Genomic DNA, 57,671 nt, shown 5'->3' with positions numbered 1-57,671 from the left:
CGCCGGCCGTAAGGCTTGTCGACGAGCCGCGTGTCGCAGATCATCAGCACGCCGCGATCCGTCTCCGCGCGAATCAGCCGCCCCGCGCCCTGCTTGAGCGTGATGACCGCCTGCGGCAACTGATGCACGGCGAACGGGCTCAAACCTTTCTTCGTCAGCGCGTCGAGGCGCGCGGCCAGCACCGGATCGTCGGGCGGCGCGAACGGCAGCTTGTCGATGACGACGAGCGACAACGCATCGCCGCGCACATCGACGCCTTCCCAGAAGCTCTGGCTGCCCACTAGGATCGCGTTGCCATAGGCGCGGAAACGGTCGAGCAGTTCGGTGCGGCTCGCATCGCCCTGCACGAGCAGCGGATTGTCCCAGCCGCGCCGCTCGATCACATCGCGCATGCGATTGGCGATGCGGTCGACCGCGCGCAGCGTCGTGCACAGCACGAACACGCCGCCGCCCGCCGATTCGATCACCGGCAGCGCGGCATCGAAGACGGCATCGGTGAATTGCGGCGACGACGGTTGCGGCAGATTGCGCGGCACGTACAAAAGCCCTTGCGACGGATAATCGAACGGGCTCGGCAGCGTCATCGAACGGCGCGCGTTAAGGCCCATCTGCGCCGCGTAATGCGTGAAGTCGCCGCGCACCGAGAGCGTCGCGGACGTGAAAATCCACGCGCGCGGCACGCCTGCGCGCTGCTTCGCGAAGATCGGCGCGACCGAAAGCGGCGTTTCGTGCAACTGCACCGTGTGCGAAAACACCTCGATCCAGCGCACCATTTCGTTCGGCTCTTCCTTCGCGGCCTCCTTCGCGACGTCCTCATCCGCGACGACGGCGCGTTCGAGCGATGTCGGCGGCGTCGTCCAGCCCGCGAGCAGATCCTGCAACTCGCGCGCGCGGCGCACGAGCGCCTGCAACGATTCGGCGCGTTCCGCATGCGAGGACAGCGCCGCGGCAAGCGCCGAAAGATGCGTCTCGAGCGTGTCGAGCGCCTCGAAGATCGGATGGTCGTCCGGCAACTGGCCGAGCGACAGACGCACCGAATCTTCCTTGAACGCGAGCCGCACGTCGCGCGCGGCGCGCTCCAGCGCCGCGCCGAGCTTGGTCCAGTCGGCGGCGTCACGCGCGTGCGACAGACCTTCGGCGACGGTATCGCGGGCGAGTTCGAGCAGTTGCGTCGTCGAAAGCGTCTCGCCGAAGAAGAGTGTCGCGGTTTCGGGCAACTGATGCGCTTCGTCGAAGATGATCGTGTTCGCCGTCGGCAGAAGCTCGGCCATGCCGGTGTCGCGCAGCATCACATCGGCGAAGAACAGATGGTGATTCACCACGACGATGTCCGCCTGCTGCGCCTCCTTGCGCGCCTGCATCACGAAGCATTCCTTGTAGTGCGGGCATTCCTGGCCGAGACAGTTGTCGCGCGTGGACGTGACCATCGGCCAGACGGGCGAATTCTCCGGCACGCTCGCGAGTTCGGCCTTGTCGCCGGTGCGCGTGATCTTCGCGAAACGGACGATCTCCTGTAGATGCGACGTGTCCTGGCGCGTCGGCAGACGGCCGTTGTCCGCGGTGCGCTCCAGATAGTAGTGACACAGATAGTTGGCGCGGCCTTTGAGCATCGCGACCGAAACCGGGACGGCGAGCGCGTCGCGCACGGTCGGAATGTCGCGCTGAAAAAGCTGATCCTGCAGATGCTTCGTGCCCGTCGACACGATGACCTTGCCGCCCCACAGCATCGCCGGCACGAGATACGCGTACGTCTTGCCGGTGCCCGTGCCCGCCTCGACGATGAGCGTGTTCTCGCCGCCGTCGATAGCCGCCTTCGCCGTCGCGATGCCGATGTCATCGGCCGGCTGCTCGTCGGGCGCATAGGGTTTGTCGGACGGGCCGAGCTTGCGCGCCGGGCGGCGCTGCGCCTCGAACATCGCGGGCTCGGGCATTGCGCGGCCGGACGCTTCCATCGCGGCGGCGACGGAACGCGCCATTTCGATCTGCGATGCACGCGGCCGATAACCGTCGATCGCGCGTGCGAGCAGACCTTGCGCGGAAAAGATGGCGTCCAGCTCGACGCCGCGTTTATCGGTCAGCGCGAGCGGCGCGTTCGCGTCATCACTGGGTTGTGCGGGTGAGTTCAAGGCGTGCTAAATCCTGCGGGTTTCGGCGCGGCCGCGCACGCGAGGCGCCGTCGCAGCACGCGCTCGCGGCGGGCACGCGGCGTTCAGTGCGCGTCCGAGTCAAGCTGCAATTGCAGCAGGAGTATGGTGTCTTTCACCTTGAGCTTGCGCTTTTTCAGGCGCCTCAGCTCGAGGTCATCGATGCCGGACATCTTGTCGATCAGCGTGTCCAGACTGTGATGCTCGTCCTGCAACTGCGCGATGCGATCGCGCAGCAGGGCGGCATCCATGGCGGGTTGTCGGGGTGCGCGCGGGGATTCACTAAAGCGCTGCTGCATGCTCGCCTCCTTTCATCCACTTGGCGCGGGCCCGTTCGACGAGCCCGACTGCCCTATTTACCTTGCTGCTGTTGTTGCTGCTGCTGCAGTTTCAATTGCTCCTGGCGCTGCTGCTCTTGCTGCTGCGCCTTTTCCTGCGCTTTTCTCGCGGCTTCTTTCTGACGCGCTTCGACTTCCGCGCGATGCTGCGCGGCTTCCTGCTGCTTCTGCTCGTAGCGCTGCGCCTTTTGCTCGCGGTCCTGCGCGTCCTGCACGCCGCGCGCGCGCGCTTCGTCGAGTTGCTTCTGGTAGTCCGCCTGCTTGCGGTCGTACGCCGCCTGGTTGGCCGCGCGTTGCGGCGCTTCGGCTTCGCGCTGGGCGGCGGCCAGCGCGTTCTGACGTTGCCTGTCCTCGTAGGCCTGCTGGCTCGCTTTCTCGTTCGCCGCGCGCTGCGGCGCTTCGGCCTCGTATTGCGCCCGCTTGATCGCCTTCTGCTGATCGCGTTGCTTCGCCCGCTCGGCGCGCTGCTCGTCGTCGAGCGCGAGCTGTTCCTGGCGGATCTGCTGGCGCGTCTCGCGCATCTCGTTGCGCGCGTTGTCCAGACAATGATTCACGAAGAACTTGCTATAGCAGTCGTGCTCTTTCACGCCGTAGCGGTAGTTGTTTTCCTCGGTGCGCCGGTCGAGCACCTTCTGGCGCTGGGCGAAATCGGCTTGGAGGGAATCATCGGCGCTTGGCTGAGCCGCTGCATCCGGGGCACGAGCACTCACGGACGTGTCCGGATCGACGGGCTTGGCGGCTTGAGCGAGCGCGCGCTGCGGCGCGAATGCGCCCGCTGCGCAAAGCAGCAAAACCGCCGCGGCAACCGGCACGTTTGGAAGGCGAAAGTTGGGCAAATGGATGGACGGCAACGTGATAAAGAATCAGGCGCAAAACGGCTCGTGCGATGCCCAAATTCTATCACCGCACGCCGGAGCGCTTCGCCATTTATGGCAAAATCCCCCGCTTCAGCAACCCGGTCCGAACCTGGCTCGTCACAGCGTCACCCGCCCGCGGCGCCTCGCTTTCGCGAAGCCGCGCACACGGCGCGGATCTCGCCGGCGAGCCGCAGACAGCGCAGAATCATGACGGAAACCGTAGCACTCAAGATCGTACAGCGCATTGCCACCGAACTCACCGTGCAGCCGCGCCAGGTCGCCGCCGCCGTGCAGCTTCTCGACGAAGGCTCGACTGTCCCGTTCATCGCCCGGTATCGCAAGGAAGTCACCGGCAATCTCGACGACACGCAACTGCGCACGCTCGAAGAGCGCCTGCTCTACTTGCGCGAACTCGAAGATCGCCGCGCGGCCATCCTGCAAAGCATCGACGAGCAAGGCAAGCTCACCGACGAACTGCGCGGCGCCATCGAAAGCGCCGACAGCAAGCAGGTGCTGGAAGACCTCTATCTGCCGTACAAGCCCAAGCGGCGCACGCGCGCGCAAATCGCCCGCGAAGCCGGTCTCGAGCCGCTCGCGCAGGCGCTCCTCGCCGATCCCACGCTCGATCCTCAAACGGAAGCCGCGAAATTCGTCGATGCGGAAAAAGGCGTCGCCGATACCAAAGCCGCGCTCGACGGCGCGCGCGACATCCTCTCCGAGCAGTTCGGCGAAACCGCCGAGATCCTCGGCAAGCTGCGCGAGCATCTGTTCAATCAGGGACTCGTCATGTCGAAGGTGGTGGACGGCAAGGAAGGCGAGGAAGGCGAAAAATTCCGCGACTACTACGACTACAGCGAAACGATCCGCACCGTGCCGTCGCACCGCGCGCTCGCGCTGTTCCGTGGCCGCAACGCAGGCGTGCTGAGCGTCAAGCTGGGCTTGGGCGAAGAACTCGACGCGCAGATTCCGCATCCGTGCGAAGCGATGATCGCGGGCCACTTCGGCATCGTGAACCGCTCACGCGCTGCCGACAAATGGCTCGCCGACGTCTGCCGCTGGTGCTGGCGCGTGAAGGTTCAGCCGCATATCGAAACCGAACTGCTCACGCAATTGCGCGAAGAAGCCGAGCACGAAGCCATTCGCGTGTTCGCGCGCAACCTGAAGGACTTGCTGCTCGCCGCGCCCGCGGGTCCGAAGGCCGTGATCGGCCTCGATCCCGGCCTGCGTACGGGCGTGAAGGTGGCGGTCGTCGATCGCACCGGCAAGCTGCTCGCGACCGACACTATCTATCCGCACGAGCCGCGCCGCGACTGGGACGGCTCCCTCGCGAAGCTCGCGCGCATCGCGCAAGCCACGCAAGCGGAACTCATCTCGATCGGTAACGGCACGGCCTCGCGCGAAACCGACAAGCTCGCGAGCGAACTCATCGCGAAGCATCCGGAACTGAAGCTGCAGAAGATCGTCGTGTCGGAAGCGGGCGCGTCGGTGTATTCGGCGTCCGAACTCGCCGCGAAGGAGTTTCCGGAACTCGACGTCTCGCTGCGCGGCGCGGTTTCCATCGCGCGGCGTCTGCAGGATCCGCTCGCGGAGCTCGTCAAGATCGAACCCAAGGCGATCGGCGTCGGCCAGTATCAGCACGACGTGAATCAGCGCGAACTCGCGCGTTCGCTCGATGCTGTCGTCGAGGATTGCGTGAACGCCGTCGGCGTCGATGCGAACACGGCCTCCGTCGCGCTGCTCGCGCGCGTGTCGGGACTGAACGCGACGCTCGCGCGCAATATAGTCGATTTTCGCGATGCCAACGGGCCGTTCCCGTCGCGCGAGCATCTGAAGAAGGTGCCGCGTTTGGGCGACAAGACCTTCGAGCAGGCAGCCGGTTTTCTGCGCATCAACAACGGCGAGAATCCGCTCGATCGCTCGTCGGTGCACCCGGAAGCGTATCCCGTCGTCGAGCGCATTCTCGCGAAGATCAAGAAGCATATCGGCGATGTGCTCGGCAAGCGCGAAGCGTTGACCGGTCTCTCGCCGACCGAATTCGTCGACGATAGTTTCGGCCTGCCGACCGTGCGCGACATTCTCGCCGAGCTTGAAAAGCCGGGCCGCGATCCGCGCCCCGAGTTCAAGACGGCGACGTTCAAGGAAGGCATCGAGAAGATTTCGGATCTCGTGCCGGGCATGATCCTCGAAGGCGTAGTGACGAACGTGGCGGCGTTCGGCGCGTTCGTGGATATCGGCGTGCATCAGGACGGCCTCGTGCACGTCTCGGCGATGTCAACGAAGTTCATCAAGGATCCGCACGAAGTCGTGAAGGCCGGTCAGGTCGTGAAGGTGAAAGTGCTGGAGGTAGACGTGAAGCGCCAGCGCATCGCCCTCACCATGCGTCTGGACGACGACTTCGCTCCGGCTTCATCGGGCGCGGGCGGCGGCGCGGGTTCGCAGCGCGGCGGCGGTCAGGATCGTCGGTCGGGTCAGCGTCCGCAACAGCGTCGCGAGCCGGAACCGGCCGGCGCGATGGCAGCGGCGTTCGCAAAACTGAAACGATAAAGCCTCACGGCGTCAGCAAAAAACCCCACGTCTTGCGACGTGGGGTTGTCTTTTTGCGCTTCGCAACGATGCAGCGTCAGATTTCGATCTTCGTGCCCAGCTCCACCACGCGATTTGCGGGAATGCTAAAGAAATCGGTGGGCTTCGCCGCGTTCTGATGCATCCACGCGAACACGCGCTCGCGCCACACCGACATGCCCGGCAGTTCCGTCGGCACGACTGTCTCGCGCGCCATGAAGAACGACGTGTCCATCAGCTCGAAGGTCATTGCGTGGGTGCGCGTGATCTGTTCGAGCACGGCCTTCACGTCCGGCGTCTCGTTGAAACCGTACGCCGCCTTCACGAGGAACAGCCCGCCGCCGATGTCCTTCACTTGGAGACGATGCGCGTCGTCGACGTAAGGAATGTCACGCGTCGTGAAGTTCATGAAAATGGTGCGCTCGTGCAGCACCTTGTTGTGCTTGAGATTGTGCAGCAGGCTCACGGGCACGAGCGAATCGCTGCCGGTGAGATAGATCGCCGTGCCCGACACGCGATGCGGCGGATGCGCGAGCAGGCCCTGCAGAAACGGCATCAGCGGAATGCCGTCCGCGGCCGTGCGGTCCTTCACGATCATGCGGCCCTTGTACCAGGTCATCAGCAGGAAGAAGAGCGCCCCGCCGATGCACAGCGGCAGCCAGCCGCCCTGCTCGACTTTCAGCAGGCTCGCGCCGAAAAAGCCGATGTCGATCATCAGGAACACGGCGATCATCCCGCCGACGAGCCAGCGGTTCCAGCCCCACAGATTCACCATCACGACCGACACGAGGATCGTGGTCGTCAACATGGTCGCGGTGACGGCCAGACCGTACGCGGCGGCAAGATTCTCCGAGCTCTTGAAGCCGATGACGATGCACAGGATGATGAAAAGCAGCATCCAGTTGACGAGCGGAATGTAGATCTGGCCGATCGCGAGCTCCGAGGTATGCAGGATCTTCATGCGCGGCACGTAGCCGAGCTGGATCGCCTGGCTCGTCAGCGAATACGCGCCGGAAATGACCGCCTGCGATGCGATCACCGTCGCGACCGTCGACAGGATCACGAGCGGCAGCAAAGCCCAGTCGGGCGCGAGCAGGAAGAACGGATTCTCTATTGCCTTCGGATCGTGCATCAGCAACGCGCCCTGGCCGAAATAGTTCAGCAGCAGCGACGGCATCACGAAGCCATACCAGCCGTAACGGATCGGCTTCACGCCGAAGTGACCCATGTCCGCGTACAGCGCTTCCGCGCCGGTCAGCACGAGCACGACCGACCCGAGCACGATATACGCCTGCAATACGTGCTGCGCCATGAAGGAAATCGCGTAGTACGGATTGAGCGCGACGATGATGCGCGGCTCGATCACGATATGCGCGGCGCCGAGCACAGCGAGCGTCGCGAACCACACGACCATGATCGGGCCGAAGAGCTTGCCGACCACTGCCGTGCCGTGGCGCTGAATCCAGAAGAGCAGGATCAGGATGACGATCGTGATCGGCAGCACGTAGGGCGTGAGTTTGGGCGCCGCGATCTCCAGACCTTCGACTGCCGAGAGCACCGACATCGCGGGCGTGATGACCGCATCGCCATAGAACATGCATGCGCCGAAGATGCCGAGCATCATGAGCACGCCGGAGACCTTGCCGGCCTCTCTCACGCTGCGCAGCGCGAGCGTCGTCATTGCGAACACGCCGCCTTCGCCGTTGTTGTCGGCGCGCATGACGAAGAGCACGTACTTGACGGCGACGACCATGACGATCGCCCAGAAGAGCAATGAGATGACGCCGAGAATCGACGCCTCGGACAGGCCGATGCCGTGCGACGGGCTAAAGGCTTCCTTCAATGAGTAGAGAGGACTCGTGCCGATGTCGCCGAAAACGACGCCGATGGCCGCGAGCGCAAGCGAGGGCAATGGTTGTTTATGCTCGTGCGCGTGAGTCGTGTTAGTCATAAAAGCGAGATATCCGTCCAGAGCGGAAAGAAACGAACGCCATTCTATCTAACGTCGCACGCCAAGATGCCGTCTCTCGTGTTGCTGCAGCGCCACGAGAGACGCGATTGAGAGTGTAGCATCGCGCCTCGCACGCGTCGGCAAGCGCGTCGGACACAATCCTTCGCGCTTCGCTGTTCGCTGCAGCCAATGAAAAACGCCGTTGCGCCCGGCTTGGTGCCAGGCGAACGGCGTTATCGGCGCGAACGGTCAGGCCGTGGCGCTCAGCCGCGGCCGTTTTGCGTGCCGCGCTTGATCCATGCGCCGAGGTTGTGCGGACGGACCGTGTCCCACTCCTCGAACGGCTGATGAATCCACGGATTCGTTTCAAGATGCTGAACGTGATAGTCGGGCTTGACCTTGGAGCATGCCTTGTACCAGAGCACCGCGGAGCGCACGGCCGTGATTGCCGGATAACGTTCCTTCAGATGCTCCTGCACGCGTGCGAGCGTGACGCCCGAATCGACCAGATCGTCGACGAGCAGCACGTTGCCGGACAGATCGCCGCGCGTCATCGTGATGTATTGCGCGATGTCGAGATCGCCCTGCTCCGTGCCCGCCGCCTCGCGGTACGAGCTCGTTGCGAGAATGGCGAGCGGCAGGTCGTAGATGCGCGAGAGCTGGTCGCCCACGCGCAGGCCGCCGCGCGCGAGGCATAGGATCTTGTCGAACTTCCAGCCCGACTCGTGCACCTTCAGTGCGAGCAGTTCGATCAGCCGGTGGTATTCATCCCAGCCGACCCAGAGGTTCTTGTCGTCGTTGCGCGGGTCCGTCATCGCGATCATGGTGAGACTCTTTCAAATGCTTAGGTTATATACGAAATGTGGCCGCAGATGCGGCCACATTCTTTACAGCGTCCGGTTGCGGTCGAGGCGCTTGTCGCGCTCAGACCTTGAACGGATGACGGAGCAGGATGGTTTCGTCACGGTCCGGACCGGTCGACACCATGTCGATCGGCACGCCCGCGACTTCCTGCACGCGCGTGAGATAGGCGCGCGCGTTCTCCGGCAGGCCGTCCCATTGCGTGATGCCGATGGTGCTTTCCTTCCAGCCGCCGAACGTTTCGTATACCGGCTCGCAACGCGCGACTTCCGATGCGCCGCGCGGCAGGATATCGACCGGCTTGCCGTCGAGCGTGTAGCCGGTGCAGAGCTTCACTTCATCGAGGCCGTCGAGCACGTCGAGCTTCGTGATGCACAAGCCCGAGACGCCGTTGATCTGGATCGCACGGCGCAGCGCGGCGGCGTCGAGCCAGCCGGTGCGGCGCGGACGGCCCGTGACCGAACCGAATTCCTTGCCGACGGTCGCGAGATCCAGGCCGACCTTTTCCTGGCGTTGCGGATTGTCGGCATCGTACAGCTCGCTCGGGAACGGGCCCGAGCCGACGCGCGTGCAATACGCCTTCGTGATGCCGAGAATGTAGTTCAGACGCTGCGGCCCGATGCCCGCGCCGGCCGTTGCCGCGCCCGCGACGCAGTTGCTCGACGTGACGAACGGATACGTGCCGTGGTCGATATCGAGCAGCGTGCCTTGCGCGCCTTCGAACAGCAGATTGCTGCCGGTGTGGTTCGCGTCGTAGAGGCGGCGGGAGACGTCCGTGACCATGGGCGCGAGACGGTCGGCATAGCCGAGCATCGTGTCGAGCGTTTCCTGGAAATCGACGGCTTTCGCGCCGAGGTATTGCGTCAGCACGAAGTTGTGGAAGTCGAGCGCTTCGCGCAGGCGTTCCTCGAACACCGCACGGTCGAAGAGATCCTGCACGCGCAAGCCGCGACGCGCGACCTTGTCTTCGTACGCCGGGCCGATGCCGCGGCCGGTCGTGCCGATCTTGCCGGCGCCGCGCTTGGCTTCGCGCGCCTGGTCGATGGCAACGTGGTACGGCAGAACGAGCGTGGCGGCTTCGGAAATGAAAAGGCGCTTCTGGACGTCGATGCCAGCCGCTTCCAGTTCGTCGATTTCCTTGAACAGCGCTTCCGGCGACAACACGACGCCATTGCCGATGTAACAGGCCGTGCCCGCGCGCATGATGCCCGACGGAATGAGGCGCAGAATGGTCTTCTTGCCGCCGATGATGAGCGTATGGCCGGCGTTGTGACCGCCCTGGAAGCGCACGACGCCTTGGGCGTGGTCCGTCAGCCAGTCGACGATCTTGCCCTTGCCCTCATCACCCCACTGGGTGCCCACCACGACGACGTTGCGCCCCGGGTTCACATTCACTGCACTGGCAGACATGTTGATTCGTTAGCTGGTTAAAAACGTATTTTACCTATGTTCGCGAAAGGTTCCGAGTTTTTCGGGACGCGTTTCGCGATTTCGTCACGCTCGCGCGATTGGAATCGGCTAAGCAAAATCCCTTGCCGATCAAGCGACTGTATGCGCTGGCCGCTTCAGGGGCGGGTTTCGACCGTCCACTTGCCGTCACGTTCGACGAGCACGCGATCGAACGCGAATTCGTCCAGATCGTGTTCATGGCCGGGCAGCGCCTGGATCACCACTTCGCCCGCGTCGCGGAGCGCGAGAATCGCCGCGCGCAGCGGCTCGTCGTGCTTCCACGGTGCGAGGATCGCGCTACCGCGCGCGTCGACCGGGGAAATGCGCGCCACTTCGCGCAGATCGAGCGAAAAGCCCGTCGCGGGCCGCGCACGGCCGTAGGCCAGACCGACGTCGTCGTACCGGCCGCCGCGCGCGACCGCGTTCGGCACGCCATCGACGTAAGCCGAGAACATCACGCCGCTGTGATACGCATAGCCGCGCAAGTCCGCGAGATCGATCATCAGTTCCGCGCCTTCGACTTGCCCTGCGAGAAACGCGAGATCGTCGAGCGCGCGCGCGATCACCGGCAGATTCGGCAGACGGCCACGCGCGATCTGCAGCACCGACGCATCGCCGTACAGCGACGGCAGCGCGCGCAGCGCCTCGCGCGGTACCTGTCCGAGATGCGCGGTCAGTTCGTGGAGGCGCGGCACGTCCTTGCTCGCGAGCGCGTCGTAGAGCGCCTCGCCGAGCGACGCCGCGGCCGGCTCGAGTTCCAGCAACGCGGCAAGCACACCCGCGTGACACAGATCGAGACGCACTTTCGTCAGACCTGCGAGATGCAGCGAGTCGAGCATCAATTGCTGGATCTCGAGATCCGCTTCCAGTCCCGCGTGCCCGTAGATTTCCGCGCCGATCTGAATCTGCTCGCGCGTGGCGTGCAGGCCGCGCGGACGCGTATGCAGCACGACGCCCGCGTAGCACAGACGCGTCACGCCCTGACGATTCAGCAGATGCGCGTCGATGCGCGACACCTGCGGCGTGATGTCCGCGCGCAGGCCGAGCGTGCGCCCGGACAGCTGATCGACGAGCTTGAAGGTGCGCAGATTCAGGTCGCTTCCGCCGCTCGTCAGCAGCGATTCGAGATACTCGAGCATCGGCGGCATGACGAGTTCGTAGCCGTAGGACCGGAAACGGTCGAGCAGACGGCGGCGCAACTCTTCGATCTTGCGGGCTTCCGACGGCAGAACGTCGGCGATATTCTCGGGAAGTAACCAGGTGGACATCGATGCGATTCCTACGGGACGCGAGGCTCGACGCTTCGTGCGTGGCGCTCGTCGGTCAGGGACGAAAAGATAGAAACAAGATAGGCGAAACGGTGCGATGCTGCCGGGCGCGGCTCACGTCGCGATCAGGAGCAGGATCAGGCCGAGCACCATCGCGACCAGCCCGCCGATGCGGATGTGGTGCGTCGGCCGCTCCGCGATGCGGCGAAAAGTGTCGCGCCACGCGGTCGGAAAAACGAAGGGAAACATACCTTCGATGATCAGCATCAACGCAAGAGCGAGCAGTAACGTCTCGGCCATGTCCAAGGGATTTTTATAGGCCACGCAGCCAGCACAGGCTGGCCGCGCGGCGCGCGCACGGGATCAGCGCTTCACCGTGGCCGGAGCCGGCGTGTCAGCCGCGCCGCCGGTCGGGCTCTTCATGAAGCGGAAGAAGTCGCTGCTCGGATCGACGACGATGACGTCGCCCGGCTTGAACGTCTTCTTATACGCTTCGAGGCTCTGATAGAACTGGTAGAACTGCGGATCGCGTCCGTACGCATCGGCCGCTATGGCCGCCGCCTTGCTGTCTCCTTCGCCCTTGATCGACTGCGCCTGGCTGTACGCGTCGGCGAGAATCGCCTGCTGCGTGCGCTCGGCGTCGGCCTTGATCTTGTCCGCCTCCGCCGTGCCCTTCGCGCGCTCGTTCGCCGCCGCCTGCTGGCGCGCCGCAATCATGCGCTTGTAGACCGCATCCGCTACGGCCGGCGGGAAGTCGATGCGCGTCATCTGCAAATCGACCATTTGCACGCCGAATGCCGCGGCCGCGCCTTCCACGCTCTTTTGCGCGTCGGTTTCGATGGCCTGCTGATTGCCGAGCGCGTCCGTCAGCGAGCGCTTCGCGAAGCCGCTCGCGAGCGCGGTGCGCGTGAGCGCGGTGATGCGTTCCTCGGCCGTCTGCGTGTTCTTCTCGTTGCTTTCGAAGAGCTTCAAGGGATCGGCGACGCGATACTTGATCACCGTGTTCACCAGCACTTCGTTCTTGTCCGATGTCGAGAAACGATCGGCGCCGGATTCGTCGATGGTGAGCGTACGCGTGTCGATGAGCGTGAGCGTCTGGAACGGCGGCGGCAGCTTGAAATGCAGCCCCGGGCCTTCGAGACGCGGATTGCCTTCGCCATGCGCGGCGACGACGGCGGCATGCCGTTCGTCGACGGTGAAGATCATCGACGATCCGATGAACAGCACGATCACGACAGCGACGATGAGCGCAAAAATTCGATTCATGTCGCGCTCCTTATTGCAGGTCGTCTTGACGACTGCGGGAGCGGAACGCATCGCGCGAACGCAGCGGATCGCCGCCGGCATTGGCGCTCGCGCCGCTGGCCGCGCTGGCCGGCGCAACCGCGGCCGGCGCCGATGCGCTCGCCGCGCCCTGCGCGCGCGCCTGAGGCGCTTCCGACGCGCCCGACGCCACCGCGCCGCTGGCGGCATCCGCCGATTCCTTCACCTGCTGTCGATTGGCCTCGACGAGCTTGTCGAGCGGCAGATACACCACGTTATTGCCGGCCTTGCTATCGACGAACACCTTCGTCGTGCGCGAGTAGATCTGCTGCATCGTGTCCAGGTACATGCGTTGACGAATGACCGCGGGCGCCTTCGAATATTCCGCGTACACCTCTTTGAAGCGCTCCGCGTCGCCCTGCGCCTGCGTGACTTCGCGATTGCTGTACGCCCTCGCCTCGTCGATCAGCTTGGCGGCATCGGCCTTCGCGCGCGGCAACAATTGATCCGCGTAGGCTTGCGCCGTATCGCGGGCGCGCTCGTTGTCCTGACGCACGCGCGCCGCTTCCTCGAACGCCGACTGCACCTGTTGCGGCACCTGCACGCTTTGCACGGCGACGCCCGTCACTTGCAGACCGGTGCGATAGGTATCGAGCGAGCGCTGGATCGTTTCGATGAGGCGCGCGCGGAGCGCTTCGCGATCCTTGTAGAGCATGTCGTCCGTCGAAAGACTGCCGGCGATCTCGCGGATCGCCGACTGCGCCGCTTGCGTGACGCTGTCGTCGGCGTTGATGCTGCGGAACAGGAAATCGGTGGGCGACTTGATCTGGTATTGAACGGCGAAGCGCACGTCGACGATATCCGCGTCGTTCGTCAGCAGCGACGCGTCGCGCACGTTGCCTTGCGACAGCGCGGTGCCGCGCCCGACTTCGACGGAGCGGATCTGCGACGTATCGACGATCTCGCTCGACTGGAACGGATACGGCAGACGCCAGTGGATGCCTTGCGCGACCGTCTGACGATATTGTCCGAACTGGGAGACGACGCCGACATGGCCGTCCTGCACGACGAACACACCGCTGCCGAGATAGATGGCGATAAGCACGCCGATAACGATGCCGAGCCCGATCTTCGTGCCGCGGCCATTCTCGCGCGGCGCGCCGTTGCCGGGCTTCCGGCCGAACACGCCCGCGATGCGGCGGTTGAATTCGCGCCACATCTCGTCGAGATCGGGCGGACCTTCGTCCTTGCCGTTCGGACGCTTGCCGTCCTGCGGACGCTTCGAGTCGTTCTTCACGCCATTGCCGTCGCCCCGCCCCCAGCGCGGATCGTTGATCGAAAAGACGGCAGGCTCAGCTTGCCGGTTAGTCCGCTCTTTGTAGTCGTTCACTCGGTGATTCACCATTAGACAGCCGGGGTCGACGCCGGGTCGATGCAATTCCGAAGGCACTCAGTGTCCGTGCTCGGGAACCTTTTGATTGTCACGCTCGACGGCCGGCCGATGGTCATCCGGCTGCGCGTTCGTGTCGTGTATGGCGTTTGACCCGGACTGCGTGGATTGCGTTGCTTCGGACGCCTCGTGCGGCCCCGGAAATTCGGCGAGCACGCTGGGTAGGCCCGCATCGGTTTCTTCGGATTCCGCCGTGGCTATTTCGGCGATGGCAGCGCGCAGCGCATCGAGCCCCTGACCCGTGCGTGCGCTCAAGAAAACGCGCGAAATATTACCATACTCGTCCCTTTCAACCGCTTCGCCACGGGCCGCGAGCTCGGGCACCGCATCGATCTTGTTGAAGACGAGAATCTGTCGAATGTTGTCCGCGCCGATGCCGCGCAACACCTCGTTCACCTGATCGATCTGATCGAGGCGCACCGCGCTCGATGCATCGACGACGTGCAGCAGCACGTCCGCATGAATGGTTTCTTCGAGCGTGGCGCGGAATGCGGCGACCAGTTGGTGCGGCAATTCGCGGATGAACCCGACGGTATCCGACACGACGACATGGCCCGCTTCCTCGCCGAGGAACACGCGGCGCGAAGTCGTATCGAGGGTGGCGAAGAGCTGGTCCGCCGCGTACGCCTGCGCTTTCGTGAGCGCGTTGAACAAGGTGGACTTGCCCGCGTTCGTATAGCCGACGAGCGACACGGACATCGTGCGATTGCGCGCGCGCTGACGTCGCTGCGTGCCGTGCTGGCGGCGCAGTTTCTCGAGACGCGACTTGAGCGCCTTGATGCGCTCGCCGATCAGACGCCGGTCGGTTTCGAGCTGCGTTTCGCCCGGACCGCGCAGGCCGATGCCGCCCTTCTGCCGTTCGAGGTGAGTCCACGCGCGAATGAGGCGCGTCGACAGATATTGCAGTTGCGCGAGTTCGACCTGCAGCTTGCCTTCGTGACTGCGGGCGCGCTGCGCGAAGATATCGAGAATGAGGCTCGTGCGATCGACCACGCGGCGATTCAGCGCGACTTCGAGATTGCGCTGCTGCGCGGGCGCGAGCGCGTGATTGAAGATGACGAGCTCGACGTCGTTCGCTTCGCACTGCAGACGCAGTTCCTCGACCTTGCCGCTGCCGATGAACATCTTGGCATCGGGACTCTGACGGCGGCCGGTGAGCGTGACGGCGGGATGGGCGCCCGCACTTTGTGCGAGCAGACTGAGTTCTTCGAGACTGGCTTCGAAATCGATCTTGCCGAAGTCGATGCCGACGAGCGCTGCGTTAATCAAATTAATATGTTTAAGTATTTGAAGCGACCGGCGAGTTGCTTAATGTTCGCATTAGAAGTGGCAATCTCGCGCCGGCCGCGACGAGGTTTAGGACGGTTCAGCGTCCGGGTGGAAGTTCACCGGGCGAGCGGGCACGACCGTCGAAATGGCGTGCTTATAGACCATCTGGGTGACCGTATTTCGGAGCAACACGACGTACTGGTCGAACGATTCAATGTTCCCTTGGAGCTTGATGCCGTTGACCAGATAGATCGAGACCGGCACGTGCTCTTTACGCAGTGCGTTCAAAAACGGGTCTTGTAACAATTGCCCTTTGTTGCTCATAGCAAACTCCGTGTTTTTTTGCAGGTTGGAAGTATTGTGGGCGAAGAAAAAGAGATCCGCCGACAATCGCTACACTATAGCTGATTTTCGCTGTTTTACGTTTCAGTAGCCGGATCGGCCAAATGGCCAGCGGCACCGAAGCGTAAGGCTTCACGCGGCTCTTACTCCTTGTCCGCGTAAGGGTTTCGACTCGATCGAAACTCTATGCGAAGTGGAGTGCCGGCGAGCCCAAAAGTTTCGCGAAAGCGCCCTTCCAGATATCGCTTGTACGTGTCCGTGATCGCGTCGAGCGCGTTGCCGTGCACGACGATGATCGGCGGATTTTGCCCGCCCTGATGCGCGTAGCGCAGCTTCGGACGCACCGGGCCACGCCGGCGCGGCTGCTGGAATTCCACCGCCTCGATGAGCGCGCGCGTCAGCTTCGGCGTCGGCAGCTTGGCCATCGCGGCGGCGTAGGCGTCGTCGACCGATTTCATCAACGCGCCGATGCCCGTCTTCTCCAGCGCCGAAACGTAGTGGAATTTAGCAAAGTCCAAAAACTTGAGCTTGCGCGTCAGGTCCGACTTCGTGCGCTCACGCACATGCGAATCGAGACCGTCCCACTTGTTCACGCCCACCACGAGCGCACGGCCCTGCTCGACCACGAAACCGGCGATATGCGCGTCCTGTTCCGAGATGTCCTGCTGCGCATCGAGGAGAAGAATGACGACGTTGGCATCCGCGATCGACTGCAGCGTCTTCACGACCGAAAACTTTTCGATCGCTTCGAACACCTTGCCGCGCCGACGCAGGCCGGCCGTGTCGATCAATGTGTATTTGCGGCCTTGTCGCTCGAAATCAACATAAATCGAATCGCGCGTGGTGCCCGGCATGTCGAACGCGATCACCCGCTCTTCGCCGATCAGCGTGTTCACGAGCGTCGACTTGCCGACGTTCGGACGCCCGACGATCGCAATCTTGACGCCATGTTTCGCCTTCTCGTCTTCCGACTCTTCCGGCTGATCCTTGTACGCGATATCCAGCGCGTCGTTGATCATTTCGACGACGCCGTCGCCGTGCGCCGCCGAGATCGCGCGCGGATCGCCGAGACCGAGCTCGTAGAAGTCCGCCGCGACCGCCGAGTACTTCATGCCTTCGGCCTTGTTGACGACGAGAAAGAGCGGCCGGCCCGTCTTGCGCAGATAGTCGGCGATCGCCTTGTCCTGCGGCGCGAGCCCATTGCGTCCATCGACGATGAACACGACGATATCGGCCTCTTCCACCGCCTGGCGCGTCTGCCGCGCCATCTCGTGCAGAATGCCGTCCTTCGCCACCGGCTCAAAGCCGCCCGTGTCCACCACGAGATACGGGCGTTCGCCGCCCACACGGCCTTCGCCGTAATGACGGTCGCGCGTCAGGCCCGGCAAATCCGCGACGAGCGCGTCGCGCGAGCGCGTCAGCCGGTTGAAAAGAGTCGATTTCCCAACATTGGGGCGCCCGACGAGGGCAATCACGGGTTTCATCTGATTTTGTTCAAGGTTGAACGCAAGGCGAACGCGGAACGGGCGGTACAACCGTCTCGTTGCGTTCCGCTACGCCGCGCAATGGCTGCGCTTGTCGAAAATTAGCATGGATTCGGCCTGCCGCACGCGAGGCGCGCTGGTCGGCCGGATCGTCGGCGGTCGTTCGCCGGTTCCGCCTCGTTCGAGGCTCTTCTTGCACGACGCCTTCGCGCGTCGCGCTTCGTTCTTGCGACCCTGCTTTTGCATGCGGGTTTTATCGCGATGCGCGCATGACGCAGCGCTTCTTTCTCGTGCGGCTCGCCGTGGCGAGCCTGCCGCGCCGCGCAACATCGACGGCGCGCTTGCTATTCAGGACCGCGAGCAAGCCTGACTCGCTCGCGGTCCGGCTGCGATCAGTTGCTCGGACGGAAACCGTAGAGATCGCCGTCATGCGTCTGCACGACGAGCGTGTTGCCCGCCATCACGGGCGCAGCGGTGATCGCGCTGCCATCGGTCGGCGCGCGGCCGATCAGTTCGCCGTTTTCCACGTTCAGGAAGTGCACGAAGCCCTTGTAATCGCCCACGACGACCGCGCGGCCGAGAATGTACGGCACGCTGACACTGCGGTTCTTCAGCACGTCCGTCTTCCAGAGCGGCGTGCCATCCGACGCGCGGAACGCATTGACGACCGACCAGTCGTCGCCGGCGGCCACGATCTGCTCGTCCTGAGCCAGGCCGCTGTCGCTCGAAAAGTTCTTTTCCCAAACCGGGCGGCCCGAATTTGCATCGAAGCAGCCGATACGGCCCTGGAACGTCACCGCGCAAGTCTGCGCGCCGACGAGTCCCGGCGCGCCGGTCACGTCGTTGATGCGCTCGACTTCGGTCACGCCCTTCGGATACGACACCGGCGCTTGCCAGAAGGCATCGCCCGATTGCAGGTTGATCGCCGCGAACGTGCCGCCGGGGAAGCCCGCGAGCACAGCCTGATTGGCCGCGAACGTCATGCCGGCCGCGACGCGCAGATTCAGTGGCACCGCGCGCAACTGGAAGATCCACTTCTGCTCGCCGGTCTGCGCGTTGAACGCGATGACCTTACCGTCGATCGTACGCACGATCACGAGATCGTTGCCGACCAGCGGCGGCGAAACGATCTCGCCCGGCGCGGTTGCTGTCCACAGCAGCTTGCCGTCGGGGCCGAGCACGTCGACCTGCCCCTTCAGACCGCCCACGGCCGTGAGATTGCCGTCGCTGCCGACGCCCGCGGACAGATCGTCCTTCAATTTGACGCGCCAGACGTCCTGACCGGTCTTCGCGTCGATTTTAGCGACGGAGCCGTTCGCGCCCGCGGCATAAACGTAATCGCCGACCGCGACCGGCGAGAACAGATAACGGCCAGCCTTGCCGACGCTTGCCTTCCACGCCTGGTTGACGTTCAGCACCGGCTTGAACTCCGCGAGCGGTACCGGCACGCGGCGTTCATCCTTGGTCGACGAGCAAGCGGTCAACAAGACGGTCATCGCGCAAGCGAGCGGCACGGCGTAGCGTTTCAAAAATGTCATCGGTGGACGCAACATGAATTGGTGAATTGGGTTGATCGGCGCTGCCCGCCGCGTCGCTTCATGGCGACACCGTGGCGGGCGGCTTGATTGACTGATGGCAGGGATCGAAGACGAACCGATTGGAAACCAGCCGGATCAGCCGCCGAGCGCGTCGAGCTTGAACTGAATCAGCTGACGGGCGGACGTGTCGTTCTCGGGCAGCGCCGTCAGCGCGACCTTGTAGGCCGCGCGCGCGTCGTCGCGTTTGCCTTGAGCTGCGAGCAGGTCGCCACGGCGGTCCGCGATCACGCCTTTGAACGCTTCGAGAGGCTGCTCGGCGAGCAGTTTCAGGCCCGCGTCGTAGTTCTTCTCGTCGAGCAGCACGAGCGCCAGACGCAGCTTCGCGATCTGCTTGTACTCTTCGTCCTTCGCGTGGTCGATGGCCCATTGCAGTTGCGCCTTCGCGCCAGCCGTGTTGCCCGCCATGTAGAGCGATTTCGCGGCCGCGAGCGCGGTCATCTGCGCGTAGCCGGTGCCGCCGAACTTGTCTTCCATGTCCGTCGCGACGCGCTGGACCAACGCCTGATTGTTTCCGTCCACTGCCTGCTGCAGATGGTCGTAAAGCACCGACGCCTCGGCGGCCTGACGACGCTGCCAGAAATTCCATCCGTTGTACCCGGCCGCAATGACGAGCGCCACGAGCACAACCCACGTCGTGGTGTTACCCCATTTGGCCCACCAGGCCTTTACGCTTTCAAGTGATTCTTGTTCGTCGTGATAGCTCATCGTCCAGCTATTCCTTCCTGCGTTTCAATTCCCTCAACGAGTTCCGCGCACGATGCCGGATCGCCCCGATCAGGCCCACGCGCGCGGCAATGCGCCTGAATCTCAGGCACCCTCGTCATCGGCGGTTGCAACCATCGCATTGATTAGGTATTCGGTCAAGTCTTCCGCCCGAACGTTCACTTGCTCGTTCTTTTGTCCGCCGGACGTTTCGTCGATCGAGCGGCGCAGCGGCTTGACGCCGATCATACCTTGCGCGAGTTCGTCCTCTCCGAGCACTACGGCGAACGCCGCGCCGCTCGCGTCGGCCTTTTTCATCTGCGACTTGAAGCTCGCGGACGCGCCGTCCGGGCTGCAATGCAGAATGACGTCGAGACCCGTGTCGCGCAGCCGCTCGGCGACGATGAACGCCTGCTCCGCCGCCGCTTCGCCCTGATGCACGACATAGACGTCCGTGCCTTCGGCTTCCGGCACGAGCTGCTCTTCCTTCAGCAATTCGAGGATGCGCTCGACGCCCATGGCCCAGCCGCACGCGGCCGTCGGCTTGCCGCCGAGCTGTTCGATCAGCGGATCATAGCGACCGCCGCCCGCGACCGTGCCCTGCGCGCCGAGCTTGTCGGTGACCCACTCGAACACGGTCAGGTTGTAGTAGTCGAGACCGCGCACGAGACGCGGGTTGATCGTAAACGGAATGTTGTTCGCCTTCAAAAGCCGCTGCACGCCCTCGAAGTGCTTGCGCGATGCGTCGCCGAGAAAGTCGACGAGCTTCGGTGCGTTCTGCGCGATCTCCTGCATCGCCGGATTCTTCGTGTCGAGCACGCGCAGCGGGTTCGTGTAGAGCCGGCGCTTCGCTTCCTCGTCGAGGGAATCGACGTGTTTTTCCAGATACGCGATCAGTTCCTTGCGATGCGCCGCGCGCTCTTCGGCCTGACCGAGCGAATTCAGTTCGAGGCGGATGCCGGTGAGTCCGAGGTCGTCCCACAGACGCTGGCACATCATGATGATTTCGGCGTCGGTGTCCGGCCCGGCGAAGCCGAGCGCCTCCACGCCGACCTGATGGAACTGGCGATAACGCCCGCGCTGCGGACGCTCATGACGGAACATCGGACCGACGTACCACAGACGCTTCGGGCCGTCGTACAACAGGTTGTGCTCGATGGTCGCGCGCACGACCGCCGCGGTGTTCTCCGGGCGCATCGTCAGATGCTCGCCGTTGAGCGCGTCGGTGAAGCTGTACATCTCCTTCTCGACGATGTCGGTCACTTCGCCGATGCCGCGCGTGAACAACTGCGTGTGCTCGACGATCGGCGTGCGGATGTTCTGATAGCCGTATGCGCGCAGCATCGACTTGACGGTGGTTTCGAAGAAATCCCACAACGCGGCATCCTGCGGGAGGATGTCGTTCATGCCCTTCACGCCGCTCAGTTTCTCGAGCCGTTTCTTCTGTTCAGTCATCTGTCTTTAGAGTGATGCCGCGGACGTCTCGACGCGCTGCCCATAGGTACGCTCGACATAGTCGCTGACGATTTGCTGGAATTCCTCGGCGATGCGCTCGCCGCGCAGCGTCTTCACCTTCACGCCGTCGATGAACACGGGCGCCGCCGGATTCTCGCCCGAACCCGGCAAGCTGATGCCGATATTGGCGTGCTTCGATTCGCCCGGCCCGTTGACGATGCAGCCCATCACCGCGACGTGCATCTTCTCGACGCCGGGGTACTGATCGCGCCACGTGGGCATCGAGTTGCGCAAGTAGCTTTGAATCTGCGACGCCAACTCCTGGAACAGCGTGCTCGTCGTGCGGCCGCAGCCGGGACACGCGATGACCATCGGCGTGAAGGAGCGCAGGCCCATCGTCTGCAGGATTTCCTGGCCGACGACGACTTCGCCGGTGCGCGCGCCGCCCGGTTCCGGCGTGAGCGAAATGCGAATGGTGTCGCCGATGCCTTCCTGCAGCAGCACCGAAAGCGCCGCCGTCGATGCAACGATGCCCTTCGAGCCCATGCCCGCTTCGGTCAGGCCGAGATGGAGCGCGAAGCTGCAACGCTTCGCGAGTTCGCGATACACGGCGATCAGATCCTGCACGCCGCTGACCTTGCACGACAGGATGATCTTGTCGCGGCCGAGACCCAGTTCGACGGCGCGCTCCGCCGAGCCGACCGCGGATTGAATCAGCGCCTCGTACATCACGCTTTGCAGTTCCCACGGATTCGAACGCGCGGCGTTTTCGTCCATCATGCGCGCGAGCAGATCCTGATCGAGACTGCCCCAGTTCACGCCGATACGCACCGGCTTGTCGTATTTGATCGCGGCTTCGATCATCTGCGCGAATTGCGTGTCGCGCTTCGCGCCCTGGCCGACGTTGCCCGGATTGATCCGGTATTTCGACAGCGTCTCGGCGCACGCGGGATGATCGCGCAGCAGCAGATGGCCGTTGTAGTGGAAATCGCCGACGAGCGGCACCGTCACGCCCATGCGATCGAGTTGCTCGCGAATATGCGGCACGGCCGCCGCCGCTTCCGGCGTATTCACCGTAATGCGGACGAGCTCGGAGCCCGCCTGCGCCAGTTCCTTGATCTGGATGGCCGTGCCAATCGCGTCCGCCGTGTCGGTGTTGGTCATCGACTGCACGCGCACCGGCGAATCGCCGCCGATCGTCACGAGCTGGCCACCCCAGCGCACGTCGACGGCATGCGATGACCGGCGCGTCAACGGACCGCCGAAGACCGGCTCGGTCGAACAAATCTTGCTGTTGATCAGGGATTGAGCTTCGGATTGCATCGAAAAACCCTTTGGCAACCTTGCCGCCGATACGGCGCCGGTCGCGTGTGTGGAACCTCAAACGGGCGTCACGGCTTGCACCGTGACGCCCTCGACTTGTCCGCCGCGCTGGACAGATCGATCTCGCAAGCTCAAGGCAGCGAGAGACGCGCGACGTTTCCGCGTGCGGACGAATAGCGTTTGGCGTCGACGGGCTCGTCATCGACCGACAGCGACTCGACGCCCTTCACGTTGCCGACGGTCACCTTGAACGGCGCCTCGCCTTCCACGCGCTGGGTGTTGCCCGCGCGCACGAGTCCGGAATACAGTTCCTTGCCGTCCTTGCCGCGCACGCTGAACCAGCTATCTTCCTTCACTTTCAATTCGATCGCGCTCGAACCGCTGCCCGCGACGGCCGGAGCCGACGCCGCCATCGCAACAGCCGAAGCAGGCTTCGCGGCCGATGCGGGCGCCGCCGCAGCCGGCGCGCTCGCGCCCTGCACCGCGGACAGCGTCGACGACGAAGCCGGCAGCGCATTCGTGCCGAGCGGACGCGGCATCGGCTGCTCGCCGGGGCCGGCCGCCACTTCGGGCAGCGACGCTTCGCCGGTGTTGGCGGCCGCGGCCTCGTCGGGCGTCGGCGCGGATGTCGTGCCCGACGCTTCGTTCGATGCCGAAGCAGGCGCGGACGTCGACGACAGACCGATGCCCGTCGTCGCCTTGAGGCGCGCGAGCCAGTTGTTCGAATCGCCGCCGGTGTGCCACATCACGAGCACGGCCAGCACGACGATGATGGCGAGCACGCCCCACATCCACGAGCGCTTGCGGCCCGACGAATTGCCGAGCGGCACCGACACGCGTCCGCGCGGCAGACCCGCGCCCGCCGACGCCGGCACCTTCAGATTCTGCGCGATGTCATCGCCGCTGCGCCGGAACGCCTGCGTGAACGGCGCCGGATCGGCGCCGAGAATCTTCGCGTAACTGCGCACGATGCCCGCCGCGAACGTGCGATCGGGCAACTGGCTGATATCGCCCGCTTCGAGGGCGAGCAGTTTCGGCGGCGATACCTTGAGACGCGCGGAAACGTCGTCGATCGACCATGCTTTTGCCTGGCGAAGTTGCGCGAGACGCGCGCCGACCGCCTGTATCGAGTCCAGATTCCCCGCCTGGCTCGCATTCGATGCCGCCCTTTCCGCGTCGCCCAGGCCGTCGTACTGACTGCCGGACCGGTTGTTGCCGGAATGACTGCCGAAAGGCGTCGGGTGCTGCGGCTCACTCATGCCAAATTCCTCGCATCGATTCTTCTATATAGCGCTGTTGCGTCGTTCGGTTCCAAAAACCCCGTGCACGATACAACCGCAGCGCCATTGCAGACCGCTTTATAACAAAATGTTCGGCTTTTAGCGCCGCATCCAGACGCTTGCTGCGCCCTCCGCTGCGGCTTTTTTCGATGCGGACGCCCGGTCAGACCGCCCGCACCTCGATCGTCTTGCTGCCTGCACGGCCCATGCGTTCGGCAAGACGCGTGCGGTCCTGCACCGCGCCCGCGAGTTGACCGCACGCAGCGTCGATATCGTCGCCGCGCGTCTTGCGCACGGTCGTTACGACGCCCGCATCGATCAACACCTGCGCGAACCGCTTGATCTGCTCGTTCTTCGAGCGCGTCAACCCCGACTCCGGAAACGGATTGAACGGGATCAGATTGAACTTGCACGGCACGTCGCGCGTCACCGCAAGCAATTCGCGCGCGTGCGCTTCGGTGTCGTTGACGCCGTCGAGCATGCAATATTCGAACGTGATGAAGTCGCGCGGCGCGACCTTCAGATAACGCTGACACGCGGCCATCAATTCGCGCAGTGGGTACTTCTTGTTCAGCGGGACGAGCATGTCGCGCAGCGGATCGTTCGGCGCGTGCAGCGATACCGCGAGCGCCACCGGCAGGTCGGCCGCGAGGCGGTCCATCATCGGCACGACGCCGGAGGTCGACAAGGTCACGCGACGGCGCGACAAGCCATAGGCGTTGTCGTCGAGCATCAGGCGCATGGCCGGCACGACGGCGTCGTAATTGAGCATCGGCTCGCCCATGCCCATCATCACGACGTTCGTGACGACGCGCTCGCCCTTGCCCGGCCCGCCGACTTCGCGCCCGAGCGACTTGCGCAGCGCGAACTCCGCCATGCGCAACTGGCCGATGATCTCGCCCGTCGTCAGGTTTCGGGAAAAGCCCTGCTTGCCGGTGGAACAGAACCGGCAGTTCACCGCGCAACCCGCCTGCGACGACACGCACAGCGTGCCGCGCGTCTCTTCGGGGATGAACACGGTTTCGACCGCGTTGCCGTTGCCGACGTCGACCAGCCATTTGCGGGTGCCGTCGGCGGAAACGTGGTCGCTGATGATGTCGGGCATCGCCATGTTGGCGCGGCCCTTGAGTTTTTCGCGCAGCGATTTCGCGAGATCCGTCATGCCGTCGAAGTCTTCGGCACCATATTGGTGGATCCAGCGCTGCAATTGCTTGGCGCGAAACGGCTTTTCGCCCAGGCTCGCGCAGTACGCGGTGAGCCCGGCGGCGTCGAGATCGAGGAGATTGACGGTGGTGCTGCTCGTCATGTCAAGTTCTGCCATTTCAGATTGCGAAGCCCGGCATCTTCCCGGGACCGTTCGCGCCAATTTCTGCTTCTTTTCGTACCGCTTTTATTGCGTCGAGGCGCGATGCCCGCGATGACCGAACAGCCATCGCGGCTTTCAACGCGAAAATTAACGCGAGTAGACGTTCACTTGCGGGAAGAAGAACGCAACTTCTTGCGCTGCCGTTTCCGGCGCGTCCGAACCGTGAACCGCGTTCGCGTCGATGCTGTCGGCGAAGTCGGCGCGGATCGTGCCCTTGTCCGCCTTCTTCGGGTCGGTCGCGCCCATCAGGTCGCGATTCTTCAGGATGGCGTTCTCGCCTTCCAAGACTTGAATCATCACCGGACCCGAGATCATGAATTCGACCAGATCCTTGAAGAACGGACGTGCGGCGTGCACGGCGTAGAACTTCTCGGCGTCGGCGCGCGACAGATGAACCATGCGCGACGCAATGATCTTCAGACCTGCGTTCTCGAAACGGCTGTAGATCTGGCCGATAACGTTCTTTGCCACTGCGTCCGGCTTGATAATCGACAGGGTGCGCTCGATCGCCATAAAAACTCCAAAAAATGAACGGTTTACGGATTAAAACGAATCGACAATTGTAGCACGAAGCAATGTATGATTGCGATTGAAACCTTACGGCATCGTAAGGATCAAACCGTGCGAGGACTTGGCTGTCCGGACGGCCGAACTGACCTTTCGGGCTATTGAATTCGGCGCGCGCCGGGGCCATATTGGAACAAAACGCTGCATTGCAACCGGAACCACGCGGCGCGGGCACCAAGCGGTTCTAATATTGGCTTAAGTCCGCGCACCTTATCATTCGTATATGACGAAGTCGCGGGAAGACCGAACGACAGACAATTGGAGCAAGGAGAAACCATGAACGAATCACCCTACAGCTTTGGCCGTAATGGCAGCGTCACCTCGGTCGAGGTGCGCAACCGCGTGCTGCGCAACACCTACTGGCTGCTCGCGCTCTCGATGGTGCCGACGGTGCTCGGCGCATGGGTCGGCGTCGCGACGGGCTTCTCGCTGTTCGCGGCTACCAGCCCGGCAATGAGCTTCATCGCGTTCCTCGCGATCGCGTTCGGCTTCATGTTCGCCATCGAGAAAACCAAGAACAGCGGCATGGGCGTGGTCGTCCTGCTCGGCTTCACGTTCTTCATGGGCCTGATGCTCTCGCGTCTCCTGAGCTTCATTCTCGGGTTCTCGAACGGACCGCAACTGATCATGATGGCCTTCGGTGGCACGGGCGTGATCTTCGCGGCCATGGCGACCATCGCGACCGTCAGCAAGCGCGATTTCTCGGGCCTCGGCAAGTTCCTGTTTATGGGCGTGATCGTCATTCTGCTGGCGGCGTTCGCGAACATCTTCCTGCAGTTGCCCGCGCTCATGATGACGATCTCCGTGCTCGCCATCGTGATCTTCTCGGCGTACATGCTGTTCGACGTGCAGCGCGTGGTGAACGGCGGCGAGACGAACTACATCAGCGCGACGCTCGCGATCTATCTCGACCTGTATAACGTGTTCACGAACCTGCTGGCGCTGCTCGGCATCTTCGGCGGCAACCGCAACTAAGCGCGCCAAACGCGGCAGAAACGAAAAACCGGCCTTCGGGCCGGTTTTTTTGTGCCTGCGAAGCGCCGCAGCCGGATCAGTCGCGCTCGAACAACGCAATCGATTCGACGTGCGACGTGTGCGGGAACATGTTCACGACGCCCGCGCCCTTCATCCGATAACCCGCTTCGTGCACGAGCAGGCCGGCGTCGCGCGCGAGCGTCGCCGGATTGCACGACACATAGACGATGCGCTCGGGCAACGGTCCATCGCCGCTCTGGGCGATGTCCGCGAGCGCCTTCGACACGGCGAGCGCGCCTTCGCGCGGCGGATCGATGAGAAACTTGTCGAAGCGGCCAAGCGCGCGCAGGTCGTCGGCGGTCACTTCGAAGAGATTTCGGCACGCGAACGACGTGTGGCCATCGACGCCATTCGCCTTCGCGTTCTCCAACGCGCGGGCCGTCAGCGCTTCGCTGCCTTCGATCCCGACAACCTCACGCGACACCCGCGCGAGCGGCAGCGTGAAATTGCCGATGCCGCAGAAAAGGTCGAGCACGCGATCGGACTTCTCCGGAGCAAGCAGGCTGAGCGCCCGGCTCACCAGCACGCGATTGATCTGGTGATTCACCTGCGTGAAGTCGGTCGGCTTGAACGGCATGCGGATATCGAATTCCGGCAGCGTGTAAGCGAGCTCGCTATCGAGCGGATAGAACTGATAAACCGTGTCCGGTCCTTTCGGCTGGAGCCACCATTGGACGCCGTGCGCATCGGCGAAAGTGCGCAGCAGCCCTTCGTCGGCTTCGGTCAGCGGCTCCAGAATGCGCAGCACGAGCGCCGTGACGTCCGATCCGACCGCGAGCTCGATCTGCGGCATGCGATCGCGAATCGACAGGCCCGCCACCAGATGGCGCAGCGGCACGAGCATCGCGGAAACATGCGGCGGCAGCACTTCGCAGTTCGTCATGTCGGCGACGTAACTGCTCTTGCGCTCGTGAAAGCCGACCAGCACGCCACCCTTCTTTTCAACGTGCCGCACGGTCAGGCGCGCGCGATATCGATATCCCCACGACGGCCCGTGAATCGGCCGGAACATGGTTTCGGCGCGCAGTTTGGACAGATGTTGCAGGTTGTCTTCGAGCACGCGCTGCTTCACGGCGATTTGCGCGCGAACATCTAGATGCTGCATCGAGCAGCCGCCGCAAATGCCGAAAAACTGGCACTTCGGCTTCGCGCGAATCACGCTCTCGCGCAGCACGCTCACCACTTGCGCCTGCTCGAAGCTCGGCTTTTTGCGGTAGCTCGAATAGCTGACACGTTCGCCCGGCAACGCGCCTTCGACGAAGATGACCTTGCCCGGCTCTCCGTTTTCGTTGACCGTGCGACCGACGCCGCGCGCTTCCATGTCGAGCGACTCGATTTCGATTTCGGGCGCGACGAAGTTCGGATCGGGCGTGACGGATTTCGCCGGCGCGGCGCGGCGGCGATGCTGGGTTTTTCGAGCGGCTTCGGACACCTGCGTACTTCCTGACTTATCGTGGGGCAAAGGCGAGATTGTAGACGAACGTCACGCTCTCATTCGACGAACGCCGCCAGATACTCCGCCCAGTGCGGCGAAGTCTCCTGCGCGAGCGCATTCTTGACGAAGTTGATTTCGTCGGCGTACTCGTCGGGCGTGAAGCCGCCGCGCATCATCTGAAAACGACAGTACATCAGATACGTGTTGACGACATCGGTCTCGCAATAGTTGCGGATTTCGTCGATATGGCCGTCGCAATACGCTTCCCAGACCTTGCCGCCGTCCATGCCGAGCTTGCCGGGAAAGCCGCATAGCTTCGCGAGCGCATCGAGCGGCGCATTGGCGCGCGCCTGATACATCGCGAGCACGTCCATCAGGTCGATGTGCCGCATGTGATAGCGGCTGATGTAGTTGTTGAACTTGAACTCGCGGTCGTCCTGACCGAGATCCCAGTAGCGCGGCGCGGCGATGCCGTGCACGAGCGCGCGGTAGTGGAGCACGGGCAGATCGAAGCCGCCGCCGTTCCACGACACGAGCTGAGGCGTGTATTTCTCGATCACGCGATAGAACGACTGGATGAGCGCGGCCTCGCCGTCGGCCGTCGTGCCGAGCGAGCGCACGCGAAAGCCGTTGTTGTCGCGAAACACGCACGAAATCGCCGCGACACGCTGCAGATGATGCGGCAAGAAATCATTGCCGACGCGCTCGCGGCGCGCTTCGAACGCATGTTCGGCGACCTCGCGGTCGGAGAGATCGTCGGGCAAATCTTCGAGACGGCGAATGCCGTCGACATCGGGGATTGTCTCGATGTCGAAAACGAGAATCGGTGTCATTGAATCCTGGAGCGCGACGCCCCAAGCCGAAGGGCGTCGCCGAAGCGTTAAAGCACGGCGTCCTTGCGAACGCCGTTGGATGCGAAAAAGCGCTTGAGACGCACGAGCGCCTCTTGCTGGATCTGGCGCACACGCTCGCGCGTGAGGCCCATTTCGTCGGCGAGTTCTTCGAGCGTCGCGGGCTCGATGTGGTTCAGCCCGAAACGCCGTTCGATCACGTGCCGGTGTTTGTCGGACAGACGCGAGAGCCACAGTCGCGTGAGCGATTCGAGTTCGCGATGCTGCACTTCCGCGTCCGGCGACTGGCTCTGATCGTCGGAAAGGAGATCGAGCAGGCTGCTGCCCGGATCGAGGTCGAGCGGCGCGTCGAGCGAAGCCGTGTGTTCGTTGAGCGCGAGGATATCGGTGACTTCCTCGGGCGTCTTGCCGGTGAGATACGCAATATCGTCGATGCTCGCGTCGCGGCGTTCGGGCGCGACGCTGTCATTCGAATTGGCGGAATTTTTTTCCAGATGGCGCTTCGCGCGCAGCACCTGGTTCAACTCGCGGATGACGTGAACCGGCAGACGCACCGTGCGCGCCTGGTTCATGATCGCGCGCTCGATGCTCTGGCGGATCCACCAAGTGGCATAGGTCGAAAACCGGAAACCGCGCGTCGGATCGAATTTCTCGATTGCGTGCATGAGGCCGAGATTGCCTTCCTCGATCAGGTCGAGCAACGGCACGCCGCGATTGAGATATCCCTTCGCGATACTGACGACGAGCCGCAGATTGCGCTCGATCATCACCTGGCGCGCGTCGAATTCGCCGGCTTTCGCGAGTCGCGAATAGCGCTGCTCTTCCTCGACGGTCAGGAGCGGCTTCACGCTGATGCGGTTCAGGTAATGCTGGATCGTGTCGGCGGTGAGCTCGGCCTGCAAAAGCGAGCGGAAATCGTCGGCGTCGGGCGCGGAATCGTTTGCGCCTTCCGCTGCTTCGTCGCTGCTTTTTCCGCGGCTGTTGCCTTCTTCGTCCGAATCGACGTCGACATCGACATTGTCGATGTCCTCGTCTTGAGTCGAAGCACCGTCTTCCACCGACACTTGCAAAGGTCGGCTGATCGTCTCAGTCTCGGCTTGCGGCAGGCGGCGCTTCGTTTTTGGCATGATGGTTTCGCTTTATTGCGGCGGCAAATACTTCAGTGGGTCAACAGGTTTTCCCTGCCGGCGAACTTCGAAATGCAACATCACGCGGTCCGAATCGCTGTTCCCCATCTCAGCGATCTTCTGCCCTTTAGTTACCGCGTCTCCCTCTTTTACCATCAAAGCACGGTTATGTGCGTACGCTGTCAGAAAAGTTGCGTCGTGTTTGATGATAATGAGATTGCCGTAGCCGCGCAGCCCATTTCCGGAGTAAACCACTCGGCCATCCGCCGACGCGTTGACCGGATCTCCCGCCGCACCGCCAATGTTCAAACCTTTGTTGCTCGCTTCGTTGAATGTGCCGAGAATCGGACCGCGCGCCGGCCAGATGAACGCCGGCTGGGCCGCTGGCGCCGCCGCGTTCGCATCCGCGCCCGGCACGCCAGGCGCCGATGCCATGCCCGCCGCCGCGCCGGCCGTTCCCGGCGCCGCGCCCATACCCGAGTTGGCGCCGTAATACGGCGGCTGCGCGGTCGCACCCGGCTGCGGGCTCGCGTACGCGTTCGCGCCATTCAACGGCTGCGTCTGCACGCCGCCGCCCACGATCGGCGCGGTCGCCACACCGGGCGTCGCCGCCGCGACATTCGCGCCCGGAGGCGCCACGCGCATCAGCTGGCCGACTTCGATCTGGTTCGGGTTGGTCAGGTTGTTCCACGCTGCGATGTCGTGATAATTCTGACCGTTTTCCAGTGCGATCCGATATAGGGTGTCGCCCGGCTTCACACGGTAATAGCCCGGCGGCGGCGGGCCGTTGTCCGGCGTCTGCGCTGCCGTCGTGCCGATGGGCGCGCCCGTTCTGTCGACGACCGGCGCCATGTCCATGCGCGTCGAACACGCCGCCAGCGCGGACAACGCCAGCACGCACACGCCGCGCTGCGCCGCGCTTAAGGCTTGGTCCGCACTTCCTTCTCGCAAAGCACGCAGGATACTCATCGGTGTCAAATCACTCCGGATTTTAAGGGTACAAAGAAAACGCGATCGAGCTGCTCTTCCCGCCATTGGCTTGCCGACACGCGCGTGACGAGCGTCAGCACCTGCGACTGCGCGGCCTGCGATCCGACCGGCGCGACGAGCTTGCCGCCGACCGCCAGTTGATCGAGCAAGGCCTGCGGCACGTCCAGGCCGGCGCACGCGATGACGATCGCGTCGAACGGCGCGGCCGCGGGCAAGCCAAGGCGGCCATCGCCGTAATGCAGCCGGATATTCGGCACGCGCAACGGCCGAAGATTGAGCTTCGCGCGCTCCGACAACGGACGCACGCGTTCGATCGAATAAACTTCAGTGGCGACTTGCGACAGCACGGCCGCCTGATAACCGCAACCGGTGCCGATCTCCAGCACCTTGTTCAACGCGCGCCCGGTCGCGACCAGTTCGATCATGCGCGCGACGACCGACGGCTTCGAGATGGTCTGGTGATGGCCGATCGGCAGCGCGGCGTCTTCGTAAGCCTGCGCCGCGAGTCCCGGATCGACGAACATGTGGCGCGGCACGACCGACATCGCATTGAGCACGCGCGGATCGGTCACGCCGTTCGAGCGCAGGCGTTCGACCATGCGCTCGCGCACCCGTTCCGATGTGAGTGTCTGCGTGCTTGCCAGCGCAACATTGGGCGCGCCTTTTTTCGTCGCGATCGCGGCGGCGTTCAGGTCGCGCTCGCCGGGCCGCGGCGCCGGACGCAGTGAATTCGCGCGCGCCGGATGAGCCGAATGATGCGTCTGCGCCGCGCTCTTGCTCGCCGACGGAACCGGTTTCGCCCCGCCAATTGCGGTCTTCGCGCCCGAACGCACGGGAAAAACGGACGTGGCCGGCTTCGCGGACGCCGCTGCCGTCGCGGGATTTTTCATCGTCGCGTTCGCCGCGCGCGATTGTCCAGGCCTTGCCGGCTGCGTCGGCGTCGGCGTCGGCGTCGGCTTCAGCGCGGAAGCGGCGGCTGGCTTGCCGCGCGAATCCTGCGGACGGGCCGCGGGTTTGCGCGGCTCGCGAACAAGATCCGCGAGCGCCAGCGGAAAGCGCTTGGCGCGCTCGTCGCTCATGTGCGAGCGCTCCCGGCGCGCGCCCATTCGCGCGTCTCCGCCATGAGCTTCGTATGAGTGAGATCGAGTTGCAGCGGCGTGATCGACACGAAGCCGTTCGCGACCGCGTGGAAATCGGTGCCTTCGCTCGCGTCGAGCGCATCGCCTGACGGGCCGATCCAGTAGATGGGGTTGCCGCGCGGATCGGTCTGGCGGATCACCGGCTGCGAAGGATGACGCTTGCCGAGGCGCGTCACTTTCCATTCGCGCAACTGATCGTAAGGCAGGCTCGGAATGTTCACGTTCAGCAACGGATGACCCGGCATCGGATGTTCGAGGAAATGCGCGACGATCTCGGCCGCCACGCGCGCGGCGTCGTCGAGATGAAGCCAGTCGCGGCCGACGAGCGAGAATGCGATCGCCGGAATGCCGAACATGAAGCCTTCGGTGGCGGCCGCCACGGTGCCCGAGTACAGCGTGTCCTCGCCGACGTTCTGCCCGTTGTTGATGCCCGACACGACGAGATCAGGCTGCTCGTCGAGCATGCCCGTGAGCGCGATGTGCACGGAATCGGTCGGCGTACCGTTCACGAAGTTGAAACCGTTCGGCGCCTGATGAACGCTCAAGGGCCGCGACAGCGTAAGCGAGTTGGACGAGCCGCTGCAGTTCTGCTCCGGCGCCATCACCGTCACTTCGCCGAGCGGCTGCAGGACATCGTGCAGCACATTGATGCCGCGCGCCAGATAACCGTCGTCGTTGCTGAGTAGGATTCGCATCCGACGATTGTAACCGAGGAAAGTGGCGCGACGACGACTCGAACTGCCATACACTGAGCCCAGTTCAACCAGGAGAAAACATGCGCGCCGTACGATGCAACGAACACGGATTGCCCCACACGCTTTCGATCGAAACGCTGCCCGACCTGCATCCGGAAGCAGGCGAAGTCGTCATTGACGTGAAAGCGGCGAGCGTGAACTTTCCCGACGTGCTCATCATCCAGAACAAATACCAGTTCAAGCCGCCGCTGCCGTTCACGCCCGGCGCGGAGTTCGCGGGCATCGTGCGCGAAGCCGGCGCGGGCGTCACGCATCTCGCGCCCGGCATGCGCGTGGCCGCCTACACCGCGCAAGGCGCGTTCGCCGAACAGGCGCGCGCGAAAGCCGCCGATTGCATCGTCTTGCCCGATGACGTCGATCTCGCCGAGGCCGCCGCGTTCTCGCTCGCCTACGGCACGTCGTATCACGCGCTCGTCGATCGCGGCGAGCTCAAGGCCGGCGACACGCTGCTCGTGCTGGGCGCGGCCGGCGGCGTCGGCATCGCGGCGATCCAGATCGGCAAGATCGTCGGTGCGCGCGTGATCGCGGCGGCATCGAGCGCGGAGAAGCTCGCGTTCTGTCGCGAACATGGCGCGGACGAGGTCATCGATTACGCGCACGAAGACTTGCGCGAGCGTATCAAGGCGCTGACGGACGGCAACGGGCCGGATGTGATCTTCGATCCGGTCGGCGGAACGTATGCCGAACCCGCGTTTCGCAGCATCGGCTGGCGCGGACGGTATCTCGTCGTCGGCTTCGCGAACGGCGAGATTCCGAAGCTGCCGTTCAATCTGGCGCTGCTGAAAGGCGCGAGCATCGTCGGCGTGTTCTGGGGCGGTCACATGCAGCGCGAACACGCGCTCGCCGATCGGGAATTCGCGACGATGGTCGAGTGGATCAAAGCGGGCAAGCTGCGCCCTGTCGTCACGAAACGCTACTCGCTCGACGAAACGCCGCAAGCGCTGGACGACATGATGAACCGGCGCGTGACGGGCAAGATCGTGATCGAGCCATAACGCGCGCACTGCTACCATTGCGCGCTTTCACGCACTCCGCGAAGAGCCATGGCGAGTCTATGCCCCGATGTCAGCGTCATCGTGCCGGTCTACAACTGCGAAGCCTGGCTCGAAGCGCTGCTGCGCTCGGTGCTCGATCAGCAAGGCGTCGATCTCGAAGTCATCGCGATCTGTGACGGCGCGACAGACGACAGTCTCGCCATGCTCGAAACGATGGCGGCGGCCGATGCGCGCATCCGTGTGGTAGCGCAGGAAAATCGCGGCGTATCGGCGACGCGCAATGTCGGGCTGACGCTCGCGCGCGGCGAGTGGATCGCGTTCGCGGACGGCGACGACTGGATGAAGCCCGGCGCGTTGCGCACGTGGATCGAACACGGCCGCCGGCATCGGCTCGATCTCGTGATCGGCAACGGATTCAGCTTCGAGGACTTGCCGCCGCCCGCCGATCCTCGACCGATGTACGAAGGCCAGCCGTGGGGCGACATCTGCGACGGCACGGCGTGGCTGAAACGGACCGTGCCGAACGACGACTGGGTCGTCTGCGTGTGGCTGCAATGCGTGCGGCGCGATGTCGTCGTGAGACACGGCCTGCGTTTCGAGGAAGGCGTGGTGCATGAGGACATCATCTGGGCGTTGCAGCTCGGGCTTCACGCACAGCGCGTCGGTTTCGTGCGCGAACCGTTGTACGGCTATCGACGCAATCCGGAATCGATCACGAACTCGCCCTCGCCGGCCGCTGTCGCGCGCCGCGCGGCGGGTTATCTGCGCGTGATCGACGCGCTCGTGACCGCCGCGCTCGATCCGCAAACCGACCGAAGTCTCAGCCGGATTCTGCTACGCCAAGCCAACCGCGAAAGCGGTCATCTCCTGCATGTGCTCAGAAAGCGCCTGACCGACGACGAACTGCGCAAGCCTTTCGCGCGGCAGTTTCTGCAGTCGGGGTATGTTCGCGCGATGCTGAAGGGCGCGACCAATGCGAGCGAAGTGTGGCGCGCGCTTCGCTGCTGGCGCGTCTATTCGCGCTTCGCGGCGTGAAGGCGTCCGCTTATAGGCGTCGCGATTGCGCGCGCGGCAGCATGCCGATGCGCGTTGCTTGGGTCGGCTGAGCCGCTTTGGCGTCGGCGAAATCGGCCATCGCGTAGTGTTGCGCCGCGCGCGCATGGTTGCCATGCAACGTCCTGAACGCGGATGTCACGCGACGCACGGTGAGCAGGCGTTGCCACAAGCGTTCGCGAAGCCCGCCGAAAGGCAGAAAGGACGGCGGCACCACGACCGCGCCCGGGCCCCAGCCCGGACGCCACGAGCGCGCAAGGCCCTGGCGCATAAAGAGAGAGAGCGTCGGCACGCCGATGCAGGACGCGAGATGCCCGAGCCCCGAATCGTTGCCGATGAACCACGACGATTCGGCGATCCATGCCGCGACTTCGCCCAGTTGCGGCAGCGCATTGACCTCGCACCCTTCTTCAGCGATATCGCCCCAGACGCCGAACTCCGCAGGCGCGACGAGAAAGCTCGGGCGCAATCTCCGCCGCGTCAGCGCACGCGAGAGCGCAAGAAACTTCTCGCGGCCCCACATCTTTTCAGGATGACTGCCGGTCGGATGAATGACGACGCGATTCGCGAAGCGCCCGCGCATGACGCCGGACGGCACGACGAGACCGTTCGCGCGCGTCACGTCGGCGAGACCGAGCACGTTCTTCGCGATATCGACGATGCGGTCGACCATGTGCTTCGAGCCGCCGTATTCCGGCAGCGTGGCGAGACAGATGGTCTGGCCCGAGCGGCTCAGCGTCGATGCGTAGTCGGTCGGGCGAAGCTCGATCACGGTGTCGAACGCGCCCTGCCAGGCGTCGCGACGCCCTACCGTCACATGGGGAAACCAGTCGGCGAGTTGCTCCACGACCCAGCCGAACACGACGGGGCGATATCCGTTGCGGATGAGATTGTCGACGAGAACGAGCCCGATGAGGCTGTCGCCGATCGGCGATGGCAATACCACCGCAATCGAACCGTCAGTTCGCAGTTTCATTGTTGGTCCCGCGGGATCGCACGACGGACGTCGTGCAACGGCCTGTCCAGGACAGCATGATAGCGATGTCGACCGTGTCGTGCCATGACGGGCATTCCGAAAACGGTCGGCTTCATTGACGGCGTGTTGGCACGCGCACAACCGGGGCGTCAAAGCTTCTCGGTTTCTCCGCTCTTCGGCTGCCATTTCATGAGCCGGCGCTCGACCAGCGCGACGAGACCGTCGAGCACCAGCGCGAACGCGGTCAGCACGAGAATCCCCGCGAACACCGTGTTGATGTCGAAGGTGCCTTCGGCCTGCAGGATCAGATAACCGACACCGCGCGCCGAGCCGAGATATTCGCCGACCACCGAGCCGACGAACGCGAGCCCCACCGACGTGTGCAGGCTCGAAAACACCCAGCTGGTCGCGCTCGGCAGATAGACATACCGCAGCAACTGCTTGCGATTCGCGCCGAGCATGCGCGCATTCGCGAGCACGACCGGGCTCACTTCCTTCACGCCCTGATACACGTTGAAGAACACGATGAAGAACACGAGCGTCACGCCAAGCGCGACCTTCGACCAGATGCCGAGACCGAACCACACCGCGAAGATCGGCGCGAGGATCACGCGCGGCATCGAATTGGCGGCCTTGATGTAGGGATCGAGGAGCGCGCTCGTCATCGGCGCGAGCGCGAGCCAGAGACCGACGCCGAGTCCCGTCACCGTGCCGATGACGAACGCCAGCACCGTTTCGATCAGCGTCACCCACAGATGGATGTAAATCTCGCCGCTCGTGAACCATTCCCAGATGCGTATGAGCACCTTCTGCGGCTCGCCGAAGAAAAAGGCGGCCTTGTTCGCGTCGTCGAAATAGAAAGGCGGCAAGAGCGTCGGGCTCGTCAGCATGTACCACAGCACGAAGCACGCGAGCAGCAACAGCCACTGCCACACGATGAGATTCGCCCGATTCGGGCGCAGCTTGTTCCACATGGTCGTATCGTCTTATTCGGCGGCGGCGGGCTTCAGCTGCTGCTGATAACCCTTCAGCACTTCTTCGCGCAGCACGCCCCAGATCTGAGCGTGCAGTTCGACGAAGCGCGGATGCGAGCGGATCTCGGCGACATCGCGCGGGCGCGGCAGATCGATCGCGAATTCGCCGATCGGATGCGTGCCCGGCCCCGCCGCCAGCACGACGACGCGATCGGACATCGAGATCGCCTCGTCCAGATCGTGCGTGATGAAAAGCACGGCCTTGCGTTTCGCGGCCCACAGATCGAGCAACTCGTTTTCCATGAGCTGGCGCGTCTGGATGTCGAGCGCGGAGAACGGCTCGTCCATGAGGATGATGTCGGGATCGAGGATGAGCGTCTGCGCCATCGCGACGCGCTTACGCATGCCGCCCGACAACTGATGCGGATAACGGTCGCCGAAACCGCCGAGGCCCACGCGCTTCAGCCATTCCTCGCCGCGCTTGTCGGCCTCGGCCTTCGGCACGCCCTGAAACGCGAGGCCGGCCGTGACGTTGTCGAGCGCGGAGCGCCACGGCATCAGCGCATCGGCCTGGAACATGTAGCCCGCGCGCCGGTTGATGCCCTTCAGCTTTTCGCCGAACACGCTCACGGTGCCCGACGAAGGTTCCAGCAATCCCGCCGACACGTTGAGCAATGTCGATTTTCCGCAGCCGGTCGGCCCGACGACGGACACGAATTCTCCTGGCGCGATCGCGAGGCTCGTATCGCGGACCGCCGTGTAGCGATCACGGCGACTCTCGCGCGACGCGAACGTGCAGGTGACGTCCTCGAGCGCGAGCGCATGGTTCGATGGCGACGACATCGGTCAGACCTTGACGCTCGCGAGCGCCTTCTTGACGAAATCGTTGGTCCAGGTCTTCGACAGGTCGATCGGCTTGCCCTTCACGGTTTCGTCGAAGGCTTGCAGCGTCTTGAGCGAGGTCGCGGGACCGTCGGCGGGCATCAGGCCGTCCGGCGACAGCGCTTCCTTCACGTGCTGCCACGAATCGAGATACAGCGCGCGATCGCCGAGCAGATAGCTTTCCGGCACCGTCGAGATGAGATCCTTGCCCGAGGCCGTCTGCAGCCACTTCAGCGCGCGTACCATCGCGTTGGTGAGCGCCTGCGTCGTGTTCGGATTCTTCGTGATGAAGCTCTGCGACGCGTACAGGCAACCCGCCGGCATGTTGCCGCCGAACACCTTCACGGTGTCCGCGAGCGTGCGCGTGTCCGACACGATGCGGATATCGCCCGCGCGATCGAGCTTGGTCATCACCGGATCGAGGTTGGCGATGGCGTCGATCTGGCCGGATTGCAGCGCGGCGATCGCGCCCGCGCCCGCGCCGACGCCGATGAACGACACGTCGGTCGCCTTCAGCCCCGCTTGCGCGAGCACGAAGCTCGCCATGATCGCCGTCGACGAGCCCGGCGCCGTCACGCCGATTTTCTTGCCCTTCAAATCGGCGACGGACTTGTAGTTCGGCATCGCCTTCTTGGACACGGCGAGCACGATCTGCGGCGCGCGCCCTTGCAGCACGAATTCGCGGAAGTACTGATTCTTCGCCTGCAGCAGCAACGTGTGCTCGAACGCGCCGGATACGACATCCGCGCTGCCGCCGACCGCCGCCTGAAGCGCCTTCGCGCCGCCCGCGAAATCGGCGATTTCGACGTCGAGCCCTTCGTCCTTGAAGTAGTTGCGACGCTCGGCGATCGTGAGCGGCAGATAGTAGAAGAGATTCTTGCCGCCGACCGCGACCGATACCTTGCTCTGCTCCAGCTTGTTCTGTGCGATTGCGAGCGGCATGCCCGACATTGCCCCGCCCGCGAGCGCGGCGCCGCTCGCGATGAACGTTCTGCGTTTCATCGTTGTCTGTCTCCTGGTTTTATCGTTGTCGGCGCTGTTCGGCTCGAGGCTCAGATCACCTTGGCCGCGCGCAGCCGCGCAATATCGTCGGCATCATACCCGAGCGTTTGAAGTACTTCATCCGTGTGTTCACCGAGTTGCGGCCCGAGCCAGCGCGTTTCCCCCGGCGTTTCGGAGAGCTTCGGCGTCACGTTCGGCAGCGTGATCTCGCGGCCGTCCTGCCACGGGAAACGCTGCAGCATCTGACGCGCGAGGTATTGCGGATCGGTGAACATGTCGGCGACGCTGTAGATGCGCCCGGCCGGCACGTCGGCGGCGTTCAACACAGCGAGCGCCTCGTCGATGCTGCGCGTCGAGAGCCAAGCGGCGATAGCGTCGTCGATTTCCTGCGTGCGCGGCACCCGTCCGTCGTTCGACGCGAGCGCGGGATCGTCCGCGAGATCCGCGCGATCGATCGCGTTCATCAGGCGCTTGAAGATCGGATCGCTGTTGCCGCCGATCACGATGCTGCCATCGCGGCACGGATACGTGTTCGACGGCACGATGCCCGGCAGCGACGCGCCCGTGCGCTCGCGCACCATGCCGTACACGCCGTATTCCGGCACGACGCTTTCCATCATGTTGAAGACGGCTTCATAGAGCGCGACGTCGACGACCTGGCCTTTGCCGCCGTTCACTTGGCGATGATGCAGCGCCATCAGCGCGCCGATCACGCCGTGCAGCGCGGCGATCGAATCGCCGATCGAAATGCCGATGCGCGGCGGCGGCAAATCCGGATAACCGGTGATATGACGCAAACCGCCCATCGATTCCGCGATTGCGCCGAAGCCCGGACGATCGCGATACGGACCGGTCTGACCGTAACCGGAAAGGCGCACCATCACGAGACCGGGATTGTCGGCGGACAGCACCTCGTAACCGAGCCCGAGTTTCTCCAGCAAGCCGGGCCGGAAATTCTCGACGACGATATCGGCTTCCTTCGCGAGCCGCCGCACGATCTCCTTGCCCTCGTCGGCCTTGAGATTGATCGTCACGGATTTTTTGTTGCGCGCCTGCACGGCCCACCAGAGCGACGTGCCGCCCACTTCCGGATAGAGCTTGCGCCACTTGCGCAGCGGGTCGCCGCCGTTCGGATCCTCGATCTTGATGACGTCGGCGCCGAACTCGCCCATGAAGCGCGCGGCGAACGGGCCGGCGATGAGCGTGCCCAGTTCCAGTACCTTCACGCCCGCGAGTGGTCCCGTCGTTGCGCTCATGGTCGTGTCTCCTTTGTGTGTTTTCTCAGAGCGGAATATCGAGCGGCTTGAAGCGCGGCGTGCCGTCGGCGAGCGTCTCGTTGAACATCGCCGCGGGGCGCACCCACAAGCCGCGTTCATGCGGCCAAAGATGCTCGTAGACGATCATCGCTTCCTCGGTTTCCGAGTGCCGCGCGACGCCGATCACGCGATACAGCCCGCCCTTGTAGTGACGATGCGTCGCGAGCGCGAGCGCTTCGGTTTCTGTCATCGATTGGAGTCCTTTCATACGGAACGGCGATCGAGCATCGCGCGCGCGATCGTGCCGGCATCGACATATTCGAGCTCGCCGCCGACCGGCACGCCGCGCGCGAGCCGCGTCACCTTGAGCCCTTTGCTCTTGAGCGTTTGCGCGAGATAGTGCGCGGTCGCTTCGCCTTCGTTGGTGAAGTTGGTAGCCAGCACCACTTCCCGCACAACGCCGTCGAGCGCGCGATTGATGAGCCGCTCGAAGTGAATCTCCTTCGGACCGATGCCGTCGAGCGGGCTGAGCCGTCCCATCAGTACGAAATAGAGCCCGCGATACGTGAGCGTCTGTTCGAGCATGATCTGGTCGGCAGGCGTCTCGACGACGCACAGCAAAGCCGGATCGCGCTCTTCGTCGCTGCAGACTTCGCAGATATCGCTTTCCGTGAACGTGTTGCACTTCTCGCAGTGCTTCAGATTCTCGGTGGCGAACAGCAGCGAATTGCCGAGCTTTTCGGCGCCTTTGCGATCGTGCTGCATCAGGTGATACGCCATGCGCTGCGCCGACTTCGGTCCGACGCCGGGCAGCGCGCGCAGCGCTTCGACGAGCGCCGACAGGGCGGAAGGTTGTTTCATGTGTCCTTCATTTGACATCGAAGCGCGCCGAATCCGCTCCGGCGCGCGCGATCAGAACGGCAGCTTGAAACCCGGCGGCATCGGCATGCCGGCGGTCATGCCGCTCATCTTCTCTTGCGTGGTGGCTTCCGCCTTGCGCACGGCGTCGTTGAACGCGGCGGCGACGAGGTCTTCCAGCATGTCCTTGTCGTCGGCGAGCAGGCTCGGGTCGATCTGCACGCGGCGAACGTCGTTCTTGCAGGTCATCGTCACCTTCACGAGACCGGCGCCGGACTGGCCCTCGACCTCGATCTGCGCGAGCTGATCCTGCATCTTCTTCATGTTTTCCTGCATCTGCTGAGCCTGTTTCATCAGCCCGGCGAGTTGGTTCTTCATCATGGTTCGGCTCCTTACTGGAAAACGTGTGGCAAAAGCACGCGCGATGCGCGCGCCCGATATTCGGTGCGGCGGCGCGAAGTCGAAAACCGCGCCGCGCGCTTCAGTTCACGATGGATTCGCGCCCGATGCGGCAATCGGCTTGATCGAACCCTGCACGATGCTCGCGCCGAAATCGCGGATCAGCGATTGCACGAACGGATCCTGCTTGATCTCCTGCTCGGCTTCCTGCTGACGGCGGGCGCGTTCGGCGGCGTCGAGCGCGGCAGCGGTGCGCCGCGCGGGCGCGACGTTCACGCTGACTTCGATCGCGCGGCCGAGCTTTTCGGCGAGCGCGGCCTTGAGCTTGCCGACATGCGTGGCGTCGGTGTACATCTGGACCGGAACCGCAAGCGTCACGGAATTCGCATCGCAGGCGGTGAGCTCGCTGTTGAACGCAAGCTGATACGCAACGCCCTTCAGCGGAAGATCGACGGCGAGCGCCGCCCATTCGATCGACACGCCGAGCGCATCGAGCGGCACGGCGGGCGGCAACGGCGCCGTGTCGATGACGGGCGCCGGTTTCGCGGCGGGCTCGGCGTTGAAGCGCATGTCGTCCGGGCCGCTGTCGAAGGCTGGCACGAAGCCGTCGTCGGGCGGCATGAAATAAGCGTCTTCGGATCCGGCCGGCGCGTAGTCGTCGGGCGGCATCTCTTCCCACGGCGGCACGACGTTCGACTTGCTCGCGTTGCCGGCCGCGGGCTTCGGCTCGGGCTTCGGCTCGGGCGCGGCGGATGCGGCAGCCGGAGCGCGGCGCGGCGTCGGCACCGGAACTTGCGCGGCCGGTTTCGCGACGGGCTTGGGCGCAGCGGGAGCCGCCGTCTGCGCAGACGCGCCACGCGCGCCCCGATCGGACGACAGGCGCATGCCCGCGCTGCGCAAGACTTCAAGCGCCGCGCTCGCGCCGCTTGCCGCGCGCGATGTCGCGGCTTCGTCGGACGTGCTCGGCGCGGCAGGCGCGGCTTCATCGACGGCCTGTCGCGCGGCGCTCGGCATCGGCGCGGCTTTTACCGGCACGGGCTCGCTCTTTTCGACGACGGGTTCTTCGACCGCCTTCACGACCACCGTCTCGACGGCGGGCGCCGGCGCTTTAGCAACCGACGCAGGCGCAGGCGCGACGGCGCGCTCGGCCATCGCACCCACGAGCGCGGCGCTGCGCGCGGGCTTCGCGCCCGAAGGCGCACCCACGGCGACGCCGCCGCCCGATCCGCCCGCCGGCTCGAACGCGAGCATGCGCAGGAGCGTCATCGTGAAGCCGGCGTACTCGTCCGGCGCGAGACCGAGCTCGCTGCGCCCGACCGTGGCGATCTGATAGAAAAGCTGAACCTGCTCGGCCGACAGCATCTCGGCGAAGCGGCGGATGTCCGCGGCTTCAGGCCATTCGTCCAGCACCGACGTCGGTGCGAACTGCGCCCATCCGATCCGATGCAGAAGACTCGCCAGATCCTGCAGCGCCGTCGAGAACGACAGGCTGCGCAGCGCCATTTCGTCGGCAATCGCGAGCACGCCGGGGCCGTCGCCGCCGGCGAGCGCGTCGATGAGACGGATCAGGTAGCTTTGATCGAGCGCGCCGAGCATGCCGCGCACGGCATCCTCGGTGACTTCGTTCGCCGAATACGCGATGGCCTGATCGGTCAGCGAAAGCGCGTCGCGCATGGAGCCGTCCGCCGCGCGCGACAAGAGACGCAGTGCCTGCGGCTCGAACGGGATGTTCTCCTGCTGAAGAATGTTCTCCAGATGCGAGACGATGTGCCCCGCCGGCATCTGCTTCAGATTGAACTGGAGGCAACGCGAGAGCACGGTGACCGGAATCTTCTGCGGATCGGTCGTCGCGAGAATGAACTTCACGTGCGGCGGCGGCTCTTCCAGCGTCTTCAGCATTGCGTTGAAGGCGTGGTTCGTGAGCATGTGCACTTCGTCGATCATGTAGACCTTGAAGCGGGCATCGACGGGCGCGTACACGGCGCGCTCCAGCAGCGCCGCCATTTCGTCGACGCCGCGATTGCTCGCCGCATCCATCTCGACGTAATCGACGAAGCGGCCTTCATCGATTTCCCGGCACGCACGGCACACGCCGCACGGCTTCGAGGTCACGCCGGTTTCACAATTGAGCGCCTTCGCGAAGATGCGCGAGAGCGTCGTCTTGCCGACGCCGCGCGTGCCCGTGAAAAGATACGCGTGATGCAGGCGGCCGCCGTCGAGCGCGTGCGTGAGCGCACGGACGACGTGCTCCTGGCCGACGAGCGACTCGAATGATTTCGGCCGCCATTTGCGTGCGAGAACTTGATAGGTCATGCGCGAAATTGTATCAGCAACGACCTTGCGCAAACGCCGCTCCAGCGGGGTGATCGGGCGCACGAACGCGCCACGCGCCATGGCGTGCGGAACACGAATAAGCCAGGAAAACCAGCAGGGAGACCTACGGAAGAAAAGCGGAAGGTGACGAGCCCGACCCTCGGCACTGGTGGAAAGCGGCTGTGGCTGCTTCGTTCCCGACCTGACCAGGTTGACCGCGCCACCATGCGAGGAGGCCCGTCACGTTGAATTGTACCACGGGGTCGGGCGCAGCCGGAAGGCGTCGGCGAAACGCACGCCCTTCCGAGCCCCTCTTGTGCTTCGTATTTTCGGCCTCAGATGCGCCCTATCAGCATCCGGCAACGGATAGCGAATTAGGCTAAGATGACACGTGAATTACTTGGAAGTGGTGCATTTCGCCCTTCCGCGGATCATTCGCCGCCGTTCGCGGTTCATTCTGGCGCACGGCGCGCGGGCCGAAGTCCGGCCCGTTGGTGACGAAAATTTTTTCGGTTTTGGTGTATCGTGGCGAGCATTCAAACGCGGGCCTCGATTCAATAGAGGTATTCAGACAATGAGCGAATCAATCAAGCACATCAGCGACGCTTCTTTCGAACAGGATGTCGTCAAGTCGGATAAACCTGTCCTGCTCGATTTCTGGGCTGAGTGGTGCGGTCCGTGCAAGATGATTGCCCCCATCCTCGACGAAGTCGCGAAGGATTACGGCGATCGCCTGCAGATCGCGAAGATCAACGTGGACGAACATCAGTCGACGCCCGTGAAGTTCGGCGTGCGCGGCATTCCCACGCTGATTCTCTTCAAGAACGGCGCAGTGGCCGCGCAGAAAGTCGGCGCATTGTCCAAGTCGCAACTGACCGCGTTCCTCGACAGCAACCTGTAACGGCATCACCGGCGAGCGGCGGCATCTCCCGTCGCTCGCGTCTGCATCGACGACACGCCAAGGCGTGGTGCCGATGCAGCCGATGTTGTCACGCGACAACATCGGCCGACAAGCCCCGCCCAAAGCCCACCCGAGGCCGCTGTGGCGTGTGCTATGCTAGAATCACAAGAGTTCAAGAAGTATTAAGTCTCGAGCGGTTCCGCTCACCTCTTCTCCCAAATCTTTCTGTCGCACCTCTCTCCCCGGCGGGAAATCCGTATGCATTTATCCGAGCTCAAGTCTCAGCACGTCTCCGCACTGATCGAGATGGCCAACGGCCTCGAAATCGAAAATGCGAACCGCCTGCGCAAGCAGGAATTGATGTTCGCGATTCTTAAAAAGCGCGCCAAGGGCGGCGACACGATTTTCGGCGACGGCACGCTCGAAGTGCTGCCCGACGGCTTCGGCTTTCTGCGCTCGCCCGAGACGTCGTATCTCGCGAGCACGGACGACATCTATATCAGCCCGTCGCAAATCCGCCGCTTCAATCTGCACACCGGCGACACGATCGAAGGCGAAGTCCGCACGCCGAAGGACGGCGAGCGCTATTTCGCGCTCGTGAAGGTGGACAAAGTCAACGGGCAGCCGCCCGAGGCCTCGAAACACAAGATCATGTTCGAGAACCTCACGCCGCTGCATCCGAACAAGCCGCTGCCGCTCGAACGCGAAATGCGCGGCGAGGAAAACGTCACGGGCCGGATCATCGACATGATCTCGCCGATCGGCAAGGGCCAGCGCGGCCTGCTCGTCGCATCGCCTAAGTCGGGTAAAACCGTGATGCTGCAGCACATCGCGCATGCGGTGAAGGCGAATCATCCGGACGTCATCCTGTTCGTGCTGCTCATCGACGAACGCCCGGAAGAAGTCACTGAAATGCAGCGCTCGGTGCGCGGCGAAGTCATCGCATCGACATTCGACGAACCGGCCGCGCGTCACGTTCAAGTGGCCGAAATGGTCATCGAGAAGGCGAAGCGTCTCGTCGAAATGAAGCATGACGTCGTGATTCTGCTCGACTCGATCACGCGTCTCGCGCGCGCCTACAACACGGTCGTGCCGGCATCGGGCAAGGTGCTGACGGGCGGTGTCGACGCCAACGCGCTGCAGCGTCCGAAGCGCTTCTTCGGCGCCGCGCGCAACATCGAGGAAGGCGGCTCGCTCACGATCATCGGCACGGCGCTCATCGAAACGGGCAGCCGCATGGACGACGTGATCTACGAAGAGTTCAAGGGCACCGGCAACATGGAAGTGCACCTCGAGCGCCGCCTCGCGGAAAAGCGCGTCTATCCGTCGATCAATCTGAACAAGTCGGGCACGCGTCGCGAAGAATTGCTCATCAAGCCCGATCTGCTGCAGAAGGTTTGGGTGCTGCGCAAGTTCATTCACGACATGGACGAAGTCGAAGCGATGGAATTCCTGCTCGACAAGATCCGTCAGACGAAGAACAACGCCGAGTTCTTCGACATGATGCGCCGCGGCGGAGGCTGATCCCCGTCCCGCTTCGCTGCTTCGGAACAGAAAACCGCCTGCATCGTCAGGCGGTTTTTTATTGGGGCCGTGCGTACAATCCGCAACTAGTCCAGTCTTCCGATTCAACGCATGGCCAACCTCTTCTCCCGCTGGTTCGGCGCGCAACGCCGCGAGCGCGCGCTGCGCAAATACGCGATCGACGACGCGCTCTGGCAACGCACGCTCGACACGTATCCGTGCTTCGGACATCTGGACGCCAGCGACCTCGCGCGTCTGCGCGACACCGCGAGCCTTTTCATCGCGCAGAAGGAATTCTCGACGGCGCACGATCTCGAACTGACGGATCAGATGATCGTATCGATCGCCGCGCAGGCCTGTCTGCCGGTGCTCAATCTCGATCTCGATTTGTATCGCGGCTGGGTCGGTGTGATCGTGTATCCGGGCGAGTTCATCATCCGCAAAACCGTGGAGGACGAAGACGGCGTCGTGCACGAAGTCGAGCACGATGCGAGCGGCGAAGCGTGGGAAGGCGGCCCGGTCGTCCTGTCGTGGGAAGACGCGCAGATGGCCGACGGATCGGACGCCTACAACGTCGTCATCCACGAATTCGCGCACAAGATCGACATGGTGACGGGCGAGGCCGACGGTCATCCGCCGCTTTACCGGCGCTGGCACGCGCCGCTCGATTCGACCACGTGGTCCGACATTTTCGACAACGCCTATGACCAGTTCTGCGCACGCGTCGATGCGGTGCCGGAGCGCCGCTGGGCGCGGTTCGAACGCGACTCGCTGATCGATCCTTACGCGACCGATCATCCGTCGGAATTCTTCGCGGTGTGCAGCGAGGCGCTTTTCGTGACGCCGAAGCTGTTCGAAGCCGAATATCCCGAGCTTTACCGGCTGCTCGCGCGCTATTACCGGCAAGACCCGGCGGGCGTTGGGGCGCTCGTCGCGCCGGCTGCATGAGTTGCGCCGCGGCCTCCGAAAAAGATGTCAACCGACTGATTTTCTGGCATAATCGCCGTTTTTCGACCCTAGGCAAGTGACTCGCGCGGCACTAAAAAACGAGTGCAACGGGTTGGCTACCGCCAGATACCAGGAAAGACCATGAAAGAAGGCATTCACCCGGATTACCGCGAAGTCCTGTTCGTCGACATGTCGAACGACTTCAAGTTCGTGACCCGCTCGACCATCCAGACGCGCGAAACCGCCGAATTCAACGGCAAGACCTACCCGCTCGCGAAAATCGAAGTGTCGTCGGAATCGCACCCGTTCTACACCGGTCAGCAAAAGATCATGGACACGGCGGGCCGCGTCGAGAAGTTCAACAACAAGTTCGCGCGCTTCTCCACCAAGAAGTAAGTCGGGCTTCGGCTTCAGCGAAAAGGGCAGCTTCGGCTGCCCTTTTTTGTCGCCGGCAGCTTGGCGCATGCCACCGCACCGCCCTTGCTGCATCCGGCATGCATTGTTGCGCGGGTTACGGCGAGCTTCGATGAACCGCCCTTTACGCCGCCGCGCGACTACAATGCCGGTTGCTTTGGCCCCGTCGCGCATCCAGCGCGAATCAGCGGGCCGCTCTCCATCAAGCCTTCACGCATGCGATCTGTCGTTCGTCTGACCGCCTCCGCCACCAGCGCCCTGCCGCGCTGGCTTCTGCTCGCCATCTGCATCACCTATGCGTCGTTCGGACTGTTCGGCCGCGATCCGTGGAAGAACGAAGATGCGGGCGGCTTCGGCGTCATGTGGACGATGGCCAATGGCGACGCGCGCGACTGGCTGCTGCCTAACCTGGTCGGCAAGGCGCCGACCGCCGACGGCCCGCTGATGTACTGGCTCGGCGCATCGGCGATTCGGCTTTTGAGTCCGTGGGTCGATGCGAGCAACGCATCGCGCGTGGTCACGGGCCTGCTCTTCTGTCTCGCCTGCGCGTTCGTCTGGTATTCGGCCTATCTGCTCGGCCGGCGCGACGAGGCCCAGCCCTTCAAATATGCGTTCGGCGGCGAACCGGAGCCGCGCGACTACGGCCGCACGCTCGCCGATGGCGCACTGCTGATTCTGCTCGCGTGCTTCGGACTCGCCGAGCGCGGCCACGAGACCACGCCGCAGCTTGCGCAGTTCGCCGGCACCGCGATGCTCCTCTACGGCCTCGTGCGCAGCCTCGACAAGCCGATCCACGGCGGTCTCGTGTGGGGCGCGGCGCTTGGCGTAGTCGGCCTGTCGAGCTCGCCGGTGCTCGTCTTCGCGCTGTTGCTCTGCACGCTCGCGATGACGATCGTCGTCAAACAAATCCGCTCCGCGCCGCTCCTGATCTTCGGGCTGCCGGTCGCGATCCTGCTGATCGGCGCATGGGTGCTGCCGACACTGCATTACTTCCCGGATGACGGCGAATGGTGGCTGCGCCAATGGTGGCGCAACAGCTTCTCGTTCTTCTCCGGCACGCCCGGTTCGATATTCGGCTACGCGATCAAGAACCTGCCGCTCTTCACGTGGCCCGCGTGGCCGCTCGCGGTGTGGGCGTTCGTCAGTTGGGGCGGACTGCGCCGCTCGCCGCACGTCGGGGTGCCGCTGTCGATCATCGGGCCGCTGCTCGTGCTGGTCGTGCTGCAGGCGCACGAGACCAACCGGCTCTTCATGCTGCTTCTGCCGCCGCTTTCGGTGCTCGCGACGTTCGCGCTGCCTACCCTCAAGCGCGGCGCGATCAACGCGATCGACTGGTTCGCGATGCTGAGTTTCACGATCATCGGCTCGCTGGTGTGGCTCGTGTGGACCGCCGGCATGTTCGGCTTCCCCTCGGCGATGGCCCGCAATCTCGCGCGTCTCGCTCCGGGTTTCCATCCCGAGTTCAAGCTGATTTCCTTTGTGTGCGCGGTGGCCGTGACCGTCTGCTGGTTCCTGCTCGCGCGCTGGCGGCTCGCCCGTCATCCGAAGGTGCTGTGGCGCAGCGTCGTGCTGTCGAGTGCGGGCACCACGCTCATGTGGGTCCTACTCATGACGCTGTGGCTGCCGGTCGTGAACTACAGCCGGACGTATCGCGACGTGGCCGAGCAAATTGCCGATCATCTGCCGCCCGACTACACCTGCATCTCGCCCGTACGCCTCGGCGACGCGCAGATCGCCACCTTCGCGTATTTCGGCGGCATGCATTTCGCGTTCGATGAGGATTGCGATGTGATCCTGCGCCAGGATCCGGCCGATTACGGCGAGCCGTCGTCGATGTCGGCGTTCCAGTGGAAGCTCGTCTGGGAAGGCCGGCGCGTCGCCGACCGCGACGAGCGGTTCCGTCTCTACGTGCGCATCGAGCGTCCCGTGCCGCCGGCGAAGAAACCGCTGCGCCCGAAGAGCCTGCGCCGCGCGCAGTAATACGATGCGCGCGATACCGACTTCCGCGAGTACGACCGGCATGCTGAGCGATGTGCGCAAGATCGCCGCGCTCGCCTGGCCGGTGCTGATCGGCCAGCTCGCGGTGATCGCGTTCGGCGTGATCGACACCGCGATGGTCGGCCGCTTCTCCGCCACCGATCTCGCCGCGCTCGGTCTCGGCGGTTCCGTCTATATCTCGGTGTATATCGGCCTGACGGGCATTCTCGTCGCACTGCAGCCGATCGCCGGCCAGCTCTTCGGCGCGGGCCGCGAAAGCGAAATCGGCGAAGAGACGCGTCAGGCGTTCTGGCTCGCCGCCGCGCTCGCCGTGATCGGCTTCGTGCTGCTGTTCCATCCCGAGCCGCTTCTGTCGCTCGCCAAGACGCCGCCCGCGCTGCACGACCGCACCGTCGACTATCTGCGCATTCTGTCGTTCGGCCTGCCCGCGAGCCTCGCGTTTCGCGTCTATAGCTCGCTCACGAACGCGGTCGGCAAGCCGCGCCTCGTGATGTTCCTGCAGGTCGGCGGCCTGCTGCTCAAGTTTCCGCTCAACACGTGGTTCATCTTCGGCGGATTCGGCGTGCCGGCGCTGGGCGGTCCGGGTTGCGCGCTCGCGAGCACGCTCATCAACTGGGTGCTGGCGGCGGTCGGCATGACGGTGCTCCTCAAGGTCGAGTTCTTCCGCCCGTTCGCCATCTTCTCGCACTTCTGCTGGCCGGTCTGGCGGCGTCAGCTCGCGCTTATGCGACTCGGCATTCCGATGGGCCTCTCGTATCTGATCGAAGTCACGTCGTACACGTTCATGGCGCTCTTTATCTCGCGCTTCGGCACGACGACGCTCGCCGGTCATCAGATCGCGGGCAATCTCGGCGCGGTGCTGTACATGACGCCGCTCGCGATCGGCATCGCGTCGTCGACGCTCGTGTCGCAGGCGCTCGGCGCGCAACGCTACGACGACGCCCGCTCCATCTCGCGTCACGGCATCGGCATGGCGTGCGTGCTCGCGCTCGTGTACGGCGTGCTCCTGCTCGCGGCGCGTCCGCTCGTGATCGCGGCGTACACACCCGATGCGAACGTGATCGCGGCCGCGATGCCGCTCGTGCTCATCATCTTCTTCTATCACTTCTGCGATGCGCTGCAGATCACCACCGCGTTCATCCTGCGCGCATACAAGGTGACGCTCGTGCCGACCGTGATCTACGCGATCGCGCTATGGGGCATCGGGCTAGGCGGCGGTTATCTGCTCGGCTTCGATGTCGGCGGCGGCGTGCCCGAATGGCTGCAGGGCGCGCGCGGCTTCTGGATCGCGAATTCGGCGAGCCTCGGCGTCGCGGGCGTCGGCTTGTTCGTGTATTGGCGGCGCGTGAGTTCGCGGCATCTGCCGAACGTGCACGCAGATTGATCTTCCGTTAAAAAGCGTCGCCCGAGCGCAGCCGACGAAAGATCGACGTAAGGCTCCAGTAGAATTTCGCGTCGAGGAAAACTCGGAGCGAGTGGATGAGCCGCATAACAACGTCACAAAAAAAATGGATTCTGGCCGCAACCACGCTGATCGCCGCGTTGGGATTAAGCGCCGCGCTTCATCGGGCCGATGCCGCGCGCATCACGAGCGTGTCGCCGCAAGGCAAGGTCGCGCAAGTGCGGCAGGTCGTCGCCAAGTTCGACGAACCGATGACCGCCTTCGGCAATGCGGCCGCCGCCGCGCCCGGCAAGATCGCCTGTAGCGGCGCGGGCGCATCGGCTACCGCGGGCTCGGGCCGCTGGATCGACGCCAAGACCTGGGCCTTCGACTTCGAGCACGATCTGCCGCCCGGCGTGCGCTGCGCGCTCGATCTCTCGGACACCCTCAAATCCACGGCCGGCAACGCGCTTTCCGGCCCGCGCCACTTCGCGTTCCAGACGGGCGGACCGTTCGTCACACGCATCATGCCGGGCTACGGCGACATCGAAGAAAATCAGGCCTTCGTGCTGCGTCTGAACGGCCCGGCGACGCAGGCGTCCGTGCTGCAGCATGTCTGGTGCGAATCGAGCGCGCTCGGCAATCGCATTCCGGTCCGCGCCGTCGACGACGCCACGCGCGCCGCGCTGCTCAAACACTTCCGCCTGGAGAAAGAGAGCGATCGCGTACTGACGCTCGCGTGCCAGCAAACGTTGCCGTCCGCGACGAAAATGCAGCTCGTGTACGGCACGGGCGTGACGGGATCGAGCGGCATCGCCAATGACGTCGAGAAGCGCTTCAACTTCGACGTGCGCAAGCCCTTCACCGCCGGTTTCTCCTGCGAGCGCGAAAACGCCAACGCACCGTGCACGCCGCTGCGGCCGATGCGCCTCACGTTCTCCGCGCCGATCAGCCGCGCCGATGCGCAGAAGTTCGCACTGCGCGGTCCGAAAGGAAGCGCCGCGCCTCACTTCGATCCTAGCGACAAGGATGCGGAAGTCAGCGGCATCGAGTTCGCCGCGCCGCTGCCCGAGCGCGCCAGTCTCACCATCGAGGCGCCCGCGAATCTGAAAGACGTGAGCGGCCGCACGCTCGCCAACGCCGACCTTTTCCCGCTCAAGACCGCGACCGCCGCGATGCCGCCGCTCGCGAAATTCTCGTCGGGCACGTTCGGCATCATCGAGCGATTCGCGGAACCCGGCATGCCGGCGATGCTGCCGGTCACGCTGCGTCATGTCGAAGCGGACCTGCATGTGCAAGGGCTCCATTCGGGCACGTCGCAGATCACGAAGCTCAAGCTCGACGCCGACACGGACATCCGCGAGTGGATGCGCGCCGTCGACATGTTCGACGGCGTCTCGATGTCGCGCTCGTCCATCGAAAAGCTCATGCCCGCGATGCTGAACAACGGTATCGAGCCGGTCATCATCCCGAACAGGGACGGCTCGGTGTCGAACGATCCGCAAATCGACATTCGTTCGCTGTCGATGCTCGCGAAACAGCGCGGCGTCGAAACCCTCGCCCTGCCCGCCGCCGATCCGAAAGCGCTGCGTCCGTTCGAAGTCGTCGGCATTCCGCTGACAAAGCCGGGCTTCTATGTCGTCGAACTGAGTTCGCCGGCGCTCGGCGCATCGCTGCTCGACAAGAATCAGGCGATGTACGTGCGAACGTCAGTGCTCGTCACCAATCTCGGCGTGCATTTCAAAGAGGGACGCGAGAACAGCGTCGTCTGGGTCACGACGCTCGACAAGGGCAAGCCCGTCGCGAACGCCGACGTGCGCGTCACCGACTGCAACGGCGATGAAATCGCCACCGCGAAAACCGATGCGCAAGGCATCGCGAAAATCGGCAAGCCGCTCGCGTCCGTGCGCCGATGCAACGAGCGCAGTCTCGCGTGGGGCGGCTTTTTCGTGTCCGCGCGCGTGAACGATCCCGTGAGCGGTCCGGACATGGCGTTCGTGACATCGGACTGGGATCGCGGCATCGAATCGTGGCGCTTCAACGTGCCGACCGACATGAGCGCGGCGCGCACGACGCGCGCGCATACGGTGTTCGACCGCACGCTGCTGCGCGCGGGCGAAACCGTATCCATGAAGCACCTGCTGCGCGTGCAAACGCTCGGCGGCTTCGCGTTTCCGAAGAGCTATCCAACGCGCGTGACGATCCGGCACGTCGGCAGCGGACAGACGTGGCATTTGCCGCTCAAATGGGCCGCCGATCACAGCGCCGATTCGACCTTCGCCGTGCCCGCCGCCGCGAAGCTCGGCGAATACAGCGTGTCGCTCGACAACGGCACAGCTTCATCCGACGACGATAGCGGCAACGCCAACGACAACGACAACCCGGTGACGCAGTCGTACGGAGCCGGCAGCTTCCGCGTGGAGGAATTCCGCCTGCCGGTGTTCAAAGGCTCGATCACGGCCGGCGAGGCCAAAGCGTCCGGTCTCGTCGCGGCGCAGGAAGCGCCGGTCGCGGTGCGGCTCGAATACGTGCAGGGCGGACCGGCATCGAATCTGCCGGTGCAGGTTTCCGCGCTCGTGCGCGATGCCGCGCCGCCCTTCGCTTCGCAATACGAAGCGTTCACTTTCGCGCCTTACCGCAAGCCGACGGACGACGGCGCGAGCGCGCCGGCCGAAGACGAAGACGAAGACAGCGAGCAGGAAGACCACGCGACGACGAAGCTCGTCGCCGACAAGCTGCGCGTCACGCTCGATCGCGAAGGCGCCGGCAAGGTCACGATCAAGCCGCTGCCGGCGCTCGAATCGCCGAAGCGTCTCACGCTCGAAGCGAGCTTCGCCGATCCGAACGGCGAGATTCAGACGATCAGCGGCGGCACGACGCTGTGGCCCGCCGACGTCGCGGTCGGCGTGAAAGCGGGACATTGGGTATCGGTCGGCGGCGCGCTGCCGGTGCAGGCGATCGCGCTAGATCTGCAGGGCAAGCCGCGCGCGGGCGTGTCGGTGGAGATCAAGGCCGTCGCTCGCGTGATGTCGAGCTCGAGAAAGCGCATGGTCGGCGGCTTCTACGCTTACGACAACCACACGGAGATCAAGGATCTCGGCACGCTGTGCAGCGGCAAGAGCGACGATCACGGCATCGTCTCGTGCGATGCGAAGCTGAAGGATGCCGGCAACGTCGATGTCATCGCGATCGCGAAAGACGGCGACGGCCGCGCGGCCAACGCGAGTACGTCCGTGTGGGTCACGCGCGCGGACGAGCTGTGGTTCGGCGGCGAGAACACCGACCGCATCGACGTGCTGCCGGAAAAGACGAGTTACGAGCCCGGCGAAACCGCGCGCTTCCAGGTCCGCATGCCGTTCCGCTCCGCGACGGCGCTCGTCGCCGTCGAGCGCGAGGGCATCGTCGAGACGCGCGTCGTCGAACTGAACGGCACCGATCCGAGCGTCGAGCTCAAAATCGAAGCGTCGTGGGCGCCGAACGTGTACATATCGGTGCTCGCGTTGCGCGGACGCATCCGCGAAGTGCCGTGGTATTCCTTCTTCACTTGGGGATGGAAGGCGCCGGTCGAATGGGCGCGCGCGTTCTGGTACGAAGGCCGTCAGTATCAGGCGCCGACGCCGCTCGTCGATTTGAGCAAGCCCGCGTTCCGCTACGGGCTGGCGTCGATCAAGGTCGGCACGGCGGCGCACAGGCTCGCGGTCAGCGTGAGTCCGGATGCGAAGTCGTACACCGTGCGAGGCAAGGCGCACGTCAAGGTGAAAGTCGCGCTGCCCGATGGCAAGCCCGCGCCCGCGGGCACGCAGATCGCCGTCGCGGCCGTCGATGAAGCCTTGCTCGAACTGATGCCGAATCGAAGCTGGGACGTGCTCGACGCGATGCTCGAACGGCGCGCGTACGGCGTCCAGACGGCGACCGCGCAGATGGAGATCGTCGGGCGGCGGCACTTCGGGCGCAAGGCGGTGCCTGCGGGCGGCGGCGGCGGACACAGCGCGACGCGCGAACTGTTCGACACGCTGCTGCTGTGGAATCCGCGCGTCACGCTCGATGCCAAAGGCGAAGCGACCATCGACGTTCCGCTGAACGACGCGCTCACGCGCTTTCGCATCGTCGCGGTGGCGGCGGTCGGCGCGGGACAGTTCGGCACCGGCAGCGCATCGATTCAGAGCACGCAGGACTTGCAACTGATATCGGGATTGCCGCCGCTCGTGCGTGTCGGCGATTCGTTCCGCGCGCAGTTCACGCTGCGCAACACGACCGCGCGGACGATGCGCGTCGTCATCACGCCGCATGCCGGCGCGCTGGCGCTCGATGCGCGCACGGTCGAGCTTGCGCCGGAATCGTCGCAGGAAGTCGCGTGGGAGGTCACGACGCCCGATGTGCTCGGCGCGAATTCATCCGCAGCGTTGGAATGGAACGTGACCGCGTCCGAACAGGCCGGACCCAGGGCGAGCGATGCCGTCAAACTGACGCAGAAAGTCGTCGCGGCGATTCCCGTCAATGTCCAGCAGGCGACCCTCGCGCAAGTCGACGGCACGCTCACGCTGCCCGTCGCGCCGCCCGCCGATGCAATCAAGTCGAGCGACGGCGCCGTGCGCGGCGGCATCGCGGTGTCGTTGCAATCGAAGCTCGCCGAAGGACTGCCCGGCGTGCGTCGCTGGTTCGAGCGCTATCCGTACAGTTGCCTCGAACAGCAGACTTCGCGCGCGCTCGGCCTGATGGACGCAGCGCTTTGGCAAGGCGTGCTCGCGCGGATGCCGTCGTATCTCGATCGCGACGGCCTCGCGAACTACTTCCCGCCCGCCGACGACGAGCGCCCGACCGGCAGCCCCGCCCTCACGGCCTATCTGCTCGCCGTCACCGATGAAGCCGCGAAACAGGATCGCCGTTTCGCGCTGCCCGACGATTTGCGCAATCAGATGGCGGCGGGCCTCGCGAATTTCGTCGACGGCAAGCTCGAGCGCAAGTTCTGGGCGCCGCGCAACGATCTCGACGATAGGAAGCTCGCCGCGATCGAAGCGCTCTCGCGCTATGGCCTTGCACAGCCGCGCATGCTCGGCTCGATCACGGTCGCGCCGGATCAGTGGCCGACATCCGCGGTGCTGGACTACTACGCAATCCTGTCGCGCGTCGACGGCATTCCGAATCGCGACGAGAAGCGTGCGCAGGCGGAGCAGATCATTCGCGCGCGTCTGACGTATCAGGGCACGCGACTCACGTTCTCGACCGAGCGCGACGACGATCTCTGGTGGCTCATGACCGGCACGGAAACCAACGCCGCGCGCACCGCGCTCATCTTCGCAGATGCGCCCGGCTGGAAGGACGAAATGCCGCGCGTCGTCGCGGGCCTGCTCGCGTTGCAGAAGCACGGCGCGTGGCAAACGACGACCGCCAATCTGTGGGGCGCGCTCGCCGTCGGCCGATTCTCGCAACTCTTCGAGAGCACGCCGGTGACGGGTCACGCGTCGATCCAGCTGGGCGCATCGGCGCAAAGCGTGAATTGGAGCGCCGCTGTCATGTCCACGCCCGCGCCCGCCTCGGCCACGCCCGCGACGAAGAACGCGAACGCGCGCAGCGTGATGCTGCCGTGGAGCAGCGGTTCGCTCACGCTCTCGCAGGACGGCACGGGCAAGCCGTGGGCGACGATCGAAAGTCTCGCGGCTGTCGCGTTGAAGGCGCCGTTCGCGGCGGGCTATCGCATCGCGAAAACCGTCACGCCGATCGATCCCGCCGTGAAAGGCGTGCTTTCGCGCGGCGATATCGTCCGCGTGCATCTCGACATCGACGCGCAAAGCGACATGACGTGGGTCGTCGTCAACGATCCGATTCCCGCGGGCGCGACGATCCTCGGCTCCGGTCTCGGACGCGATTCGGCTGCGGCGACCGAAGGCGAGAAGCGGGATGACGGCGCGTGGCCCGCGTTCGTCGAGCGTGGCTTCGATGGTTATCGCGCGTATTACGACTATCTGCCGAAGGGCAAGCTGAGCGTCGAATACACGATCCGCCTGAACAATCCGGGCACGTTCGGCCTGCCGCCGACGCGCGTCGAAGCGCTCTACGCGCCGTCGGCGTTCGGCGCGCTGCCGAATGCGCCGGTGGTCGTCAAGCCGCTCGCCGCGAAGTGATCCGATGAAACGCGCCGCCTGCCTTCTGATCGCATGCGCGCTATCGATGCCGGCGCAGGCGCAGCCGGGCTTCGACGAAGTGCGCGCGAACTGGCGCAGCTCCGACTGGGTGCTGCTCTCGCGCGACGGCGAGCCGCTCGCGCGCACGCGCGTCGACAAGAGCGCGCGGCGCGGCGACTGGATCGCGTTGTCCGACGTGTCGCCCGCCTTGCGCGAAGCGATCGTCGTATCGGAGGACAGGCGTTTCTACCAGCACGCGGGCGTCGACTGGCGCGGCGCCGCGGCAGCCGCGTGGGGCAATTTGTGGAACACGCGTACGCGCGGTGCATCGACGGTGACGATGCAACTCACCGGTCTCATCGACGATGACGGCAAGCGCGCCGGCCGCCGTTCGATCGGCGAAAAGGCCGGGCAGACAATCGGCGCGCTGTGGCTCGAACGCACCTGGCGCAAGGATCAGATTCTCGAGGCGTATCTGAATCTCGTGCCGTTTCGCGGCGAGATCGTCGGGTTGTCGGCGCTATCGCAGACGCTGTTCGGCAAGGCCCCTTCCGGTCTCGACGAACGCGAGTCGGCGCTCGCCGCCGCGCTGGTGCGCGCGCCGAACGCGCCCTTTGCGAAGGTCGCCGCGCGCGCGTGCGTGATTCTGCGCGACATGCAGACGCTGCACGGCGTCGCGCAGAGCGTCGATCCGTGCATCAATCTCGACAGCTACGTGCAGCTCACGTTGACCCGCACCGCGTCCGCGCCCGCCTTCGCTCAGGGCGACGACGCACTCGCGCCGCATCTCGCGCGACGCATCGCGGGCGAAGTG

Annotated in this window: 47 protein-coding genes and 1 other RNA gene (1 of these 48 running past the window's edge); 12 read left to right on the top strand and 36 right to left on the bottom strand. The window is 64.3% G+C overall.

Annotated elements, in window-relative coordinates; genetic code table 11:
- From BG60_RS30375 to BG60_RS30365, 3 genes are all read right to left on the bottom strand, one after another.
- Positions 1 to 2,126, bottom strand: the 5' portion of a protein-coding gene (locus BG60_RS30375) for a DNA repair helicase YoaA (RefSeq protein ID WP_008349405.1). The gene continues 103 nt to the left of window position 1, outside the view; only the first 2,126 of its 2,229 coding nucleotides appear in the window; the start codon lies at positions 2,124 to 2,126; its stop codon lies off the left edge, out of view.
- 83 nt (positions 2,127 to 2,209) lie between these two features.
- A complete protein-coding gene (locus BG60_RS30370) occupies positions 2,210 to 2,395 on the bottom strand; it encodes a DUF465 domain-containing protein (RefSeq protein ID WP_008349403.1) in 186 nt (61 codons plus the stop codon).
- 101 nt (positions 2,396 to 2,496) lie between these two features.
- Positions 2,497 to 3,333: a flotillin family protein gene (locus tag BG60_RS30365; RefSeq protein WP_051996708.1), complete on the bottom strand. Its 837-nt coding sequence runs from the start codon at positions 3,331 to 3,333 to the stop codon at positions 2,497 to 2,499.
- Positions 3,334 to 3,546: 213 nt separating this feature from the next.
- On the opposite strand from BG60_RS30365, the gene BG60_RS30360 reads away from it, so the two are divergent.
- A complete protein-coding gene (locus tag BG60_RS30360; RefSeq protein ID WP_034473741.1) occupies positions 3,547 to 5,883 on the top strand; it encodes a Tex family protein in 2,337 nt (778 codons plus the stop codon).
- A gap of 76 nt (positions 5,884 to 5,959) precedes the next feature.
- On the opposite strand, the gene BG60_RS30355 is transcribed toward BG60_RS30360, so the two are convergent.
- From BG60_RS30355 to ndk, 17 genes are all read right to left on the bottom strand, one after another.
- A complete protein-coding gene (locus tag BG60_RS30355) occupies positions 5,960 to 7,852 on the bottom strand; it encodes a potassium transporter Kup (protein ID WP_034473738.1) in 1,893 nt (630 codons plus the stop codon).
- Positions 7,853 to 8,115: 263 nt separating this feature from the next.
- Positions 8,116 to 8,676, bottom strand: coding sequence for a phosphoribosyltransferase (locus BG60_RS30350; RefSeq protein WP_008349397.1), 561 nt, complete (start codon positions 8,674 to 8,676; stop codon positions 8,116 to 8,118).
- A 100-nt stretch (positions 8,677 to 8,776) separates the two neighbouring features.
- Positions 8,777 to 10,123: an adenylosuccinate synthase gene (locus BG60_RS30345; RefSeq protein WP_008349396.1), complete on the bottom strand. Its 1,347-nt coding sequence runs from the start codon at positions 10,121 to 10,123 to the stop codon at positions 8,777 to 8,779.
- A 155-nt stretch (positions 10,124 to 10,278) separates the two neighbouring features.
- Positions 10,279 to 11,430: an ATP phosphoribosyltransferase regulatory subunit gene (locus BG60_RS30340; protein ID WP_008349394.1), complete on the bottom strand. Its 1,152-nt coding sequence runs from the start codon at positions 11,428 to 11,430 to the stop codon at positions 10,279 to 10,281.
- Between the two features lie 114 nt (positions 11,431 to 11,544).
- Positions 11,545 to 11,736 (bottom strand): DUF2065 domain-containing protein, encoded by a 192-nt coding sequence (locus tag BG60_RS30335; RefSeq protein WP_033536382.1) that lies wholly within the window; start codon positions 11,734 to 11,736, stop codon positions 11,545 to 11,547.
- Positions 11,737 to 11,793: 57 nt separating this feature from the next.
- Positions 11,794 to 12,696, bottom strand: coding sequence for a protease modulator HflC (gene hflC, locus BG60_RS30330; RefSeq protein ID WP_008349390.1), 903 nt, complete (start codon positions 12,694 to 12,696; stop codon positions 11,794 to 11,796).
- 10 nt (positions 12,697 to 12,706) lie between these two features.
- Positions 12,707 to 14,083 (bottom strand): FtsH protease activity modulator HflK, encoded by a 1,377-nt coding sequence (hflK, locus tag BG60_RS30325; protein WP_008349387.1) that lies wholly within the window; start codon positions 14,081 to 14,083, stop codon positions 12,707 to 12,709.
- Positions 14,084 to 14,143: 60 nt separating this feature from the next.
- Positions 14,144 to 15,412: a GTPase HflX gene (gene hflX / locus BG60_RS30320; RefSeq protein WP_008349385.1), complete on the bottom strand. Its 1,269-nt coding sequence runs from the start codon at positions 15,410 to 15,412 to the stop codon at positions 14,144 to 14,146.
- Positions 15,413 to 15,499: 87 nt separating this feature from the next.
- On the bottom strand, positions 15,500 to 15,736 hold the full coding sequence (gene hfq / locus BG60_RS30315) for an RNA chaperone Hfq (protein ID WP_008349383.1): 237 nt from the start codon (positions 15,734 to 15,736) through the stop codon (positions 15,500 to 15,502).
- A 161-nt stretch (positions 15,737 to 15,897) separates the two neighbouring features.
- Complete coding sequence (der, locus tag BG60_RS30310; protein WP_008349381.1) at positions 15,898 to 17,238, bottom strand: ribosome biogenesis GTPase Der; 1,341 nt, start codon at positions 17,236 to 17,238, stop codon at positions 15,898 to 15,900.
- 392 nt (positions 17,239 to 17,630) lie between these two features.
- Entirely contained in the window at positions 17,631 to 18,776 is a 1,146-nt protein-coding gene (gene bamB, locus BG60_RS30305; RefSeq protein WP_008349379.1) for an outer membrane protein assembly factor BamB, read from the bottom strand.
- A gap of 135 nt (positions 18,777 to 18,911) precedes the next feature.
- Positions 18,912 to 19,541 carry a tetratricopeptide repeat protein gene (locus BG60_RS30300; protein ID WP_008349377.1) on the bottom strand — a complete coding sequence of 210 codons (630 nt, stop codon included), beginning with the start codon at positions 19,539 to 19,541 and terminating at the stop codon, positions 18,912 to 18,914.
- 102 nt (positions 19,542 to 19,643) lie between these two features.
- Entirely contained in the window at positions 19,644 to 20,993 is a 1,350-nt protein-coding gene (gene hisS / locus BG60_RS30295; protein WP_008349374.1) for a histidine--tRNA ligase, read from the bottom strand.
- A gap of 6 nt (positions 20,994 to 20,999) precedes the next feature.
- A complete protein-coding gene (gene ispG / locus BG60_RS30290; RefSeq protein ID WP_008349373.1) occupies positions 21,000 to 22,316 on the bottom strand; it encodes a flavodoxin-dependent (E)-4-hydroxy-3-methylbut-2-enyl-diphosphate synthase in 1,317 nt (438 codons plus the stop codon).
- Between the two features lie 131 nt (positions 22,317 to 22,447).
- Positions 22,448 to 23,575 (bottom strand): helix-turn-helix domain-containing protein, encoded by a 1,128-nt coding sequence (locus BG60_RS30285; RefSeq protein WP_034473736.1) that lies wholly within the window; start codon positions 23,573 to 23,575, stop codon positions 22,448 to 22,450.
- 184 nt (positions 23,576 to 23,759) lie between these two features.
- Positions 23,760 to 24,902, bottom strand: coding sequence for a dual-specificity RNA methyltransferase RlmN (gene rlmN, locus BG60_RS30280; RefSeq protein ID WP_008349370.1), 1,143 nt, complete (start codon positions 24,900 to 24,902; stop codon positions 23,760 to 23,762).
- Between the two features lie 147 nt (positions 24,903 to 25,049).
- Positions 25,050 to 25,475, bottom strand: a complete 426-nt coding sequence (ndk, locus tag BG60_RS30275) for a nucleoside-diphosphate kinase (RefSeq protein ID WP_008349368.1) — start codon at positions 25,473 to 25,475, stop codon at positions 25,050 to 25,052.
- A gap of 330 nt (positions 25,476 to 25,805) precedes the next feature.
- On the opposite strand from ndk, the gene BG60_RS30270 reads away from it, so the two are divergent.
- Positions 25,806 to 26,504, top strand: coding sequence for a Bax inhibitor-1/YccA family protein (locus BG60_RS30270; protein WP_008349366.1), 699 nt, complete (start codon positions 25,806 to 25,808; stop codon positions 26,502 to 26,504).
- 76 nt (positions 26,505 to 26,580) lie between these two features.
- Here BG60_RS30270 and rlmD read toward each other — a convergent pair whose 3' ends face one another.
- Genes rlmD through surE form a run of 6 tightly spaced genes read right to left on the bottom strand, consistent with a single transcriptional unit; the run spans position 26,581 to position 32,801 of the window.
- Positions 26,581 to 27,996 (bottom strand): 23S rRNA (uracil(1939)-C(5))-methyltransferase RlmD, encoded by a 1,416-nt coding sequence (rlmD, locus tag BG60_RS30265; protein ID WP_034473733.1) that lies wholly within the window; start codon positions 27,994 to 27,996, stop codon positions 26,581 to 26,583.
- A 59-nt stretch (positions 27,997 to 28,055) separates the two neighbouring features.
- On the bottom strand, positions 28,056 to 28,832 hold the full coding sequence (locus tag BG60_RS30260) for a 3'-5' exonuclease (protein WP_008349363.1): 777 nt from the start codon (positions 28,830 to 28,832) through the stop codon (positions 28,056 to 28,058).
- Positions 28,833 to 28,879: 47 nt separating this feature from the next.
- Entirely contained in the window at positions 28,880 to 29,977 is a 1,098-nt protein-coding gene (gene rpoS, locus BG60_RS30255; RefSeq protein WP_008349362.1) for an RNA polymerase sigma factor RpoS, read from the bottom strand.
- Positions 29,978 to 29,989: 12 nt separating this feature from the next.
- Entirely contained in the window at positions 29,990 to 30,946 is a 957-nt protein-coding gene (locus BG60_RS30250) for a peptidoglycan DD-metalloendopeptidase family protein (protein WP_034473731.1), read from the bottom strand.
- Positions 30,947 to 30,951: 5 nt separating this feature from the next.
- Positions 30,952 to 32,046, bottom strand: coding sequence for a protein-L-isoaspartate(D-aspartate) O-methyltransferase (locus BG60_RS30245; protein ID WP_034473751.1), 1,095 nt, complete (start codon positions 32,044 to 32,046; stop codon positions 30,952 to 30,954).
- Positions 32,043 to 32,801, bottom strand: coding sequence for a 5'/3'-nucleotidase SurE (surE, locus tag BG60_RS30240; RefSeq protein ID WP_008349357.1), 759 nt, complete (start codon positions 32,799 to 32,801; stop codon positions 32,043 to 32,045). The genes BG60_RS30245 and surE overlap by 4 nt, the downstream gene beginning before the upstream one ends.
- Before the next feature lie 80 nt (positions 32,802 to 32,881).
- On the opposite strand from surE, the gene BG60_RS30235 reads away from it, so the two are divergent.
- Both BG60_RS30235 and BG60_RS30230 read left to right on the top strand, forming a co-directional pair.
- Entirely contained in the window at positions 32,882 to 33,856 is a 975-nt protein-coding gene (locus BG60_RS30235) for an NADPH:quinone oxidoreductase family protein (RefSeq protein WP_008349355.1), read from the top strand.
- 48 nt (positions 33,857 to 33,904) lie between these two features.
- On the top strand, positions 33,905 to 34,891 hold the full coding sequence (locus tag BG60_RS30230; RefSeq protein WP_034473730.1) for a glycosyltransferase: 987 nt from the start codon (positions 33,905 to 33,907) through the stop codon (positions 34,889 to 34,891).
- A gap of 10 nt (positions 34,892 to 34,901) precedes the next feature.
- On the opposite strand, the gene BG60_RS30225 is transcribed toward BG60_RS30230, so the two are convergent.
- From BG60_RS30225 to ffs, 10 genes are all read right to left on the bottom strand, one after another.
- Positions 34,902 to 35,885 (bottom strand): glycosyltransferase family 9 protein, encoded by a 984-nt coding sequence (locus BG60_RS30225; protein WP_008349351.1) that lies wholly within the window; start codon positions 35,883 to 35,885, stop codon positions 34,902 to 34,904.
- A gap of 149 nt (positions 35,886 to 36,034) precedes the next feature.
- Positions 36,035 to 36,859 carry an ABC transporter permease gene (locus tag BG60_RS30220; RefSeq protein ID WP_034473729.1) on the bottom strand — a complete coding sequence of 275 codons (825 nt, stop codon included), beginning with the start codon at positions 36,857 to 36,859 and terminating at the stop codon, positions 36,035 to 36,037.
- Positions 36,860 to 36,871: 12 nt separating this feature from the next.
- A complete protein-coding gene (locus tag BG60_RS30215; protein WP_008349347.1) occupies positions 36,872 to 37,702 on the bottom strand; it encodes an ABC transporter ATP-binding protein in 831 nt (276 codons plus the stop codon).
- Positions 37,703 to 37,705: 3 nt separating this feature from the next.
- Positions 37,706 to 38,743: an ABC transporter substrate-binding protein gene (locus tag BG60_RS30210; protein WP_034473728.1), complete on the bottom strand. Its 1,038-nt coding sequence runs from the start codon at positions 38,741 to 38,743 to the stop codon at positions 37,706 to 37,708.
- Between the two features lie 50 nt (positions 38,744 to 38,793).
- Positions 38,794 to 39,999 (bottom strand): CaiB/BaiF CoA transferase family protein, encoded by a 1,206-nt coding sequence (locus BG60_RS30205; protein ID WP_008349341.1) that lies wholly within the window; start codon positions 39,997 to 39,999, stop codon positions 38,794 to 38,796.
- Between the two features lie 25 nt (positions 40,000 to 40,024).
- The gene (locus BG60_RS30200; RefSeq protein ID WP_034473750.1) at positions 40,025 to 40,249 is read right to left on the bottom strand and encodes a DUF1653 domain-containing protein; all 225 of its coding nucleotides are present in this window, start codon (positions 40,247 to 40,249) and stop codon (positions 40,025 to 40,027) included.
- A 14-nt stretch (positions 40,250 to 40,263) separates the two neighbouring features.
- Positions 40,264 to 40,860, bottom strand: coding sequence for a recombination mediator RecR (gene recR / locus BG60_RS30195; RefSeq protein ID WP_034473726.1), 597 nt, complete (start codon positions 40,858 to 40,860; stop codon positions 40,264 to 40,266).
- Between the two features lie 51 nt (positions 40,861 to 40,911).
- The gene (locus BG60_RS30190) at positions 40,912 to 41,238 is read right to left on the bottom strand and encodes a YbaB/EbfC family nucleoid-associated protein (protein ID WP_008349334.1); all 327 of its coding nucleotides are present in this window, start codon (positions 41,236 to 41,238) and stop codon (positions 40,912 to 40,914) included.
- A 105-nt stretch (positions 41,239 to 41,343) separates the two neighbouring features.
- The gene (locus tag BG60_RS30185) at positions 41,344 to 43,569 is read right to left on the bottom strand and encodes a DNA polymerase III subunit gamma/tau (RefSeq protein ID WP_034473749.1); all 2,226 of its coding nucleotides are present in this window, start codon (positions 43,567 to 43,569) and stop codon (positions 41,344 to 41,346) included.
- Positions 43,570 to 43,712: 143 nt separating this feature from the next.
- Positions 43,713 to 43,811: signal recognition particle sRNA small type (gene ffs, locus BG60_RS36665), an RNA gene on the bottom strand.
- 332 nt (positions 43,812 to 44,143) lie between these two features.
- Here ffs and trxA point away from each other — a divergent pair.
- The 8 genes from trxA to BG60_RS30145 all read left to right on the top strand — a co-directional run.
- On the top strand, positions 44,144 to 44,470 hold the full coding sequence (gene trxA / locus BG60_RS30180; protein ID WP_008349330.1) for a thioredoxin TrxA: 327 nt from the start codon (positions 44,144 to 44,146) through the stop codon (positions 44,468 to 44,470).
- 258 nt (positions 44,471 to 44,728) lie between these two features.
- Positions 44,729 to 45,994 (top strand): transcription termination factor Rho, encoded by a 1,266-nt coding sequence (gene rho, locus BG60_RS30175; RefSeq protein WP_008349328.1) that lies wholly within the window; start codon positions 44,729 to 44,731, stop codon positions 45,992 to 45,994.
- A 111-nt stretch (positions 45,995 to 46,105) separates the two neighbouring features.
- Complete coding sequence (locus tag BG60_RS30170) at positions 46,106 to 46,942, top strand: M90 family metallopeptidase (RefSeq protein WP_034473724.1); 837 nt, start codon at positions 46,106 to 46,108, stop codon at positions 46,940 to 46,942.
- Between the two features lie 141 nt (positions 46,943 to 47,083).
- Positions 47,084 to 47,338: a type B 50S ribosomal protein L31 gene (locus BG60_RS30165; RefSeq protein ID WP_008349325.1), complete on the top strand. Its 255-nt coding sequence runs from the start codon at positions 47,084 to 47,086 to the stop codon at positions 47,336 to 47,338.
- Positions 47,339 to 47,572: 234 nt separating this feature from the next.
- Complete coding sequence (locus tag BG60_RS30160) at positions 47,573 to 49,336, top strand: ArnT family glycosyltransferase (RefSeq protein ID WP_008349322.1); 1,764 nt, start codon at positions 47,573 to 47,575, stop codon at positions 49,334 to 49,336.
- 40 nt (positions 49,337 to 49,376) lie between these two features.
- Entirely contained in the window at positions 49,377 to 50,738 is a 1,362-nt protein-coding gene (locus BG60_RS30155; RefSeq protein WP_034473747.1) for an MATE family efflux transporter, read from the top strand.
- A gap of 95 nt (positions 50,739 to 50,833) precedes the next feature.
- Positions 50,834 to 56,857 (top strand): Ig-like domain-containing alpha-2-macroglobulin family protein, encoded by a 6,024-nt coding sequence (locus BG60_RS30150; protein WP_034473722.1) that lies wholly within the window; start codon positions 50,834 to 50,836, stop codon positions 56,855 to 56,857.
- 4 nt (positions 56,858 to 56,861) lie between these two features.
- Positions 56,862 to 57,671, top strand: an 810-nt coding sequence (locus tag BG60_RS30145) for a biosynthetic peptidoglycan transglycosylase (RefSeq protein WP_174447757.1), incomplete at its 3' end; no start/stop codon positions are given.

The sequence above is a fragment of the Caballeronia zhejiangensis genome, assembly GCF_000698575.1.
GTDB classification, from domain to species: domain Bacteria; phylum Pseudomonadota; class Gammaproteobacteria; order Burkholderiales; family Burkholderiaceae; genus Caballeronia; species Caballeronia zhejiangensis.
Note: the sequence above shows the minus strand (reverse complement) of the source record. Positions and strands in the feature narration are given on the sequence as shown.

Bases quoted from the DNA above. Each gene is read 5' to 3' on its own strand.
- BG60_RS30370 (WP_008349403.1), bottom strand. From the start codon at position 2,395: ATGGATGCCGCCCTGCTGCGCGATCGCATCGCGCAGTTGCAGGACGAG.
- BG60_RS30360 (WP_034473741.1), top strand. From the start codon at position 3,547: ATGACGGAAACCGTAGCACTCAAGATCGTACAGCGCATTGCCACCGAA.
- BG60_RS30355 (WP_034473738.1), bottom strand. From the start codon at position 7,852: ATGACTAACACGACTCACGCGCACGAGCATAAACAACCATTGCCCTCG.
- BG60_RS30350 (WP_008349397.1), bottom strand. From the start codon at position 8,676: ATGATCGCGATGACGGACCCGCGCAACGACGACAAGAACCTCTGGGTC.
- BG60_RS30345 (WP_008349396.1), bottom strand. From the start codon at position 10,123: ATGTCTGCCAGTGCAGTGAATGTGAACCCGGGGCGCAACGTCGTCGTG.
- BG60_RS30340 (WP_008349394.1), bottom strand. From the start codon at position 11,430: ATGTCCACCTGGTTACTTCCCGAGAATATCGCCGACGTTCTGCCGTCG.
- hflC (WP_008349390.1), bottom strand. From the start codon at position 12,696: ATGAATCGAATTTTTGCGCTCATCGTCGCTGTCGTGATCGTGCTGTTC.
- hfq (WP_008349383.1), bottom strand. From the start codon at position 15,736: ATGAGCAACAAAGGGCAATTGTTACAAGACCCGTTTTTGAACGCACTG.
- der (WP_008349381.1), bottom strand. From the start codon at position 17,238: ATGAAACCCGTGATTGCCCTCGTCGGGCGCCCCAATGTTGGGAAATCG.
- bamB (WP_008349379.1), bottom strand. From the start codon at position 18,776: ATGACATTTTTGAAACGCTACGCCGTGCCGCTCGCTTGCGCGATGACC.
- BG60_RS30300 (WP_008349377.1), bottom strand. From the start codon at position 19,541: ATGAGCTATCACGACGAACAAGAATCACTTGAAAGCGTAAAGGCCTGG.
- hisS (WP_008349374.1), bottom strand. From the start codon at position 20,993: ATGACTGAACAGAAGAAACGGCTCGAGAAACTGAGCGGCGTGAAGGGC.
- ispG (WP_008349373.1), bottom strand. From the start codon at position 22,316: ATGCAATCCGAAGCTCAATCCCTGATCAACAGCAAGATTTGTTCGACC.
- BG60_RS30285 (WP_034473736.1), bottom strand. From the start codon at position 23,575: ATGAGTGAGCCGCAGCACCCGACGCCTTTCGGCAGTCATTCCGGCAAC.
- rlmN (WP_008349370.1), bottom strand. From the start codon at position 24,902: ATGACGAGCAGCACCACCGTCAATCTCCTCGATCTCGACGCCGCCGGG.
- ndk (WP_008349368.1), bottom strand. From the start codon at position 25,475: ATGGCGATCGAGCGCACCCTGTCGATTATCAAGCCGGACGCAGTGGCA.
- BG60_RS30270 (WP_008349366.1), top strand. From the start codon at position 25,806: ATGAACGAATCACCCTACAGCTTTGGCCGTAATGGCAGCGTCACCTCG.
- BG60_RS30260 (WP_008349363.1), bottom strand. From the start codon at position 28,832: ATGACACCGATTCTCGTTTTCGACATCGAGACAATCCCCGATGTCGAC.
- rpoS (WP_008349362.1), bottom strand. From the start codon at position 29,977: ATGCCAAAAACGAAGCGCCGCCTGCCGCAAGCCGAGACTGAGACGATC.
- BG60_RS30250 (WP_034473731.1), bottom strand. From the start codon at position 30,946: ATGAGTATCCTGCGTGCTTTGCGAGAAGGAAGTGCGGACCAAGCCTTA.
- BG60_RS30245 (WP_034473751.1), bottom strand. From the start codon at position 32,046: ATGAGCGACGAGCGCGCCAAGCGCTTTCCGCTGGCGCTCGCGGATCTT.
- surE (WP_008349357.1), bottom strand. From the start codon at position 32,801: ATGCGAATCCTACTCAGCAACGACGACGGTTATCTGGCGCGCGGCATC.
- BG60_RS30235 (WP_008349355.1), top strand. From the start codon at position 32,882: ATGCGCGCCGTACGATGCAACGAACACGGATTGCCCCACACGCTTTCG.
- BG60_RS30230 (WP_034473730.1), top strand. From the start codon at position 33,905: ATGGCGAGTCTATGCCCCGATGTCAGCGTCATCGTGCCGGTCTACAAC.
- BG60_RS30225 (WP_008349351.1), bottom strand. From the start codon at position 35,885: ATGAAACTGCGAACTGACGGTTCGATTGCGGTGGTATTGCCATCGCCG.
- BG60_RS30220 (WP_034473729.1), bottom strand. From the start codon at position 36,859: ATGTGGAACAAGCTGCGCCCGAATCGGGCGAATCTCATCGTGTGGCAG.
- BG60_RS30215 (WP_008349347.1), bottom strand. From the start codon at position 37,702: ATGTCGTCGCCATCGAACCATGCGCTCGCGCTCGAGGACGTCACCTGC.
- BG60_RS30210 (WP_034473728.1), bottom strand. From the start codon at position 38,743: ATGAAACGCAGAACGTTCATCGCGAGCGGCGCCGCGCTCGCGGGCGGG.
- BG60_RS30205 (WP_008349341.1), bottom strand. From the start codon at position 39,999: ATGAGCGCAACGACGGGACCACTCGCGGGCGTGAAGGTACTGGAACTG.
- BG60_RS30200 (WP_034473750.1), bottom strand. From the start codon at position 40,249: ATGACAGAAACCGAAGCGCTCGCGCTCGCGACGCATCGTCACTACAAG.
- recR (WP_034473726.1), bottom strand. From the start codon at position 40,860: ATGAAACAACCTTCCGCCCTGTCGGCGCTCGTCGAAGCGCTGCGCGCG.
- BG60_RS30190 (WP_008349334.1), bottom strand. From the start codon at position 41,238: ATGATGAAGAACCAACTCGCCGGGCTGATGAAACAGGCTCAGCAGATG.
- BG60_RS30185 (WP_034473749.1), bottom strand. From the start codon at position 43,569: ATGACCTATCAAGTTCTCGCACGCAAATGGCGGCCGAAATCATTCGAG.
- trxA (WP_008349330.1), top strand. From the start codon at position 44,144: ATGAGCGAATCAATCAAGCACATCAGCGACGCTTCTTTCGAACAGGAT.
- rho (WP_008349328.1), top strand. From the start codon at position 44,729: ATGCATTTATCCGAGCTCAAGTCTCAGCACGTCTCCGCACTGATCGAG.
- BG60_RS30170 (WP_034473724.1), top strand. From the start codon at position 46,106: ATGGCCAACCTCTTCTCCCGCTGGTTCGGCGCGCAACGCCGCGAGCGC.
- BG60_RS30165 (WP_008349325.1), top strand. From the start codon at position 47,084: ATGAAAGAAGGCATTCACCCGGATTACCGCGAAGTCCTGTTCGTCGAC.
- BG60_RS30160 (WP_008349322.1), top strand. From the start codon at position 47,573: ATGCGATCTGTCGTTCGTCTGACCGCCTCCGCCACCAGCGCCCTGCCG.
- BG60_RS30155 (WP_034473747.1), top strand. From the start codon at position 49,377: ATGCTGAGCGATGTGCGCAAGATCGCCGCGCTCGCCTGGCCGGTGCTG.
- BG60_RS30150 (WP_034473722.1), top strand. From the start codon at position 50,834: ATGAGCCGCATAACAACGTCACAAAAAAAATGGATTCTGGCCGCAACC.